Source organism: Nocardia uniformis NBRC 13702 (genome assembly GCF_001613345.1).
GTDB lineage: Bacteria > Actinomycetota > Actinomycetes > Mycobacteriales > Mycobacteriaceae > Nocardia > Nocardia uniformis.
In genome coordinates, this window is sequence record NZ_BDCE01000024.1 from 1 (window position 1) to 51,253 (window position 51,253).

A 51,253-nucleotide genomic window follows, 5' to 3' on the forward strand; every position below is an offset into this window, starting at 1 on the left:
ACGGGTGGCCACGCCTGACCAACAGGGAACGACGGGTGGGCCGCGCCGGAACGACACGGAACGACGGGTGGGCCGCGCCCGAACCACAGGCGTAGGCATTGAGAAATTGATCACTTCGACAGAGCGGTGGGTATGAAAACTGTTGCGGGGCAGACCGATCGGGTCGTCGTGGTGGGTGCGGGACTGGCCGGGTTGGCCGCCGCACTGCATCTGACCGGTGCCGGGCGACAGGTGACGCTGGTGGAGCGGGCCGATCATCCGGGCGGGCGGGTCGGACGCTATCGCGGACCGGATTATGAGATCGACTCCGGGGCAACGATTCTCACACTGCCGGAGCTGGTGGATGAGGCGCTCGCGGCGGTCGGGCAAACTCGGGAATCGGTGGGGCTGCGGATTCTCGAGATGGCTCCGGCCTATCGGGCACGGTTCGCCGACGGCTCCACTGTCGGGGTGTACTCCGATCCCGAGGAGATGACCGCCGAGGTGACGCGGCTGCGCGGGGCGGCGGCCGGGCAGCGGTACCGGCGCCTGCGCGGGTGGTTGCGGCGGGTGTACGACGCCGAATTCGGCACCTTCATGGACACCAATTTCGATTCGCCGCTGGATATGGTGCGGATACCGCGGAAGCGGAGCGCGCTCACCGAACTGGTGTGCATCGGCGCCTTCGGGCGGCTCGGGCCGCGGGTGCGACGCATCATTCGCGATGAGCAGCTGTCTCGGCTGTTCAGTTTCCAGGCGCTGTTCGCGGGGATGGGCCCGGCACAGGCGCTCGCGGTGTACGGGGCGATCCCCTATATGGATACCTGCCTCGGCGTGTACTACCCGGAGGGCGGTATGCGCGCCGTCGCTGCTGCCCTGGCACGGGCATTCACCGCGGCGGGCGGCACCCTCGAGCTGAATACCGAGGTCGGCGGCATCGAATACGGCGGTCGCCGGGCTCGCGCGGTCCACACCGTCGACGGCCGCCGAATCGACTGCGACGCCGTGGTGCTCACCGCCGATCTGGGCTCCCTGGACCGATTCGGCCTGCGCCGCCGCCGATTCCTGCGGGCCTCCCCCTCCGCGGTGGTCGCACACGGCACCGTTCCCGCCGATATCGCCCGCCGATGGCCGGTACAGGCGCATCACACCATCGAATTCGGCCACGAATGGGACCGCACCTTCACCGAGATCGCCGCGAGGCCGGGACACGGCAAACTCATGAGCGATCCCTCGCTGCTACTCACCCGGCCCGCGCTCACGGATGCGAACCTGCACATCGACCGGGTGCGCGGTACCGAGCAGTCCGCTAGCGACAACTCCGACAGCGGCGACACTGTCCGCTACGAACCCCTCTCCCTGCTCGCGCCCTGCCCCAATCTGGATGCGGCCCCACTCGATTGGGACCGCCTCGGCCCAGCGTATCTGCGTGAACTGCTCGAAACCCTGGAAGCCCGTGGCTACCAAGGTATTTCCGAGCACTTCCGAATCGACCACCTCGACACCCCGCGCACCTGGCGGGATCAGGGCATGCTCGCGGGCACCCCGTTCTCCGCCGCCCATCTCTTCCGGCAGACCGGACCGTTCCGTACCCGCAATCTCATTCGCACCCGCGACAATGTCGTCCTCGCAGGCTGCGGCACCACTCCGGGGGTCGGAGTACCCACCGTGCTGCTCTCCGGAAAGCTGGCGGCGGCCCGGATCACAGGTGATCTACGACATGCCGGAGGCCGAACAGCCCGTACCCAGGCGGTAGCACCGTCTCACACGCATTAGACTGGCCCGCGTCCAGAATCCGTAGCGGTACCCGATCCGCCGACCTTTCCGGGGGGAACGACCAATCTCATGCCGACCCCCGATATGGACGCCGCCATTCCACCGAATACCGGCACCGGCACCGGCACCGCCGTGACCGGCGGCGCTGTCTCGACATCCGAACCCCACGGGGCCGCCGGATCGAACGGATCCGGAGGACGCGGGGCGGCCCACCAGACCAGCCGATGGGCACGCGCGGCGGATTTCGCGCGCAACCCGGAGGGTAAGGCGGCGCTGCTCGGATTCTTCGGCGCGGTAATGATCACCTTCGGCGGATTCGGCGCGGGCAGTGTGCGCCGCAACGACCCGCTGCTCGAGGCAGCGCACCTGTCGTGGCTGCGATTCGGGCACGGGTACGCATTGTCGACGCTGTGTGTGTGGATCGGCGTACTGGCCATGATCACCGCGTGGGTGCGGCTCGGTCGCGTCACCATCGGCACCGTGCCCGGACCGACGGTCACGCTGAACGAATTGCGCGCCATTGTCGGCATCTGGATCTTCCCACTGATTTTCGCGGTACCCATGTTCAGCCGCGACGCCTACTCGTATCTGGCCCAGGGCGCGCTACTGCGCGACGGGTTCAATCCCTACGATGTCGGGCCGGTCGTGAATCCCGGTGTGCTGCTGGACAATGTCTCCCCGGTCTGGACCAACACCACCGCCCCGTACGGGCCGGCTTTCCTCCTGATAGCTGATGGCATCACGTCGATAACCGGCAGCAATGTGGTGGCCGGCACCATCGCTTTGCGACTGGTCATGCTGCCCGGACTGGCGCTCATGCTGTGGGCGGTACCGCACCTGACCAAACATCTGGGCGGCAAGCCCACGACGGCACTGTGGTTGGCGGTACTCAATCCGCTGGTGCTCATTCACCTCATCGGTGGCGTGCACAACGAAATGCTGATGGTCGGCCTCATGGCGGCGGCCATCGCCCTGGTGTTGGAGAAGCACCATGTGGCCGGATTCGTGGTGTTGTCCATCGCCGTGGCGATCAAGGCCACGGCGGGCGTGGCACTGCCCTTCCTGGTGTGGATCTGGATGATTCACGAACGCGAACGGCGGGCCGCGAAGGGCGAGGGCGAGGAACTGCCGCACCCGGTGCTCATGTTCGCCAAGATCGCCGGACTCGGCCTGTCGGTATTCGTGGTTGTGTTCGCGGCGGCCTCCGCACTGGCCGGAGTCGGAATCGGCTGGCTCACAGCGCTCTCCGGCTCCAATAAGATCATCAACTGGCTGTCGCTGCCGACCATCTTCTCCTACATGGTCTCCTGGGTGACGCCGCTGCGGGCCGAATCGGCAGTGCTGCCGGTAATGCGCGACCTGTGCAAGGTCGCGCTGGTGGTGCTGCTCGTGTGGACCTGGTGGCGGTTCCGCCGCAGCGAGCGTGAGGCCATTCTCGGCATCACCATCGCCTTCGTGGCAATCATCCTGCTGTCTCCGGCGGCGCTGCCCTGGTACTACTCGTGGCCGCTCGCGCTGGCCGCCGGATTCGCGCTGTCCACCCGGACCCTGCAGGTGCTGGTCGGACTGTGTACCTGGTTGATGCTGGTCTTCCAGCCGGATGGGTCGATCGGATTGTACAACCCGTGGCATGTGGCGGCGGCTACCTTCGCGGCCGTGGTGGCGGCGGTGTCGCTGCGGATGGTCGATCCGCTGCGGCTGAGCTCCGACCAGGTGCGGTCGCGCGCAGTGGACGCCGTCTCACCGGATATCACGACACCAACAGTTACACCGTCGACCCCTGCCACATGAGTTCGGCAGTCGACCTCGACCGCGCCTACCGGGACTGCCGCCGCATCGCCGCCGCGCACGGGCGCACCTACTTTCTGGCGACGCGGCTGCTCGAACCCGAGCGCAGGCCGGCCGTGCACGCGCTGTACGCCTTCGCCCGCACCGTCGACGATATCGTGGACGACACCGGCCCATCCTCGGCGGACAGCGCGAATTCCAGTGCCGCGCAACTGAACCGCATCGAGAACGAGCTGCGTCGGCGACTGGCGCACACCTCCGCCACCGCGCTCGACAGCACCACGATCGAAAGAGCCGCACCCGATAGCGCGGCGCTCAACGGAACCACGCTCCACAGCGCCACGCTCCACGGAGCCGCACCCGACAGCGCCACGTTCGAGGGAACCACGCTCCACAGCGCCACGGTAGACGAAGCCACCCCCAGCAGCGCCACGCTCGACGGACCCATGCCCCAAAGAGCCGTGTACGAAGGGGGCACAATCGCGAGCGCCCCGGTCACGGAAGGCCACGCTTTCGAGGAAGCCGTGCCCGACGGGGCTACACTCGGCATCCGATCGGAGACCGCCGAAGACCGTGTCCTATCGGCCGTCGCCGACACTATCAACCGATACTCCATTGCCCCCGAACACTTCTGGGTCTTCCTCGACTCCATGCGCATGGATATCCCCGGCACCCCGCGGTTCCGCGCCACCTACCCGAATATGCCCGCCCTGCGCGACTACATGCGCGGCTCCGCGGCAGCCATCGGCCTACAACTGCTCCCCGTCCTCGGCACGGTGGTCCCGCGCGCCGATGCCGAACCGGCCGCCGCCGCCCTCGGCGAAGCCTTCCAGCTCACCAACTTCCTCCGCGACGTAGCCGAAGACCTCGACCGCGGCCGCATCTACCTCCCCGCCGACGAACTAGCGGCCTTCGGCGTAACCACCGACCTCCTGCACCACTGTCGCCGCACCACCCGCACCGACCCCCGAATCCGCCGCGCCCTGGCCCACCTCATAGCCGCCAACCGCGCCCTCTACCGCACCGCCACCCCCGGCATAGACCTACTGACCCCCCGCGTCCGCCCCGCCATCCGCACCGCGGCAATCCTCTACGCGAGCATCCTCGACGAAATAGAACGCGACGACTACGAGATCTTCACCCGCCGCGCGGTAGTCCCCCGCCACCGCCGCCTACGAGTAGCCGCCCGCGAATTCGCCACCACCCACCCCTTCCACCGCACCCGCACGCCGCAGAACTGAAGTCGATGGGCCCGCGTCAGCGCCTGTGAGCCAGGCACATTCGGTTCGCAGCCGCCCACGCCCGATACAGTCCCCGGGCACATCGATTTTTTTGGGGGACATGACATTTCCACAACCCGCGCCGCCCGGCGGCTACCCGACCTACAGGTACCCGCAGCCACCCCGAGCGGTGCCATCGCCAGCTTCGCGGCGTTCCTCTTCCCACATCTCAGCTCCGTCCCCGATGCGTCAGCATCGGGGACGAGAGATCCGAGAGTCGGTCAATTCAGAACGGGTCGGCGGCCGCGCGGCGGATGACCTCGCGGGCGAGGTCGCCGTGCAGGGCGTCGATGGGGCGGCCGGGGAGGGAGTCGTCCTCGAGGTAGAGCCACTCGAGGATTTCCTCGTCGGTGTATTTGCTGTCGCTCATGACAGTGATGAGACCGGTCAGGTGCTTGGCGATATTGCCGTTGGCGTCGAAGAACTCCTTGGGGACGCCGATGACACCGTCGCGGCGGACCGCGAGGATCTGGCGGTCGCGCAGCATCTGGTGCACCCGGGTCACGGCCAGGCCGAGCTGGTCCGCGACGTCGGGCAAAGCCAACAGGGTGACCGACTCGGGAAGGACATCGTTGCTGTACGGGATGGCACTCACCCGCAATACGGTAGTCCGTCGATGCGGCTGCGCTGCATCACACCCCGACCCGACTACCATCGGGTGAGCCGCACTCGGGCGGACAGGACGAACTGGAAGGGCAGCTGTTGATCGGCCAGATCCTCGAAGGGCGCTACCGCATCGATGCGCCGATCGCGCGCGGCGGTATGTCGATGGTGTTCCGGGGGGTGGATACCCGCCTGGACAGACCGGTCGCCATCAAGGTGATGGACCCCAAGTTCGCCGCCGATCCACAATTCCTCACCCGATTCGAACTCGAGGCGCGCGCGGTCGCCAAGCTCAAACACCCGGCGCTGGTCGCCGTATACGACCAGGGCGTCGACGGCGAACACCCATTCCTGATTATGGAATTGGTGGAGGGCGGCACCCTGCGCGAACTCCTCCGTGAACGCGGCCCCATGCCGCCGCATGCGGTCCGCGCCGTCATCGAACCGGTCATGCAGGCCATCGGCGTCGCGCATTCGGCCGGTCTGGTGCACCGCGATATCAAGCCGGAGAACGTTCTCATCTCCGATTCCGGCGAGGTGAAGATCGCCGACTTCGGCCTGGTGCGCGCGGTCGCCGCCGCGAATATCACCTCGGCCAGCGTCATTCTCGGCACCGCCGCGTACCTCTCCCCCGAGCAGGTCACCAGCGGCACCGCCGACGCCCGCTCCGACGTCTACGCCGCGGGCGTGCTCATCTTCGAAATGCTCACCGGGCGTACCCCGTTCACCGGCGACAATTCGCTCTCCATCGCCTTGCAGCGGGTGGAGAACGATGTGCCCAGCCCCGGCGATCTGATTCACGGCGTCCCGCCGGAATTCGATGATCTGGTCGCGCACGCCACCGCCCGCGAGCCCGCGCACCGCTTCGCCGACGGCGCGGAGATGGCCGCGGAGATCCACCGCATTTCGAAGGCGCTGCAGTTGCCCGATTACCGGGTGCCCGCGCCGAAGGAGTCGGCGGAACATCTCAGCTCCCGCTACCGTGTCGGCCCGACGCCCGCGCCCCATGCCGAACCCCGGCAGCGCTCGGCACCGGCCAATGCCGCCGATGTGACGACGCGCATTCCCACCGAGCCACCGACCGCCGTACACACCCAGCAGCCCGCGCACCACAACACGCGGGTGATGACGGCGGCCCGGGAAATCCCCCCGGACTACGCGGCACCGCCCAGCCACACGAATCCGCCGCCCACTCGTGGAAATCCGCCACACCATTCGGGATTCATCGAAGAGCGCGGCCGGTCCAGTCGGACGGTGCTGGTCTGGCTGGGCATTGTGGTCACCCTCGCCCTGCTACTCGGTATCGGTGGCTGGTGGGTGGGAGTCGGACGCTACGAACCGGTTCCGGCCACCGCGGGCCTGGACAAGGACCGCGCCATCGCCGCCATCGAGGACGCCGGATTCACCGCCGAGGTGCGCGATAAGGCCTCCGACACCATTCCGGTCGGCAATGTGGTGGGCACCGATCCCTCCGCCGGATCGAAGGTCACCAAGGGTTCCACGGTGGCGGTGCTCATCTCCAACGGTAAGCCGAGGGTGCCGACCGTCCAGGGTGGCGAAGACGTCAACACGGTGAAGCAGGCGATCCGGGATGCCGGATTGACACCGGTGGACGCGGGAGAAGTCTCCAGCACCGCGGCGAAAGGCACTGTCGCCAAGGTAGATCCGGCTCCCGGCACGGTCCTCCCGATGGGCGCCAACGTCAAGGTGTTCAAGAGCAAGGGTTCCGAACCGGTCAAGCTGCCCGATGTCCGCGGCAAGACCGAGGAAGAGGCCAGAGCCGCGCTCGAGACCGCCGGAATCGCGGTGAGCGGCACCAGATCCGAATTCGATTCGAAGATCAAGGGTGGCCAGGTCGCCGGTACCGATCCGGCCGCGGGCACCACGCTCGATTCCGGTTCCGGGGTGGTACTGATTATCTCCAATTCGGTGGAGGTGCCCGGCCTGCTCGGCGATACCGTCAGCGATGCCCGCAGGGAACTCGAGGCGCTCGGCCTGACGGTATCGGTGCGCCAGCTCACCCAGAACGATTCGTCGATCATTATCTCGCAGAGCAGTGTCCCCGGCGCGAAAGTCGAACCGGGAAGCAGTATTACGCTCGTCGCCTTGCCCTGATTGCGGTCATAGAAGCGAGTACATATGAGTGTGGCCCGTGCCGATCGGCACGGGCCACACTCATGAGATTCGTTCTCAGCGCAGCATTTCCGCCACCAGGAACGCCAGTTCGAGGGACTGCTGGGTGTTCAGACGCGGGTCGCACGCCGTCTCGTAGCGTTCCTCGAGGTTCAGGTCGGAGATGTCCTGCGCGCCACCGAGGCATTCGGTGACGTTCTCGCCGGTGAGTTCGATGTGCAGGCCGCCCGGGTGGGTGCCCAGCGCGTGGTGCACCTCGAAGAAGCCCTGCACCTCGTCGACAATGCGGTCGAAGTGGCGGGTCTTGTAGCCGGTGGACGCCTCATGGGTATTGCCGTGCATGGGGTCGCACTGCCAGATCACCTGGTGGCCGGTGGCCTGCACCTTCTCGATAATCGAGGGCAGCACATCACGGACCTTGCCATTGCCCATCCGGGCGACCAGGGTGAGGCGGCCGGGCTCGTTATTGGGGTCGAGGCGCTCCACGTACTCCACCGCCTGCTCGGGCGTGGTGGTGGGGCCGATCTTGAGGCCGATCGGGTTCGCCAGGAGTTCCGCGAAGGCGATATGCGCGCCGTCGAGCGCACGGGTGCGCTCACCGATCCAGAGGAAGTGCGCCGACAGGTCGTAGAGCACCGGTTCACCGGTGGTGGGGTGCTCACTCAGACGCAGCATGGCCCGCTCGTAGTCCAGGACGAGGGCCTCGTGGCTGGCGTAGAGGCGCGCGGTGGACAGGTTCGGATCGTTGACGCGGCAGGCGTTCATGAAGGCGAGCGCGCGGTCGATTTCGCTGGCCAGGGCCTCGTAGCGGGCTCCGGCGGGAGAGGCGGCGACGAATTCGCGGTTCCAGTCGTGCACCTTGTGCAGATCGGCCATACCGGCGCTGGTGAGGGCGCGCACCAGGTTCATGGCGGCCGACGCGTTGGCGTAGGCGCGCACCAGACGCGACGGATCGTGCACGCGCAGCGCGGGATCGGCGACGAGCGAGTTCACCATGTCACCGCGATAGGACGTCAGCCCGAGTGCGTCGATATCGGCCGAACGCGGCTTGGCGTACTGCCCCGCGATCCGGGCCACCTTCACCACCGGCAGGCTCGCGCCGTAGGTGAGTACCACGGCCATCTGCAGCAGGGTGCGGATATTGCCGCGAATATGCGGTTCGGTGTTATCGGCGAAGGTTTCGGCGCAGTCGCCGCCCTGCATGAGGAACGCCTCACCGCGCGCCACCTCAGCCAGGCGTAGCTTCAGCTCCTCCACCTCGGCAGGCACGCAGATGGGCGGCACGCTCTCCAGCACGGTCCGCATCTTGGCGGCCTGTTCCGGATCCCAGGAGGGCTGCTGCAAAGCCGGTCGCGCCAGCGCGTCGTCGAGGCGCCGACGCAGCTCGGCGGGCAACGGAGGCAATTCCGGCAAGCGATCGATCGGTACGTCGACGGTCCAGTTCACCCGTTCAGAATACGGACCCGAGATCGGTGGGTGGATTACACCCAGGGCTGAAATAGCTCACACCGAGCGGGAACATAGGGTGGATGGTTGACCGTCCCGACCGGGACGCGACCGACCCCGCGTCGGCGGCACCGCTGCCCCCGGCCGCCGAGCGAGGAGCAGACCGACCCTGCGGTACTTTTACGACTGCGAATTCATCGAGGACGGTATTACCATCGACCTCGTCTCCATTGCTGTGGTCTGCGAGGACGGCCGCGAATTCTATGCGGTCTCAACGGAATTCGACAAAAGCAAGGCTGGACCCTTCGTCCGCCGCAATGTGCTGCCGAAACTCCCGCAACCGACGTCGCCACTGTGGCGCAGCCGCGAACGCATTCGCGATGACCTGTACAAATTCCTCGTCCCACGCACCGGTGTGGAGCCGGAAATGTGGGCCTGGGTGAGCGCCTACGACCATGTCGCGCTCTGCCAGCTGTGGGGGTCCATGGTAGACCTGCCGAATACACTCCCCCGCTACACCAATGAACTGCGCCAGCACTGGGAGCAGCACGGCCGCCCGCCGCTGCCCCCGATCCCGGCGGACGCGCACGACGCACTGGCCGACGCCCGGCACAACTTCGCCAAGTTCGAGGCCATCGAGGCGTACCGCCGCCGCCAGGCCGCCTCCTAGCACGGCAACGGCACCCCCGTCATTCCGGCGCGCTTTCGGCCGGAATCCACCCGATCGGCATGCGGTGCGTCAGGGGTGTGGATCCCGGCCAAAAGCATGCCGGGATGACGAAGCACGAGCCGACGCCGTGGCAATTCCCGGCCGGAATACGACTCGGGCCCGAGAGACAGTGTCTCTCGGGCCCATTCGATATCCGGTCGGCGACTCAGCCTGCCATGGTCTGCGGGATGCGATCGGCATCCGGGCGGGTGCCGGTGGGGACACCCTTCTTGAGGCTGGCGGCGTAGACGTCGACGTATTCCTGGCCGGACATCCGCATGAGTTCGTACATGATCTCGTCGGTGACGGCGCGTTCGACGAAGCGGTTACCGCCCATGCCCTCGTAGCGGGAGAAGTCGATTGGCGCACCGAATTTGACGATGACCTTCTTCTTGCGCCAGCGGAACGGTCCGGGCGGGCAGACCTCGTCGGTACCGATCAGCGCCACCGGGATCACCGGGATACCGGTCTCCAGGGCGAGGCGGGCGACCCCGGTCTTGCCCTTGTAGAGACGGCCGTCCGGGGAGCGGGTGCCTTCGGGGTACAGGCCGACCAGACGGCCCTCATCGAGGAGCTTGCGCGCCGTATTGAGGGCGGATTCGGCGGCGTCGGCACCGCTGCGATCGATCGGGTACTGACCGGCGCTGGTGAAGAAGAACTTCTGCAGCGCGCCCTTGAACCCGGGGGTGGTGAAGTATTCGGCCTTGGCCAGGTAGGTAATGCGGCGCGTACTTGCCAGGGGAGTGAACAACCAGTCGGTGAACGACAGATGATTGCCCGCCAGGATGGCGGCACCCTTGCGCGGAATGTTCTCGACACCCTGCACCTCAGGCCGGTTTACGAGGTGCATGAACGGGCCGGGAAACACATATTTCAGCAGCCAGTAGAGCATTGCTTCCTTTCCCCAGATTTGTTTCCCGGAACCGGCCTCATTGCGGGCGCCACCGTTAGGAGCCGACTCTACCGCCGAGACCGTGACGTAACCAACCTCGGAGGGTCTTTTCACACGTACACCACATACCCGAACCAGCTGGCAGCGGGCCGAGATTCGCGAAGGCGACGAATCGCCGCCCACGGCGCGGGTTCCGGGTCGACGCGCCACGCCGCGCACTCGGTACCGCCATCGCCGCCTCGGGCGAGCCGCATCGTCGCGGGACCGAGTCAGCGCTGGCGCGTTCGGCCTCCCGGTCGTACCGATCCCGTCGATCCAACCGATGCCGCGAATCGGGCGCTGACGCGACGAAGCACTGCGCACATGAGCGCGACGCCGCCCACGACATCCAGCGCACCGACGTGACCGACGCACCTATGGGCGGTATACCCGGTCTCGCGCGTTCAACCCGGTCACCACGGCAATTCGGCAATTCGGCAATTCGGCGGCGGGCGATGCCCCGTGCCAGCAGACGGGCCGACAATATCCTCACCCTGCCGCGCCGCCGATTGCCGCGTGCGCCATCGATTACCGCGTCTCAGCAGCGGCGGCGACCAGCGGGAACCGCCTCGGGATTGGCGACCAGAGCGGCTCGGGCGAGTTCGGCCGCGCCGATCATTCCGGCCGCTTCACCCAGCTGGGCGGTGCGGATGCGGGCCAGGCGGCGGTGTTTGGCACCGGTGATGGATTGGGCGTAGTGGTCGCGGGCATCGTCGAGGAACAGGGCGGCAGACGTGCTCACGCCACCCGCGATGACAATGAGGTCGGGGTCGAAGAGGTCGCTGACGAAGGCCAGGCCGAGGCCGAGCCAGCGGGAGAAGTCACCCATGACGTCGAGGGCGATCGGATCGCCGTCCTGGGCCGCGCCCGCCACCTGGCGGCCGGTCAGCGAACCCGGATCGCGGTACGCCTCGCGGGCCAGCAGGGTGGAGCGCTGCGGGTCGGTGGCCAGGATCTCGAGTGCGGTATCGACCAAGGCCGTTCCGCTGCAATACCTTTCCCAGCAGCCGCGCTTTCCGCACGCGCAGGCGCGACCATTGGGTACCACCTGGAGGTGACCGAGCTCCGGTGCGACACCGTAACTTCCGCGATAGAGCTGCCCGCCGACCAGCAGCGCCGCGCCGATCCCGGTACCGATGGCCACCAGCACCACATTGTGCCCACCGGCCGCCGCGCCGAATTTGTATTCGGCCCACATGGCGGAATTGGCATCGTGCTCCAGAATTACCGGCAGCCCGAGCCGGTCGGTGAGCCGCTTGGCGACGGGCGCGTCCTCCCAGGGCAGATGCGGCGCGAACCGCACCGTCGCCCGGTCCTCGTCCACGAATCCGGCGACCGCCAGCCCGACCGCACCGATCGGATGGCGACCACACAGTTCCCGTACCGTCCGCGCGAGCCCGTCCTCGAGGGCACGCGCCGACTGCGGCGTCGGCGCTGTCACGGTGTCGAGCACTTCACCCGCCCCGTCCACCACGGAGGCACGAATATTGGTACCGCCGACATCGACGCCGACGGTCAACGGCTGCCCGTTGCCCGTGGTCATGTCGCAGGAGGCTTGATCGTCACGGGGATAGGAACATAGCCGGGCCGCGCGGGCGCTTGACGACCGGTACCCTGCGCACGCCCCGCCGCACCCCATCCGGCACCCGCCGCCCGGTCCGAACCCGCAGGTCCGCCCGCACGTCCGGGGTCACCGACCCGCTGACCCTCGCGTCCGGGGTTACCGACCGGCTCGCCCGCACGTCCGGACCCGACCGACTCGCCCACGCGTCCGGGGCTGCCGACCGACTCGCCCGCACGTCCGGGGTTACCGACCGACTCGCCCGCACGTCCGGGGTTACCGACCGACTCGCCCGCACGTCCGGACCCGACCGACTCGCCCGCACGTCCGGGGTTCCCAACCGACTCGCCCGCGCGTCCGGACACCGGGCCGCTGCCCTGCCGCGCGTCGGGGTTGCCGGAAGGACGGGCCGCACCGTTCTGCGCGGGCGAACCAGTCTGTGCGATCGGGCCATTGTGTGCGATCGGGCCATTGTGTGCGGTCGGACCAGTCTGCGCGGTCGACCCGGCGCTGGGGTCACTCCCCCGCTCCGGGCCGGGGGCCGCTCGATCCGAGTTCCCGAAAGCAGCGAACCAGTTCGCACCGCCGGTGGATCGGCCGGACTCCTGACCTCGACCAACTCCCCCGGCATAGCCGCCGTGAGCCGTCGGCGCACCGCCGTCAGATGATTCCGCATCGCCGTGTGCGCTCGGCCCACCGCTATGCGGTCCAATATCCCCCTGTCCGCCACGGGCGTGCGGGTCACCGGTGCCTGATGTGCCCGCACCGGTCTCCCCACCGCGAACCTGCGGCTCCTGGCCGTGCGGGGCGGCCCCGCCCCGCGTCGAATCCCGGCCCGGGGTACGAAGATTCGAGGCGACGCTGCTCCAGAACGTACCGCCGGTGGCCGGGCCACCGCTGGCCGACGAATTCGGTTCCGGCGCGCCAGGATTCGCGGACGGGGTGCCCTCGGGTGCGGCGCCAGCCGCACCGGGACCGCCTGCCGAAGCACCGCCGGGCGCCGCGGAATCGTATTCGCTCGCCATGCCACCGAAGCGTGAATGCGGGTGCGCCGCAGCATATTCCGGCGACTCCGGATCGAGGTCCGGCGGGATGACCGGTTCGACCGGCACCCCGGCGAGGGCCTCGCGCAGCACCGTCACCAGGGCGGTGCCGTGTTCGGCGATAGCGGCGACGACGTCGTGGTGTTCGCCGCGCACCAGGGCGGCGGCCGCGCAGACAGGGCACCAGCTGCAGCTGGCCCAGTCGGTGCGGCCGTCGGCGGCGGTCTTGCGAAGTACCGGTTCGACACGCTCCAGCACGGCTTCGGCGAGGAGTCGCAGTTCATCGGCGAAATCGGCGAAGTTCTCCTCCCGGATTCGGTCGCCGACGTGGTCGCGGGTGTCGTGGTCGCTCATTGAGGCCATACCTGGGGGTCGGGTCGGAATCGGACGATCAAATGGTCGCCGTCGAGTTCGGCGCCATCAACCGTGCACCGGCGCAAAACCGGGGCCAGGCGTAGGCGACGTCGGGTACCGTCGGCTCCCACGATCAAATCGTCCTCCACTCGTCCCAGTCGCAGGGTCGACGAATCGACCACGGGCAGATGCATACGCAGTGTGTACACCGAATGCACGCCCGTACCGGATTCCAAACCGACCATCGGCTCACCGGTGACAGCGGGCACACCTTCGGCTGCTGAGCCCAGCATAGGGACCGGTTCGGTTCCGACCCACTCGCCACTCGCATCGACGTCATAGGACAAAGCCGACAGCGACGACAGGCCGACCGGTTCGGGGCCGGTATGCCCGACCACCACCACTGGCGTCGGGGCCATCCGCCGCCGCAATTCGGCGATCACATCCAATTGTTCGCTTCGACGGTTGAAGTACCACCGCACCGCGGGGTGCGACGCCGCACTGGTACCGGGAGGTGGGAGGTCTCCGGTACCGGGGGCCGGAGGGCCTCCGCGCACGGACGTGGCACCCACATCATCCGACACCGAGCCACGCACCGCTTCGGGACCATCCGCAACGGCAGGGCCACCCGGACCGCGATGGCCACGTGGAACAGCAAAGCCATCCAGAACCGCAGGGCCACCCGACACTGCTGAGCCTTCCACAACCGCAGGGCCACCCGACAACGCTGAGCCTTCCGGGACCGCAGGGCCACCGGACACAGCAGGGTCGTCCGGCACAGCAGCGTCGTCCGGAACCGGATCCGGCAGCGGCGGCAGCACCTTGTTCACGAGGACGGCGTCGAGCCGCAGGCCGAGCAGCGCCGCCGCCGAACGCACCCGCGTCGACTCCGCCACCGCCACCCGCTCGGGCCCGGTCACCAGGCGCGCGCCCGTCCGTTTCCGATCGGCGAGGAGATCGCGCACCCCCGCGACCGCACCGACAATCCGCTCCACCGTCGTGGCCAGCACGGCCCGCCGTAGATCGGTGCCGATGGCGCTGAGCGTGCGCGCATGCGCCGGCCACACCCGTTCCAGATATCCGAGCAGGGTGTCGGGTGCGGTAATGATGCGCAGCATGTCCGCCGAGGGCGGGCAGTCCACCACGATCACATCCCATTCCTCGTCCTCGACGAACTGCGAGATCTCCAGCAGCGCCAGGATTTCCTGGACGCCGGGCAGTCCGGTGAGTTCGGCGGGATCGAGAGAGGCGAGGTCGACGCCGTGATTGTGGCCGGCCCCGGAGAGCATGCGCACCACCTCGCGGAACCGGTCTTCCAGCAGGGCGAGCGAATCGATTTCGATGACATCGAGTCCGGGTGCCACCGTCGCGACGCCGGGCACGGCGCCCGGATCGTGCGGGAACCGGAATCCCAGTGCGTCACCGAGAGAATGGGCCTGATCGAGGGAGGCGAGGAGTACGTGCTGTCCGGAGCGGACATGGGCCACGGCGGTCGCGCAGGCCAGCGTCGTCTTTCCCACCCCGCCCTTGCCCACGAACAGTTCCACCCGGGTGGAGGATGGGATCCTCCTCGCGGTCAGCCTTCGACCCGTTTCTTGAGTTCCTTCAATGCCGTATCGGTAATGACCTTCTCGGCTTTGCGTTTGAACATGCCGATCATGGGAATGTTCAGATCCACCGTGAGCTCGTACACCACCTGGGTGCCGCCATCGGGCAGATCGATGAGTTCGTAGGTGCCGTCCTGCGCCTTCTGCAGGTCGCCGGCGACCAGGGTCCAGCTGACCGCTTTACCGTCGGGCCGCCAGCGGTAGGCGAGGGTGTAGGCGTCCTTGACGACGCCCGCGTCGAGATGGAAGCGCGCGGTGTGGGCGCGGCCGTCGGGCCCCTTGTCGAGTACCTCCACCGAACGGGCCGCGGCGACCCATTCCGGATAGGACTCCAGGTCGGCGATGACTGCCATCACTCGATCCGACGGGGCGTCGATGACGATCGACCTCTGCGTCCGGTCGGCCATGTCGGGGAGCGGTTCCTTTCCAGCGAGGGAGCGAATGCGCGAATGCTCAGACGGCGGCGGGAGCGACACCGGCCGGGCGTCCGGCCTCCAGGCGCGCCTTGATCTCGAAGGCCATCTTCCTTCCGGCGACGCGACGGGCGCGGTTGGCGGCCGCCAGGTCGCGCATGGAGAAGTTCGTCGAGCTCGGCGGCTCGGCGTGCATGAAGTAGTGCAGGATGACGCCGTCGAGCATCTCCTCCAACCACACCTCCATGGTGCCGGTCACCGGCCCACTGACGGTCCACCGAATTCCCTTGTCGGCGCGGTCTTCTCGCACCGCGAGGGTGAGATCGGGCCACCAGCGACGCCAGCGGGCGCGGTCAGCCAGTACATCGGCGACCGCCGCTCCGGGAGCGGCGACGAACGTCTGGTCGGCAACCTGGATACTGCTCACGCGCTTGAGCCTAGCTCAGAGCCGGTATTCACTCCGCCTCCAGACCCGAGCTGGACCGGGACCGGAGCGGGTTCGGGTGCAGCAGGTGGCGCAGCCGCGCACCCATCGCATCCCACCGCCACTGCCGTTGCACCCAGGCACGACCGGCCGCGCCCATCGCGGCGGCGGCATCGCGGTCGGCGAGGATATCGATAATGGCGTCGGCGACGGCTTCCGGGTCGCGGCCCTCCACCACCTTGCCGGTCTCACCCTCGCGCACGGTTTCCGGGGCACCCCCCGAATTACCCGCCACCACGGGCACACCCGATGCGGAGGCCTCCAGGAAGACGATGCCGAGACCCTCCACATCGAGCCCCCAGCCCCGGGTGCGGCAGGGCATGGCGAAGACATCGGCGATGGTGTGGTGCGCGGCCAGTTCGTTCGCGGGCACCCGGCCGGTGAACACCACATCGTCGGCGACGCCCATGGCCTGCGCGAAACCCTTCAGCTTCTCCTCGTACGGCCCGCCGCCGGCGATGACCAGCACCGCGCCGGGGATGCGCTGGCGAATCTTGTCGAGGGCCAGGATCAGCACGTCCTGCCCCTTGCGCGGTACCAGCCGCGACAGGCACAGAATTGTCGGCCGATCGCCGAGTCCGTAGCGGGCGCGCAGTTCGGCGCGTGCCACCGGATCCGGTGCGAAAGTCTCGGAATTTACGGCGGGCGGCAGGTATTCGAGTGCGGACTGCGCCCCGAACGCCGCCGCGAACCGCCGCCGCGTGTACTTGCTGACATAGGTGACGACATCGGTGTGATCGCCGATCACCCGCAGCGCCTGCCGCGCACCGGGCAGCATGGACCAGCCGACCTCGTGCCCGTGCGTCGAGGCCAGAATCCGTTCGACCCCCGCCTGCCGCAGCGCGGGCGACATGAGCGCCAGCGGCGCGGCCGCCCCGAACCACACGCTGTCGCACTGTTCGTCGCGAATCAGCTTCTCGGCGCGGCGCACGACCATCGGTGTCGGCAGCATCAGGGTGGTGGGATGGCGCACGACCTCGAACGGCTGCTGAGCATCGAATCTGCGATGACTGTCACCGCGCCAGCGCGGTGCGTACACGATCAGCTCATCCGGCGGCAGCTGTAGGGCGAGCGCGTGCAGGTATGACTGAATACCGCCCGGACGCGGCGGGAAATCATTGGTAACCAGGAGAGTTCGCCCCATGGCTGCCAACCTACTGCACCTTGCTCCGAGTGCGGGCCGAGCCCGACGCCCCGCACCCTTACTCGATTGCCGCCGTGCGGGACCGGACCAGCGCACCGGCGCTGGACGCCATCGGCCGGCGTCAACCCTGGCGAGCAGCCGCCTCCCCGCCTAGGGTTCGCAAGCATGAACTCTGTTGTCGGACGGCTCATGTCGACTCTGGCCAGCCAACTCGGTCACCCGAGGGGCACCCTCGGGAAGCTCGTCGCCGGGATGCTCAACCGCGGCAACCGGCCCGCGATCGCCGCCGCGGTCACGGCCGCCGAGGTCATACCGGGCGACTGTGTGGCCGATATCGGCTTCGGCGGCGGTGTCGGTCTGCCATTGCTGCTGGACCGAACCGGGACCGATGGCGTCGTCTACGGCGTCGAGATCTCCCAGGACATGCTGAACCGCGCCCGCTCCCGATTCACCGGCCCGATCGGATCGGGACGGCTGCGCCTGCTCGCGGGGTCGATGGACCAATTGCCCTTCGACACCGACAGTCTCGACGCGATTATCACCGTCAATACCATCTACTTCGTCGCCGATCTGGACCGCGCCTGCACCGAACTGGCCCGGGTCCTGCGGCCGAAAGGCCGTCTAGTCATAGGCATCGGCGACCCCGAAGCCATGGCGAAGATGCCGTTCACCTCCCACGGCTTCACCCTGCGCCCGGTATCGGACGTCCTGGCGGCCTTGCGGAACTCCGGCTTCACCGTCGAAGACAAGCCGCTGCGTAACGGTGCCGTCCCATTCCACCTACTGCTGGCCCGACCTACCGGCTGAGGTGGCGGCACACACTCCGTGTCGACCGCGCGAGTGCGGATGCGGGTCGCCCCGGAGTGCCGCCGCGACTCCGCGCCGCCCAGATCCGCCTGCGACGCACCCTGCGGCGCGGATGCTCAGGCCCCGGGCGATGTGCGGGCGACGATCCAGGAACGCCAGCGAGCCAGGAACGCCTCGCGCGGGATGCCCAGGGTGTCACGGACAACGGTGTTCACGGCCGCGGTGTCCCTGGGGCCGGTGGCCAGGGCGCGGTAGAGGTTCACCAGTGCGGGTTCACCGAATTCGTCGGCAATGAAAGCGCAGGCGGACCACGACTGTTCGTAGGCGAGGGCGGCTTCGCCGCTGGTGGGTGCGAAGAGGTCGTCGGCGGGGAGGTCGCGCGGGAGATCGGTGGCGCGGGCACGGGCGGTGAGGGTCGGCGCGATCTCGGTGGCGGGGCGGTGACCCGCACGGTGCGCCGCGTATTCGGCGAAGCCCTCGAGCATCCACTGCGGTGAGCCGTCGACGGTGGCGGCGCGGGTGGCGATATGGGTGAGTTCGTGGCGCAGGACCGCACGCAGTCCGTCCGGGCCGAGGCGGCGGCCGGCTTCCGGACCGAAGACGACGCGCTGGCCGGTCGGGCGGGCGCCGGGATGGAACGGGTCGGCCACGGTGGCGGCGGCGACCTCGGTGGGCACGTCACCGACGGCATGGGTGAGGCTGGCGAATTCCGAGGGGCTGGAAGCGATTACGACCACCGGGCGCTGCGACCAATCCGATCCCCACAGCGCGGTGACCGCGGCGGTGGCGGCGGCGAGCTCGCCCGCCAGCACCTCGATATCGGCGCGATACGCGTTATGCCCCAGGACGATTCCGGCGCGACCGGTGCCGGTACCGATCGTTTCGGTGATCACTTCCCCATAGGACTCCATGGATCGCAGCAGCCCGGGCAGCTGCGGATCGTCGATCACACCGGCCTGCGGTGCGGATGCGGCGGGCGCCACGGCCCGCAGCTTCGGCACCGCCGAGGTGGGCAGCATGATCAGTGCGCAGCAGGCCGCGGTCAGGGCGGTCACCACGGTGGCGACGGTAATGACGAACTGGAAGCGCCGACGTGTACCGAGCCAGCCTCGAACCTGCCGCAGTGCGCTCATTCCCGCCTCGTCGTCAGTCGCGTCGTGGTCGTCAGTAGCGTCGTGCCGAATGGAACGGTGTCGATCCCATCGGCGATACCGCGACCGGTACCCCGAAGGTGGAGGCGTGCAGCATCAGGCCGTTGCCCGCGTAGATGCCCACATGTGAGACCTCAGGGTAGAAGAACACCACATCACCGGGCTGCAGATCACTCTCGGCGACGGGCGTGCCGAAGTTGGATTGCTGCTGACTGGTGCGCGGCACGGTCATGCCGACCTGTTTGAACGCCCACTGCACCAGACCGGAGCAGTCGAATTTGTCGGGTCCGATGGCACCCCAGACGTACGGGTCGCCGACCCGGGTCATACCGGCGGCCAGGGCACTGGTGCCACTGCCGGGTACCAGGCCGCGCAGGAGGGTGTCGCGGTCGAAGCCGGGTGGGAACATCGATCCGGCGAGCGCGGATTTATCGCTGGCCGACAGCTGCCCCCATGCCGCGATCACCTGTGCCATGGAGCCTTGCAGTTCGGATCGCTTCTGCTCCAGGTCGTTTCGCACGGCGTCGGCCTGGGTGCGGGCGTCGCGGGCCGCGTCGGCGGCGGCGCGGGCGGAGGATTCGGCGGCGGTGGCCGCGTCGCTCACCTTCTTGTATTCACTGAGTTGGTCATTGGTGCGGCTGCCGACCAGGGCGAGCGTGGACATCTGGTCGAGGAGCTGCTGCGGCGAATTACTGGCCAGCAGCGCGGTGAGCCGGTTGGCGCGGCCGCCGGTGTAGGCGGCGGTGGCGGCGCGGTCGATGACCGGCTGATACTTCTTGATCTCGGCGCGCGCGGCGTCGAGGGTCTCGGCCGCGGCGGCGGCCACGGTATCGGCGGCCTGCGCGGCGGTGACCTTGGCGTCGAGGTCCTCCTGCGCGGTGAGCGCCGCCTGGTTGAGCTGCTCGGATTCCCGGGAGAGGTCGACGAGCCGCTGGACGGCTTCACCGGCCGTGGCGGGTATCGCGACCGGATCGGCCGTGGCCGGTCCGACACCGTAACTTCCGATGACTATGACGCCCATCGCCAGGGCACCACCTACGAGTCGTTTCGTTCGATGTGTGCGCTGATGCTGCGTTGCCACCGTCGGCGTTTCCCTGTCTCTTACCCCGGGCCGAAAAGAAAGGTCTCGATAAGGTTACGAAACGGTGGCCGTGTATGTCCAGCAGGACACGAATGCATCACGGCCACCGTAGGTTTCGCAGGTCAGATTCGAGTGGCTCCGGCGAAGGGCATCGAGGAGATGGGCGCGACCTTGACCGGCTGACCCGAAGTCGAGGCGTGCACGACCTCGCCGTTGCCGACGTAGATGCCCGAGTGGCCGCCGCCGTAGAACGACACCACATCGCCGGGCCGCAGGGCATCGGCCGAGACCGGGGTACCGGCATTGATCTGCTGGTAGCTGGTGCGCGGCAGGCTGACACCGGCCTGCGCGTAGGACCACTGGACCAGGCCGGAGCAGTCGAAGGCGTTCGGGCCGGCCGCGCCGTACACGTATGGGGTACCGACCTTGCTCAGGGCCGCGTCCACCGCGAGGTCGCCGGCGGTCTTCTGCGGGGCGACGAACGGGGCGGGGGCGCCCGGCGCCTCGACGCCCGGGATCGGCGGGATCTGAATCGGGAGGGATTCGGGAACGCCGGGGATGCCCGCGGGGAGCTGAACCTGATCCGGGACCTCGAAGGTGCCGACACCCGGGATGGTGACCGGCTGAGCCTGAGCAGGCGTGGCGGGCAGCAGCAGCGCGCTCAGCGTGGCAGCGCCCACGGCGCTGGCCACGACGGCCCGCTGCGCGCCGCGCTGCATGCCCCGGACCTGTCGCTTGACGTTGTTCGCCATGATGAGGACTTCCAATCTGCCCCGCGACGCCGCACCAGGTTGGTGGGTCGGACTCCGCGAGGTCTCAGGAAGATTACGAGCAGATAACGGTGGTTTGTAAACCCGGAGTAGTACCCGGAGTAGTCCAAATTGTTGACAGCCGGTATTTCGCTGCGACAAACGTCACAGCAATCACGAAACAATAACGACGGCCATTTCGCCGGGAGCGTCACGGCGGCTACCAGTCGGTAACAAGCAGGCATCCGGAGCCTGAACCACCTCGGTCGATACGGCATTTCCCCAGGTCGAGCACGTAGCGCCCGACCTGGACACGCCCGACCGCGCGGTCAACGACCGCAAGGGGGGTGACAGCTCGACAGCACGCGCCGGGCAGCGCGACGAACCATCCGGTCACCCCGCTCGAATTGATACCGTTCAACAATTACTGTGACCCTGGTAACAAAGAGGCATATTCTCGCAATTCGGGGCCCTCATCTCGAGAATCTCGAGTAGATAAACGGACATTTCACGCTGCGAATCTCAGGGTTTACCCGCAGTGGCACCCTGGCGCACGGGAAAACCGCAGGTGGCCGTATCCGGGCGCGGACCGGGCGCGCTGCGAAACCCTGAGAGACCATTCCCTGTCGTACCCTCGGCCTACGCTTGCTGGCCGTGCCCGACCAGCTGGCCTTCGATGAGCTCGATACCCCGCTCTATGACACAACTTTCGTGGTCGTGGACCTGGAGACCACCGGAACCAGCCCGGACGGCGACGCCATTACCGAGATCGGCGCGGTGAAGGTGCGCGGCGGTGAGGTGCTGGGGGAATTCGCCACCCTGGTGAACCCGGGCTGCGCGATACCGCCGCAGATCGTGCAGATCACCGGCATCACCACCGCCATGGTGTACGACGCGCCCCGGATCGACTCGGTACTGCCCGGTTTCCTGGAATTCGCCTCGGGCGCGGTACTGGTCGCACACAACGCGCGATTCGATATGGGATTCCTGCGGGCCGCCGCGACGCGCCTGGAGATCACCTGGCCCGCGGCACAGGTGCTGTGCACCGTGCAGTTGGCGCGGCGCATTCTGGGCCGCGACGAGGCGCCCTCGGTGAAGCTGTCGGTGCTGGCGCAATTGCTGGGCGCGCAGACACAGCCGACGCACCGCGCGCTCGATGACGCCCGCGCCACCGTGGATGTCCTGCACGCGCTCATCGGCCGGGTCGGCAACCTCGGCGTGCACAGCCTCACCGAGCTGGCCGACTATCTGCCGGAGATGACGCGCAGGCACCGCGCCAAACGCGTGCTGGCGGTGGATTTTCCGGCGCTGCCGGGCGTCTATCTGTTCCGCGGTCCGTCGGACGAAGTCCTCTATATAGGGACGGCGGTGAATCTGCGCCGCCGCGTGCGTGGCTACTTCACCAGCTCGGAGACCCGGCCGCGCATGCGCGAAATGGTGCAACTGGCAACGCGAGTCGATCACGTGGTGTGCGCGCACGGTCTCGAGGCGGGTGTGCGGGAACTGCGGCTGCTGATGGCGCACGCACCGCCGTACAACCGGCGCTCGAAGTTCCCTCAGCGCGCCTGGTGGCTCACGCTCACCGAGGAGCCGTTCCCCCGTTTCGCGGTCACACGAACCCCCACTCGATACACCCTGGGCCCCTTCACATCCCGCGCCGATGCGACGGAAGTGGGGATGACCATCGCCGAGTACACCGGCCTGCGCACCTGCACCACGCGCATCCCGCGTGACGGCCGACACGATTGCCCACCGGCGGTGGTCGGTGGTTGCCCCGCGAGCACCCAAAACGCACCCCTTTATATAAAGGAATACGAACGAGCCCCCGAGGCGGTCCGCGCACTCTTGTCCGGACACTGCGACGAGCCCCTGCACGTCATTCGGGAGAGAATCGAAACCTATTCCACCGCAGAGACTTTCGAGTCAGCCGCGCGCCTCCGTGATCGCACGATCGCGGTCCTGCGCGCCCTCCGCCGCACCCAGCGCCTCGCCGCGCTCGCCCGCATCCCCGAATTGATTGCCGCCCGCCCCGACGGCGCCGGTGGCTGGGAGTTCGTAATCATCCGCCACGCCCGCCTCGCCGCTGCGGGCACCACCGCCCGCGGCGTAGCCCCGATGCCCGTGGTCGAGCACCTCGTCGCATCCGCCGAAACAGTTATCCCCGCCCGCCTCACCGTCCCTGCCCAGCCGACCGAGCCAGGAGCGGCCGACGACGAGAGCACGTATCCCCCACTGCGAGGCGCACTCCCAGAAGAGGCGGCCCTCCTCGTCCGCTGGCTCGAACAACCCGGCACCCGCATCGTCCGCACCTCCGACGGCTACCACGAACCCCGCCACGGCGCTGGCGCCTGGCTGCCCTGGCTGGAACGCGCCGAAGCCGCCGCGTACAGCGATCGAGAGAACGCCGCGAGCTGATCAGTCTCGACTGGGGCGGCGACGATTCGTCACCCCAGCCGCTGCACGGTCAGTTCGGCGAACCGCTGGATCATGGCGCAGGATGCGCGCTGCGTGCCGATTCCGCGATAGGCCCACTCGAAGAAGTCGTCGCCCAGCCCCACTGCAAGGACGCATACCTCATGGGCGTCACCATCGGGACTGTAGGACAGGAAGCCGGAATGTCCCGCTATCTCAACGGATTCGAGTTCCCGCCCCCAGAGCACCTCCCAGGCTCGCTCGCGGTCGATCGGACTGCCCCGGTACGACGCGAACGTCACATCCGTCTCGATCCCGGTATAGAACCATCGGCAGGTCACCGAGTTACGGAAGACCATGGTCGGATCGGAAAGGCCGGTCACCGAATGTATTTCGTCGTCGGACACATATCCGCACTCGCCGACGAACGTGCCGAGCTCGGCGACTCGCACCGGCCCCGACGGCACATCGGCGGAGGGCCGCGAATCCGCAGTGGTCCCACACGCCGATACCGCGAGCGCGCATGCCGAGACAACGAATAGACCGAACCCCCGCATAACCTGATCGTACCGACGCGAACTGGGCTCCGACGTGGTTGCGAGAGTGCTCTGCACATCCCGGATTCGGCAATTGCCCTCGGCAGACACGAATCTGCCTTCCGACAGCCGGCCTCGGCACACACGAGTGACTCGGCCCCGCCGATTCGCGCGGAGCCGATGAGGCCACCGCTGCGTAGATCGTCATGGGCCTTGGCGACGGGGCGTCCGTGGCTGGAGGGCCGACGACGGGGCGACTGGAGCCGGACGGCCGGAGAGCCGGAGAGATCCTCTCCGGCAAGTACCGCGACGGTGTGGCGCAGGCCTCGCCGCGACCGGAGCGCCGCGCGAGCCCATCCGCGGCAAGCCCCCACCCCGGGCGCAGCGGGTCGGGCGGGATCGGGGTCGCACCCGTCGTTCGCGCACAGGCGCAGCGTCGGGACCGGCTGATCAAATAGAGTGGCGTCATGATTACCGCGATCGTGCTGATCCATGCCGAGGCCGCCCGCATTCCCGAGACCGCGCAGGCGCTGGCCGATATCGATGGTGTGGCCGAGGTGTATTCGTGCGCGGGTGATGTGGATCTGATCGCGATCGTGCGGGTGCGCGATCATGAGCAGATCGCGGATGTGGTGACCGGGCGGGTCAATAAGACGCCGGGGGTCATTCGCACCGATACCCATATCGCCTTCAAGTCGTATGCGCGCGCCGACGTGGAGGCCGGGTTCTCGATCGGGGAGGAATAACCGCCTCCCGGACCGCACCCCGCGCGGGCTCCGGGTACGCCGCTAACCTGCCGCTTGCCCTCGGTCACGCACGCGGCAACCCAGGGTGGTGAGGGCGGCGAGCGCCATCGGGGCCGCGACGATGACCACCGCGGCGAACAGTCCGGGCCTGGCCAGCGCTTGTCGTCGCATGCCGATCTCCTCGCTCGAGCGCACCGCGAATCGCCCCGCACCGCTCCATCAGGGAGAACCGCCTGACCAACCACCGAAAACTGTAGCGTGGCGACCGGTCGGGCCCCTGGTAGCAACACACCCGCCACATGGCCCCGTCATTTGCCACAGCTCCCCGTCATGCCGGCGTACTTGTGGCCGGAATCCACCGCAGGCAGCTCGGGTGCCACGGGTGTGGATCCCGGCCAAATAACGCGCCGGGATGACGAGGTGCCCTCGCCGGGCTCACGAAGAACCCGTCGGGCGGAAGTCGTTCAGTCCGAACCGAGTTCGTTGGTGAGCGCGGCCCAGCGGTCCAGCAGTGCGGCCGCCGCGCCGGAGTCGACGGCGGTGGCGACGCGCTTCAGCGCGAGACCCAACCGCTCGTGCAGGTCGATATCGATACCGTCGAGTTCGAAGGCGACAATGGCGGCGGCGGAGTTCAGCAGTACCGCGTCGCGGACCGGACCGGGTTCGCCCGCGAACATATTGCGGGCGATAGCGGCGTTGGTGGCGGCGTCGCCGCCCTTCAGAGCGTCGGCGCTGACCCGGGGAATGCCGAGTTCGAGCGGGTCGATGGTGCTCTCGCGGCGGTTACCGCCCGCGACCACCCAGACATCGGTGGTGTCGGTCGTAGTGATCTCGTCGAGCCCGTCATTGCCGCGAACCACCAGCGCCGACGCACCGCGCTCGGTGAAAACGCCCGAGTAGGTCGGCAGCAGGTCGGCGAAGGCGCAGCCGATGAGTCCGGCGCGCGGCTGGGCCGGATTGGTGAGCGGCCCGAGCACATTGAAGACGGTCGGGATACCGATCTCACTGCGCGCGGGCCCGGCGAAGCGCAGCGCGGGATGGAACATGGGCGCGAAGCAGAAGCCGATGCCGACCTCGCGGACACAGCGGCCCACCGCGTCGGGTCCGAGCGCGATCTTCACCCCCAGGGCCTCGAGTACATCCGCGCCGCCGGATTTGGAGGAGGCGGCCCGGTTACCGTGCTTGACCACCGGAACTCCGCTGGCCGCCACCACGATCGAGGACATGGTGGAAATATTGACGCTGCCGGAGCGATCCCCGCCGGTGCCGACGATATCGACGGCCCCGAAATCGAGGTCGACGCGGCGCGCGTGGCCCAGCATGCCCGAGGCGAGGCCGGTGAGCTCGGACAGCGACGGCCCCTTCATCTTCATCGCCACGCCGAATGCCGCGATCTGCGCGGAGGTGGCGTTATCGGTGAAGATCTCGTTCATCGCCCACGCGGCCTCATCGGTGGAAAGGTCACGTCCCTCGGTGAGGGTGGCGAGGATGTCCCTCCAACTGCGCGCGCTCATGCTCTTCTCTCCCACGATGGTTCGGGCACACCAGTGCTTGACAGCAGCCTAGTGGGCTGCGCGAACGTTTTTCGCCCCACGGGGCCGTCCCCGTCATTCCGGCGCGTTGTTGGCCGGGATGACGAACGGGTCAGCGACCCGGGACGACAAACGGGTCAGTTCAGTCCCCGGCACGACGAGGGGGTCAGTGCGGCGGTTGCAGGGCGCGCCAGCCCAGCGCATCCCCTTCGTGCCGCTGCGCGAGCCCGGCCATCCGGGATCTTTCCTGTGCGCAGTGCAGCGCGTCCAGGATTTGTACCCGCTGCACAATCAGGTCGAGCGGTTCGCCGTCCCCGACTGCCTGCACCGTGTACCCCTCCTGCGCGACAATCGCCCGCACCGCCTCCACCTGCGCGGCGGGCAGGCGCAGTACATGCCGGAGCACCACCGGCTGCTCCGCCACCCATTCGGTCGCCCGCCCCAGCGCCCTCGAACACGCTTCGGTGTCATCGAAACTCGACGCCACCTCCACCAGGTCCGCGCGCATGGGATCCAGCGCCGGTGCGCCGTCGCGCCGGAACAGTCGCCGCCACCACGAGTTCGACGCCATCTTGTCCTCTTTCTTTCCCACCGGACCTTCGATTTCCCACCGTATTCGCTCTTGCCGATTTCTCAGGCGCGTGCTCTACCTTGGCTCCTGTACCCGTCCCCGGCCGCCTCCAGGGCGCAAAAGCCCTGCTCGGGAGACACGCCGAGCGACCGACGAGAGGCCCTCTCGCGCTGGGGTTTCCGACACGAATCTCCAACTTTCGTACCCGGCTACACCTGTCGTACTACGAAGAGTCATACTTACCGGCGTGACGACCGCAGTAGGGACCCCAGGATCGGCCATTACCCAGCGTGTGCATTCGCTGAACCGGCCCAACATGGTGAGCGTCGGTACCATCATCTGGCTGTCGAGCGAGCTGATGTTCTTCGCTGGCTTGTTCGCCATGTACTTCGTTGCTCGCGCGCAGGCGAACCCCGATCTGGGGTGGCCGATGGCGCCGACCCACCTGAACATGAGCCTCGCTGTGCCCGTGACCGCGGTGCTGGTCGCATCCTCCTTTACCTGCCAGATGGGTGTTTTCGCGGCGGAGAAGGGTGATGTTTTCGGGCTGCGGCGCTGGTACACCATCACCCTGATCATGGGCACGTTCTTCGTGCTCGGCCAGGGCTACGAGTACTACAGCCTCGTGCAGGAGGGCACCTCGATCTCCAGCAGCGTGTACGGCTCGGTGTTCTACATCACCACCGGCTTCCACGGTCTGCACGTCATCGGCGGTTTGATCGCCTTCGTATTCCTGCTGGTGCGTACGACGCTCAGCAAGTTCACTCCGGCGCAGGCGACCGCCGCGATCGTCGTGTCCTATTACTGGCACTTCGTCGACATCGTCTGGATCGGCTTGTTCGCCGTTATCTACTTCGTCCGCTAATCGGACAGCCGCAATCAGCTTTCGCACAGTCGGTTCCGTCTACTCCAAAGGGACACAGATGAGTTCATCTCCCCCGTCAGCGCCAGATCCCAGCGGCCCCGGGATCGGCGAGGCCACCAAGATCCGTAAGCAGCGACGTAACAAGCGGCGCTTCGCGGGTGCTCTGGTACTTCTGATGGGCCTCGTCGGGGCCGGATTCGCGGCGTCGGCGCTGACCCCGGACGCGCAGGTCGCGACCGCGCAAGAGGACCAGTCCGCGCTCCTGCGCGAGGGTAAGCAGCTCTACGACACCTCCTGTGTCACCTGCCACGGCGTCAACCTGCAGGGTGTACAGGATCGCGGCCCGAGCCTCATCGGCGTCGGCGAGGCCGCGGTGTACTTCCAGGTGTCCTCCGGTCGTATGCCCGCTGCCCGCAATGAGGCGCAGATCGAGCGCAAGCCCGCGAAGTTCGATGCCCGGCAGACCGATGCCATGGGCGCGTACATCGCTTCGAAGGGTGGCGGCCCCACCGTGGTGCGCGACGCCAATGGCGAGATCGCGCAGGAATCCCTCATCGAGGGTGGGGATCTGGGCCGTGGCGGCGAGCTGTTCCGCATGAACTGCGCGTCCTGCCACAACTTCACCGGTAAGGGTGGTGCGCTGTCGTCCGGTAAGTACGCGCCGCCGCTGGAACCTGCCAGTGAGCAGCAGATCTACACGGCCATGCTGACCGGCCCGCAGAATATGCCGAAGTTCTCCGACCGGCAGCTGACGCCGGAGGAGAAGCGCGACATCGTCGCCTACGTCAAGGATGCCACCGAGACCACCTCCTTCGGTGGTTACGGTCTGGGCGGTTTCGGTCCCGCCACCGAGATGGTCGCCGCGTGGATCATCGGCATCGTCGCACTGGTCGGTTCGGCCATGTGGATCGGATCGCGATCATGAGCGCGTCAGGCCCGGAGACGGCAGCGCAGCGTAACCACGGAGGGCCCGCGCACATGATCAATTGGACACAGTCATGAGTGAACAGGAGCACAAAGGCATGGCGGGCACCCCCGCTGAGGAGAACCTCACCGAGGAACAGCTCGACGCGATGTCGCGTGATGAGCTGGTCGAGCTCGGCACCAAGCTCGACGGTGTCGATGTCGCCTACCGCGCGCCGCGTTGGCCGGTGCCGGGCACCCGCGCCGAGAAGCGAGCCGAGCGTCAGGTGGCGCTGTGGTTCGGGATCTCCGCGCTGTCCGCGCTCGCGCTGATCGGTGTGTTCCTCTTCTGGCCGTGGACCTACAAGTCCCGCAATGAAGAGGGCAATGCGGTTTTCAACCTGTATACCCCGCTGGTCGGTCTGACCCTGGGTATCTCGGTGCTGGCCATCGGCGTCGCGGTGGTGCTGATCCGCAAGAAGTTCATTCCGGCCGAGATCTCCATCCAGGACCGCCACGACGGCATGTCCTCGGAGACCAACCGCCGCACCCTGGTCGCCGAGCTGCAGGACGCGCTGGACACCTCCACGCTGGCCCGCCGCAAGATGATCACCCGGACCGCTGGTCTGGGCGCGGGTCTGCTGGGCGTCGGCGCGCTGTTCGTCTTCGTCGGCGGCATGGTGAAGAACCCGTGGGCCAAGGGCGACAAGTCGCCGCTGTGGGTGTCGGGTTGGACCCCGGATTACGAGGGCCAGACCATCTACCTGCGCCGTGACACCGGTCGCCCGGACGACATCGTGCTGGTACGTCCGGAGGATATGGACGCGGGCTCCATGGAGACCGTCTTCCCGTGGAAGGAAGAGTGGCGTGGTGATCACCACGCGACCTTCCAGTCGCTGCGCGGTATCCGTAACTCCGTCATGCTGATTCGCCTGCGCACCGAGGACGCCGAGAAGGCGATCAAGCGCAAGGGCCAGGAGAGCTTCAACTACGGCGACTACTTCGCCTACTCGAAGATCTGCACCCACCTGGGCTGCCCGACGTCGCTGTTCGAGCAGCAGACCAACCGGATCCTCTGCCCCTGCCACCAGTCGCAGTTCCTGGCGACCGAATGGGGTAAGCCGATCTTCGGTCCCGCCGCCCGCGCGCTGCCGCAGCTGCCGATCACCGTCAACTCCGAGGGCTACCTGGTCGCCGCACACGACTTCATCGAGCCCCTCGGACCGGCCTTCTGGGAGCGTCGTTCATGAGTCCTAGCAAAGCGGCCGCACAGGCCAACGAGATCGACGAGCGGTATCACGCCGCCGCGTTCCTGAAGCGGTCCATCAATAAGGTCTTCCCGACGCACTGGTCGTTCCTGCTCGGTGAGATCGCGCTGTACTGCTTCATTATTCTGCTGCTGTCGGGTGTGTACCTGACGCTGTACTTCGATCCGTCCATGGCGGAGACCGTCTACAACGGCTCCTACCAGCCGCTGCGCGGTGTGACGATGTCGAAGGCGTACGAGACGGCGCTGAACATCTCCTTCGAGGTGCGCGGTGGTCTGTTCGTCCGCCAGGTGCACCACTGGGCGGCGCTGCTGTTCGCGGCGTCGATCATCATTCACCTGTTCCGCATCTTCTTCACCGGCGCGTTCCGCAAGCCGCGTGAGGCGAACTGGGTGATCGGCTCGCTGCTGCTCATCCTGGCCATGTTCGAGGGCTTCTTCGGTTACTCGCTGCCCGACGACCTGCTGTCGGGTACCGGTCTGCGGGCGGCGTTCGGTGGTATCACCATGGGTATTCCGGTGGCCGGTACCTGGATGCACTGGCTGATATTCGGCGGTGACTTCCCGGGCACGATTATCATTCCGCGCCTCTATATCGCGCACGTCCTGCTGTTGCCGGGCATCATGCTGGCGCTCATCGCGGCGCACGTGGCGATTGTCTGGTACCAGAAGCACACCCAGTTCCCCGGCCCCGGCCGTAAGGAAACCAACGTCGTCGGTGCGCGCATCGTGCCGGTGTTCGCCGCCGATCAGGGCGCGTTCTTCGCCTTCACCCTCGGCATCATCGCCATCATGGGTGGCGTCCTGCAGATCAACCCGATCTGGAACCTGGGTCCCTACAACCCGTCTCAGGTCTCCGCGGGTTCGCAGCCGGACTTCTACATGATGTGGACCGACGGTATGGCGCGCCTGATGCCGGCGTGGGAGCTCTACCTGGGCCCCTACACGGTTCCGGCGGTGTTCTGGGTCGCGCTGGTCATGGGCTTGGTGTTCACCGTGCTGATCGCCTACCCGTGGATCGAGAAGCGTCTCACCGGCGATACCGCTCGCCACAACCTGCTGCAGCGTCCGCGCGATGTGCCGGTTCGTACCGCGATCGGCGCCATGGCCATCACGTTCTACGTGGTGTTGACCCTGTCCTGCGTGAACGACATCATCGCGCTGCAGTTCGACATCTCGCTGAACGCGACGACCTGGATGGGTCGTATCGGCCTGCTGCTGGGCCCGCCGCTGGCGTACTTCGTGACCTACCGCTTCTGTATCGGTCTGCAGCGCAGCGATCGCGCGGTGCTGGAGCACGGTGTGGAGACCGGTGTCATCAAGCGCCTGCCGCATGGTGAGTACATCGAGATCCACCAGCCGCTGGGCCCGGTGGACTCGCACGGTCACCCGATTCCGCTGGAGTACCAGGGCGCACCGGTGCCGAAGAAGATGGTGAAGCTGGGTTCGGCGGGTAAGCCGGGCTCGGGTTCCTTCCTCTTCCCCGATACCCCCGCCGAGGTGGAGCAGAACGCCGCCATCGCGCACGAGGAAGAGCACACCATGCTGGCCGCCCTGGAAAGCCACCAGGACACCTCCAGCAATGGCAAGCACAGCGAGCACTGAGTTCGCTTCAGTCGCTGAGAAGTACGGGAAGGCCCCGAGTCGATATCGACTCGGGGCCTTCCCCTTTGTCGATGCGGCACAGCCCCGTCGCCCGTCAATGCCGGTACCACCCCGTCACCCCGGCATGCCCCGGCACAACCTCGATGGCTGGGGTCATCGCGGCGCTCGTGGGGTGACGACATGGCGTGGGTCCACCGGGGCGGATTCCGCCTTCATGGCGTTCAGTGGCCCTTCCAGCATGCGGCGTTGACGCAATGCGATGTGCTGGTCACTGCCGAGTGATCCCCGGCGGCGCAGCCGTTCTCGGACCACCGCGATCCGTCGGAGCGTGAAGACGGCCGGATGATTGCGTGGTGGGATGCCGTCGGGATCGAAGAAGTCGCCCACGATTCCCGCCGACCCGCCCCATACGATCCGGGACAGCACGGGGCGCAGTACGGGTGCGCTGATACCCCACAGCGCTTGCGGCAGTACGCGTTCCGGGCGCAGTCCGCCGGTCAGCAGGGCCTTGGTGAGCACCTCGGTGTCCTCGTCCGGCGGCGCGAAGATCATATCGGTCGCGTAGGCGATATCGGTGGCGTCGGAGATGGAGTGCGGGAGCAGTTCCTCGGGAACGCCCATGAGGTAGCCGATCCAGTACCAGAGCTGCCGTACCGCCTCGGTTTCCTTCTCCCCCAGTCGCATATCGAGCAGATCGTGCATCGTTAGCGGCAGCAGCAGGAAGCCGTGAATGGTCGCCGCCATACCTGTGGTGTGGATGGGTTCGCCCCAGGTCGGATTCCACCGACCGCACGTGCGCAGGTGACGGCGGACCATGGCATGGACGAATCGGATTCGGATGGTGGCGTCGAAGCCCGCCCCTCCGGGTACCAGCGCTCCGGGTTCGGTGGCGGCCAGCACCCAGCGTGAGGTCTCCTCGTAACGCTTCGCGGCCATCTTCTCCGACCGCGAGTTCATGGCCTGCGGCTTGTTGAGATCGCCGTAGGCGTAGGCGCTGAGTAGGGTGCCGCCCACGCCGATGATGACGGCGGGCGCGAATCGCCACCATAGCTGCGCACCCCAGCGCACCTGCTCCGCGTCGAACCAGTCCGGCGGATTCAGCGAGGGCGTCAATAGTTTCCGCAATGAGTCCGGAGCACCTGGCAGGTCCGGATTCCGGGTGCGTAGCGCCTCGCCGAGCAGCCGCCACCCCGCTCCGCGGCCCAGTGTGGTGAAATCCGCTACGGCGGCATCGATATCCGTATCGGTACGGAACAGTCCGGCGACGACACGGTCGACCACATGGTCGGGGAACCTCCGCCGCGCATTGCCGATACGTTCGGCCCGCTCCGCATCTATGGGAATCAGCTGCTGATTCATCTCGTCCACTCTCATCGAAGTCCTGTCTTCGACGTTATCGAGCGGTTTTTCGCCGAGTAAGCCGCCAATCGGCCCGGTACTTGCTACTTTCCGCCATATGGCGAATTCGGCTCGCCCACCGCGGTGGGAGGTACCGCGGCCAGCGGCGTCGACGCGGTATCTCCTCGATACCGCACGCGACCACGACATTCCCGATGAGGTCTGCCTGGATGGCACCGGCCTGCGCGCCGGCGAGCTCGATGATCCGCTGGCGGTGGTGCTACCCGAGCAGGAGTTGCGGGTTATTCGCAATCTCCTGGCCCAGGGCGGCGATCCGCGTGACCTCGGCGTCGAGACCGGACTGCGGTACTCGCTCACCAGCACCGGACTGCTGGGTTACGCCCTGCTGTCGAGTGCCACCCTGCGCGATGCCATCGAAGTGCTGTCCAGGTTCGCAGTGCTGCTATCCGTGTACTTCGAGGTCACCTATACCGAGACGAGTGCGGGCATCGTGGTGGAGGTGCACGACGGCGATGTGCCGGCCGATGTGCGCCCCTTCCTGCTGGCCCGCGATATGGTCGCTGGATACCGCGTTGCGTCGCTCCTGCTGTCCTCCACTGTGATGGAGCTGATCGCGGGAATGGATCGGCCGATTCCCTTGCAGTTCCGGGGTTTTCGCCCCGGCGATTCCGAGATGGCGGATGTGGCGAAGTGGGCGGCGGCCGCGCGCGCCTTGGTCGCCCCGTTCGGTCTGACCCTGGACATCGAATTCCACGCTCCCCGCGACGCTTTCACCATTCCGCACGAAATTCTCGATCAGGCCATGCCCGCCCCGACCCGTTCACGACGGCCCTGGTTCTGCAACAGTGCGAGGAACTTCTCGACCAACGCTCCCGCTTCACCGGTATGGCGGCGCGGGTCCGACATCTCCTGGTGCGCGCCCCGGCGCATATGCCTTCCATGGCAGCCGCCGCGCGGGCCCTCGATATCTCCGAACGCACCCTGCACCGGCGACTGGCCGACGAGCACACCACCTTTCGCGCCATTGTCAACGAGGTCCGGGAAACCCTGGCCGTCGAACTGCTCGCCGAGGGCCTCACGGTCGAAACGGTGGCCCGCCACCTGGGCTACGCCGATGCCGCCGCCTTCACCCACGCCTACCGCCGCTGGCGCGGAAAACCCCCTGGGCGGTCGATAGATCGAGCTGCCTACTGACAGTGTGGTTACGATATCGCCGACCACTTCGGCTACGCCGACAGCACCTTCAACCTCGGTAGTTGTCCGATTCCGCCATCGAGTCCTGATTTCCGCCAATCGCGTACCCGATGGCAGTTCTCGGGTGATCATTGAATCGAAAATGTGAACCGCCGTGTCGTCACATTCCGTGACTAAGGGGTTGCCGCAATGCTCGAGCATCTGATTCCCACCGTTCCCGCTCTTCGCCGCGCCGCCCGCGTCGCGGCACGTCTCATGGTCACCGGGGCGGCCGTCACCGCCATAGCCGTGGCCGCGACCCCCGCATTCGCCGACCCGGCTCCCGCCGTCTCCCCCCATCCGGCTCCCGAGCTCACGAGAGATGTACTCGCGGCCATCGATTCGGTCACCACGCTGCAATTGCCGGGACTGGAGCTGCCGGCGCTGTTCAGCCCGAATACCGCCATCGTGGTGCTCGGTTACGGCCTGCTGCCCGATGGTGAGATGCGCCCGGAACTGATCAACCGGCTCCATGCCGGGTATGTGTCGGCCCTGCTCTCCCCCGCCGCCCCGGTCATCGTCACCGGCGGCAATCCACAGAACGGGGTCTCCGAGGCGGCGGCCATGGCGGACTGGCTGATCGCGCGCGGGATCGCGGCGCATCGCATTTACGCTGAGACACAGGCGAATTCGACGGTGCAGAACGCCGCGTTCTCGGCCAGACTAATGGCGGCCATCAACGCGCACGCCGCCATCCTGATTACCTCCGCCGACCACATCGGACGCGCGCTGAGCAATTTCCAGGCGGCCGGTATCTCGGTGGTCGCCACCATGACCCCGGATGACACCCCGCTGTCGGCGGAGCCGTTCGGTCCGGGTGCGTAGGCGTCAAACCAAATAGCGGGCAATGGATTCGGCCACGCAGGCCGGCCGCCCCGCACCCTCCAGTTCGAGAGTGACGGTGCGTTCGGCCTGCACGCCGCCCGGGATATCGCGCACCGCCTCGAGGGTGATCCGGGCGCGCAACCGTCCACCGGCCGGTACCGGGGTAATGAACCGAACCTTGTTGAGCCCGTAGTTGATCGCGGCGCTCGCACAGCTCACGGTCATCACCTGCTGGCTGAGCGGCACCAGGAGCGAGAGTGTGAGGAACCCGTGCGCGATGGTGGTGCCGTAGGGCCCCTCGGCCGCGCGCTCCGCGTCGACGTGAATCCACTGGTGATCACCCGTGGCATCGGCGAACGTGTCGATTCGCCGCTGGTCCACGGTGAGCCAGTCGCTCACGCCGATCTCGGTGCCCACCGCGGCGCGCAGGGCCTCGAAGTCCGCGAAGTCGGTCATGGGTTGCGCTCCTTACAGTTCCGTATCCTCGGGCGGTGATCATTGTGCCCCGAGTCCACGCCTGTCCGGCACCTAGAGACGACGGCCACCGTCGACGTAGATCGTTTGGCCGGTCACGAAGGCGGCATTGTCGGAGGCGAGAAAGGAGACCACATTGGCGATATCCTCGGGGCGGCCGACGCGGCGCAGCGGGGTGATCTCGGCGGTTTTGGCCTGCAGGTCCTCGGCACTGACCCCCATGCGGGCGGCGGTGGCGGCGGTCATCTCGGTGGCGATGAAACCGGGGGCGACGGCATTGACATTGATGCCGAAGGGTCCGAGTTCCATTGCGAGAGTGCGGGTCAGGCCCTGGATGCCCGCCTTCGCGGCGGCGTAGTTGGCCTGGCCGCGATTGCCGAGCGCGGACACGCTGGAGGTATTGACGATTTTGCCGGAGCGCTGCGGCACCATATGGCGTTGCGCGGCACGGCTGCACAGGAACGCACCGCGCAGATGCACTCCCATCACGGTATCCCAGTCGTCCACGGACATCTTGAACAGCAGGTTGTCACGCAGGACCCCGGCATTGTTGACCAGGATGTCGAGCGAACCGAGTTCGGCGGCAGCACGATCGACGGCGGCATCGACCTGGGCTTCGTCGGTCACATCGCAGCCGATGGCGACGGCCTTGCTCCCTAGGCCGACAATGGCGTCCACCGTTGCCGCGCAGGCATTCTCATCGATATCGGCTACGGCAATGGCAGCACCGTCAGCGGCGAGCCTGAGGGCGGTGGCAGCGCCGATACCGCGCGCCGCGCCGGTCACGAAGGCGACGGTCATAGCATTCTCCTTGTCTGGCAGTGGAATTCGGATAGTCGAGACTCAGATGGTCGAGACTCAGGCAATGGCGTTCACGCCGGTGAGGGCACGGCCGATGAGCAGCTTCTGAATCTGGCTGGTGCCCTCGTAGAACGTCAGTACCCGCGCGTCGCGCAGGTACTTCGACACCGGATACTCGTCGATATAGCCGTAGCCGCCGAAGACCTGGATGGCGTTATTGGCGGCCTTGACCGCCGCCTCGCTGGCGAAGAGTTTTGCCACCGACGCCTCGGTGCCGAACGGTTGGCCGCGATCGACGAGATCGGCTACTCGCCAGGTCAATAGCCGCGCGGCCTCGACCTCGACGGCAATATCGGCGAGCAATTCCTGCACCAGCTGGAACGAGGCGATGGGCTTGCCGAACTGCTCGCGCTCCCGCGCGTATTTCACCGAGGCTTCGAGGCAGGCCCGCGCGACGCCCACACATCCGGCGGCGACACCCATACGGCCTTTGTCCAACGCGCCCATGGCGATTCGGAAGCCTTCACCCTCGTCGCCGAGGCGGGCGGAATCGGGTATCCGCACCTGGTCCAGGACCAGTTCCGCCGTGGCCTGACCGCGCAGTCCCAATTTGCCGGTGATCTCGGCGCGGGAGAATCCGGGCGCATCGGTGGGCACCAGGAAGGCGGTGACACCCTTTGGCCCGGACCCACCGGTGCGCGCGAAGATAATCGCGATATCGGCCGTCGTCCCATTGGTAATGAAGATCTTGGTACCCGACAGCAGCCAGTCGGCACCGTCGCGCACCGCCCTGGCACTCAGATTTCCGGCATCGGAGCCGGTTCCCGGTTCGGTAAGACCGAAGCAGCCGATCGACTGCCCGGCACACAGTCGCGGCAGCCAGGCACGCTGTTGTTCCTCGCCGCCGTAGGTCTTGATCGATTTGGCGACCAGTCCCAGCGATACCGACACAATGCCGCGCACGGCACTGTCCCCGCGGCCGAGCTCTTCTAGCAGCAGGCAGTAGGCCAGCGCGTCGCCACCCGATCCGCCGTACTCCTCGGGAATCTCGATGCCAAGGAATCCCATATCGCCGAGTTTTCCGGCAATGGCCGGATCGACCGCTTCGGCGCGATCCCAGGCGGTGGCATGGGGTACGACCTCTTTATCCACCCATGCCCTGGCGACCGCCCGCAGCTCACGGTGCGACTCGCCGAGTTCGAAGTCCATCTCCACTCCTAACCGAACAGTGTTAGGTTTGCGTCGCCGACGGTATCCTAACGACGTTCGGTTCTTCAAGAGCCGGGTGATACCTTCGGCTTCCAGACGAGGGAGGTGAGCTGATGGTCCGGCCGAAGGTGCCATTGCTCAGCCGGGAACGCATTCGCGTAGCCGCGCTGACCCTGATCGACCGCGACGGCCTGGGCGAGCTGTCCATGCGAAAACTCGCCGCCGAATTGGGCGTTCAGGCGGCGTCCCTGTACGGGCACTTCCCCACCAAGGACGACCTCCTCGACGACATCGCACGCGGGATTATGGGACGCGTCGACACCGCCGTCATCGAATGCGGCGACTGGCGTCAGGGACTCATCGAGTGGGCGCGCTCATACCGCGACGCCCTGGTGGCGCATCCGAACTTCGTGCCCTACCTGGCGTCCGGCCCCGGCAAGCGCGAAGAGAACCTGCGCGCCGCGGACGCGGTACACGGCGGGCTGGTAGGTGCGGGCTGGCCACCCCGCGAGGCGACCATGATCGGCGCTGCCACCAGGTATTTGGTGATGGGCTCCACCGTCGGATCGTTTTCCCGGGGGTTCGTCGACGACGTGCAGGTATACCGCGACCGCTACCCGCACCTGGACCAGGCGCACCTACTCCGCGCCAAGGCCGACGAAATCGATGCCGAGAGTTTCGAATTGGCGCTCACCGCCTTCATCGACGGCCTCGGCCTGCGGTACGACGCTCTACCCCGCCGCTGAGCAGGTGGCCGGAACTATCGCACGTTTCGCGACCGAACCGCCCCGTCATCCCGGCGCGCTTGTGGCCGGGATCCACACTGTGCGGCGCCATTCGGGTGTGGATTCCGGCCACAAGCATGCCGGAATGACGGGGCGGGAATGTCACTACATGGAGAAGTGGGCCTTGACCTGGTCTTCAGTCAATCCGTAATCGGCCAGCGAGTACCGATGGGCCGGTTTGCGGTCGCCGGATTTGCTCTCCTCGTCCAGGGCGAGCATGGCGGTCCGGGCGGCGTCGGTGAGTTCGATTCCGAAGGATTTGTAGATGGTCTCGATGGTGCCCATCGGATTCGCCCGCAGATCCTCGAACTGGATGTCGACGAACTGATCGGCGCTGTACTTCGCCCGCGACTCGTTGAAATTCCGCAGCCCCCGCGACCACAGCTCCAACTGGGTTTCGCCGATCCTGGCTCCGGAGAAGGAATTGGACCAGCCGCGGGCGGCCTGTTCGGACAGACTGCACGACGAGCCGATAATCGTCACCGGATCGCGGTGGGTCTGAATGATGAGCGCGTCCGGGTACACCCGCATGAGCGCGTCCAGGGCGAACAGGTGGCTGGGGTTCTTCATTACCCAGTGGCGACTGTCGCCGAGGCCGATGAGTCGCAGGTTGTCGCGGTGCCGCACATAGGCATTGGTCCAATCCTGGGTGCGCAACCACTGCGAGTAAGTGGGCAGGTAGGCGAGGCTCTCATAGGAAATGGATTTCACCGTCTGCCGTAGCAACTGCCAGCATTCCTCCACATCGGCGGCACTCATGTAGTGCACGCCCATGAATTCCGGATTCTCGACGCGGTGCTGGGCGAATCCGGCGTCGATCTGCTGGTAGACGGGGTTGGCGGCCCAGGTGTCGCGCGGCGGGCGGGGCTGCGGGAATTCCGCCAGCCACATTTCCAGGGCCTGATGCCGCGGGTCGGCGGCCAGCAGTCGGTGCAGTGCGGTGGTGCCGGTGCGCGGCAGGCCGGTGACGAAAATCGGTCGGGTGACGGGGGTTTCGACATAGGCCGGGTTGGCCTGCCAGGAGGCTTCGCTCAGGGCGCGCGCCACGAGTGCCCCGCGCAGGAAGTACCGGCTCATCTTGCTGCCGAGTTCGGTGAGGTCGGCGTCGCGCTGATAGGACTCCAGCAGAACGCCGAGGGCCTCGGTGTAGTCGTCGGTACCGAAATCGGTGAGGCCGCAGACCTTGGTGGCGGAAGCGTGGAGGTCTTCGACCGTGCCCACGCCGGTGCGTCCGCTCATCGTGTTGACTCCTTGATTCTTGTCAGACGTGGTATTCGCCGCAGTTGACGTCGAGGGTCTGGCCGGTAATGGCATTGGCCCAGGGCGAGGCCAGAAACACCACGGCGCGGGCGATCTCATCGGGTTCGGGCAGCCGCTTCAGGTCGGATTTGGCAGCGGTCTGCTCGTAGACCTGTTCGGTGGTGATGCCGTACTTCTTGGCGATCTCACCGAAGTACCACTTCAGCTGATCGTTCCAGATGTAGCCGGGGGCAACGGTATTGACGCGAATACCCTTGGGACCGAGTTCGGTGGCCAGGGTCTGGGACATGGCGAGCAGCGCCGATTTGGCAACCTTATAGCTGCCGTACCGGGGTTCGGAATGGCGCAGGACGGCGGAGTTGATCATGACGACCGCGCCCTTGGTCTCGGCGAGGGCCTCGGTGAATGCCTGGGTCATGCGTAGGTTGCCGAGCACCGTGAGATCGAGACTGTCGCTGATCTGCTGGAAATCGGTGCGCGCCAGCGACTTCATGGACGGCACCGAGAAGGCATTGTTCACCAGGACATCGACGCGGCCGAAGGTGTCCAGGGTGTGCGCCACCAGCGCCTGTACGGCGTCGTCATCGGTGATATCGGTGGGCACGCACAGCGTTTCGCCACCCGCCGCCTCGATTTCGGCGGCCACCTCTTTGAGCCGGGATTCGGTACGCGCGGCCAGCACGACCTTCGCGCCGGCGGCGGCGGATTCGGTACAGATGGAACGGCCGAGGCCGGGGCCTACGCCACTGACGACGACTACCTTGTCGGCCAGCATGGGGTTGTTCATGAGTTGATTCCTCGTCCTAGGAGTGTCGATCAGCCAACGGGAGTGGGATCAGCCGAGCATGCGGTCGGCGAAGGCGCGCTGCCGCATGGCGATTCGCTCGCGCCAGCCCGCCTCATCGATGCGATTGTGTTCGAAGTGCGGCAGGCGTTCGCCGACCTTGTCGAACGGCACCAGTTCCGCGGTCGGCCCCTGGTCGGGGGTAATGGGTTGATCCACGCGCTGCCAGCGGAACTGGAGAATGCCGTGACCGCGGCCGGTGGTTTCGATCCAATTGGCGATACCGGGATTCTTCGCCGATACCACCAGGCGGATGAAGCCGTCCGGATCCGCCTGAGCCTGAGCGTGATTGAGGCTGGTCTGGTGGTTCACGTAGTCGAGCGAGATGTACCACATGCTGCCGAGCTGGAAGCCCAGGTACGGGGCCTGCGACACCGGGACGGTGATAATGAGCGCCTGATCGTCGGCGAGGTCATAGTGGCCGACCGAGGAGTACTGGGTGCTCAGGCCGCCCGGGGTGAGCCGGGGCTCGGTGAGGGTATTGACCGGCAGGTCCAGGTAGAACCACTTGGGAAAGTTGAACCAGGTGTGGATGCGGGTGAGCAGCATCTTTCCGGCGGCGCGGTAGCGCTTACGCAATTGCGCCGCATCGGGTTCGACGGGCGCGGTGCCGATGGTGTCGACGCGCTCGATACGAATGCGGCCCTTGGTCTCCTCGGTCCAGTCGCCGTACACCTCACGCACCGCCAGCATGGACGCGCCCTCGCCGAGAACGAAGTAGTCCGGTCCCGGATTCTCCTTCGCCGGACCGAACCTCAGCTGATAGCTGCCGTCCGCGGCGATCGTGATACGGCGGTCGTCGAAGGCGTCGTCGCCACCGGGGACATTGGAGGCGGTGTAGTCGCCACGCAGTACCTGGAAGCTCAAATCGACGGTACTGCCGCGCACCCCGGTCACCAGGTATTCGGCGGTCGGCTCGATATTCGCGTGGTAGTAGAGCGTATCGGGATTGTCCAGGCCCATTTTCGCGTACGGGCCGGTGGAGGTGACGAAGTACGGGTGCGAGGTGCCGTGTGCGCCCGACAGGCGCAGGCAGGCGGAAATACTGGCCGCCAGGTAGTCGTAGCCCTCGGCCAAGTCGGCGTCGGTGCGCACGAATGGTGCGGAGGCAATGAGCTTTTCGGCCTCGGCGACGGCCGCCAGGAAGGGTTCGGTCAGCGGGAGCGCGGCTTGTTCGTAGCCGTTGTCACGAGTGCCTTTGAATGTTTCAGTCATCGGGCGTCAGCGATTCCTAGTGCTCGGCGGATGTGTTCGGCGATATCAGTGGGGGTGCCGTCCGTGGGGGTGACCACGAGGTCTGCGTGCTCGGGGCGCTCGTACGGCGAGTCGATGCCGGTGAACTGGCGTATCTCGCCCGCTCGGGCGCGGGCGTAGAGGCCCTTGGGGTCGCGGGTTTCGCAGGTGTGCAGCGGGGTGTCGACGAAGACCTCGTTGAATGGCAGGCTCTTGGCGGCGTGGATATTCCGGGCGTTCTCGCGTTCGGCGGCGAAGGGGCTGATGAGCGAGACAATGGCGATGGTGCCGGAATCGGCCATGAGGGCGGCGATTTCGGCGACGCGGCGGATGTTCTCGCGGCGTTCGTCATCGCCGAAGCCCAGATCGCCATTGATGCCGTGGCGCAGGTTATCGCCGTCCAGTAGGTAGGCGGGGCGTCCGGCGGCAATGAGCTGGCGCTCCAATTCGACCGCGATGGTGGATTTTCCGGAACCGGAGAGGCCGGTCAGCCAGATGGTCGCGCCCTGTGAGAGGCGCTGCCCGCGTTCGACGGCCGAACTGTGCCAGACCACGTCGGCGCGCTGCGCGGCGGGTTTCACCGGAGTGCGGCCGGTAATCATGCCGGCGGCCACGGTCTGGTTGGTGTGCTCGTCGATGAGGATGAAACTGCCCGTGGAGCGGTTGTCGCGATACGGGTCGAACGTGATCGCCTGTCGGCTGCGCAGGGTGAGGCGGCCGATATCGTTGAGCGTCAGCTCCTCCGCGTCGGCCACGCGGTGCAGGGTGTTCACATCCAGCCGGTAGTCGAGGACGCTCACCTGCACCGGGGAGGACTGGGTGGCGGTGTGCAGCGAGTAGCGGTCGCCGGGGCGCAGCGCGGTGGTGTCGGAGAACCAGCACACCATGGCGTCGAGTTCACGGTCCTGGTGTGGCTGGTTGCCGGGGCGGGCGAGCATATCGCCACGGCCGATATCGATTTCATCGTCGAGGGTGACCGAGACGGCCATACCGGCGACGGCCTCCTCGATCTTGCTGCCACCCGGTCCCCAGATATGGGTGACCTTGGTGCTGCGCCCCGAAGGCAACACCACGATCTCGTCGCCGGGTTTGAAGACACCGCCCGCGATGGTGCCCGCATAGCTGCGCTGCGCTGTTTCCATGCCGCCCGCTCGGGGACCCTCCGTGGTTGCGCGGGTTGCCGCCTCCGGACCCTGATCGATCGGGCGGGCTCGGTGCGGGCGGATGACGTACTGCACCGGCAGTCGAGCGTCGATGAGATTGCGGTCCGACGCGATATGGACGTCCTCGAGGTGGGCCAGTAGCGGCGGGCCCGGAAACCACGGCGTGTGCTGCGACGGTTCCACCACATTGTCGCCGTGCAGCGCCGATACCGGCAGGAAGCTGAGGTCGCGCACATCGAGTTTGGTGGCGAAATCGGCGAATTCGTCGCGGATCTCGTCGAAGCGATCTCGCGACCAGTCGACCAGGTCCATCTTGTTCACGCACAGAACCAGGTGGCCGACGCCGAGCAGCGAGGAGAGGAAAGCGTGCCTGCGGGTCTGCTCGGAGACGCCCTTGCGGGCATCGACCAGCAGTAGCGCCAGGTCGGCGGTGGACGCGCCGGTGACCATATTGCGGGTGTACTGCACATGCCCCGGCGTATCCGCGATAATGAATTTCCTGCGCGGCGTGGTGAAGTAGCGGTAGGCGACATCGATGGTGATGCCCTGTTCCCGCTCGGCGCGCAGCCCGTCGGTGATCAGCGACAGGTCGGGGGCGATATCGCCGCGGGCGGTGCTGAACTTCTCGATGGCCGACAGTTGGTCGGTGAACAAGGATTTGGAGTCGTAGAGCAGTCGCCCGATGAGGGTGGACTTGCCGTCGTCGACGCTGCCCGCGGTGGCCAGTCGCAGCAGATTGCGGCGTGCGGGCCGGGCTCCGGTGTTGCCGCTCATCAGAAGTAGCCCTCTCGCTTGCGATCCTCCATGCCGGAGTCGGAGATTCGGTCGTCGGCGCGGGTCGCACCGCGTTCGGTGAGCCGGGTGACGGCGGTTTCGGCAATGACCTGCGCCGGGGTGGCGGCGCTGGATTCGATACAGCCCGTGCAGGTGGCGTCGCCGACGGTGCGGAAGCGCACGGTGGTCTCATAGGGCTGTTCGCCGGGACCGTAGGTGAGGAATCGGTTGTCGGCCAACAGCATTCCGTCGCGCGGCACCACCTTGCGGCGGTGTGCGTAGTACAGCGACGGCAGCTCCACGGCGGCCTGGTCGATGTACTCCCAGATATCGAGTTCGGTCCAATTCGACAGTGGGAACACTCGAATGTGCTCACCCCTGCGGTGCCGCCCGTTGTACAGATTCCACACTTCGGGCCGCTGCGCGCGTGGCTCCCAGGCCCCGAACTCGTCGCGGAAGCTGAATACCCGCTCCTTGGCCCGTGCCTTCTCCTCATCGCGGCGTGCCCCGCCGAAGACCGCGTCGAAGCGGTTGTCGGCAATGGCGCGCAGCAACGTGGTGGTCTGCAACCGGTTTCGTGTCTCCCCCGGCCGTTCGACCAGCCGCCCCGCATCGATATCGTCCTGCACCTTCGCCACCAACAGGCGCGCGCCGAGCCGCTCGGCGGTCCGATCGCGGAAGTCGATCACCTCATCGAAGTTGTGCCCGGTATCGATATGCAGCAGTGCGAACGGCAGCGGCGCGGGCCAGAACGCCCGCCGCGCCAGTTCCAACATGACGGCCGAATCCTTACCACCCGAGAACAGCAGTACCGGCCGCTCGAAGGTGGCCGCGACCTCTCGGATGATGTGCACCGATTCGGCCTCGAGCGCTGTCAGATGCGACAGCTCATATCCCGTGGGCATCACTCAACTCACTCGCCGCGCCGAAACTCGAACCCGAGTTGCGATGTCGAATATTCGACGCTATTGTTCGATAATGTGACACCGACGATAGGCGGGTCATCGCATACCGGTCAATACCCATCGGCGGATTCGTACGCCGTGCGCACGATCGCGCGTACGGTCAACGCCACCTCATCGACCAGCAGGGGACGCATTGCCTGAGATCGCACCCGCCGAACCGCGCGCAGCCGAGACCGCGGCCTCCCCGCCGACCCACCGTGTCGTCCAGGTCATCGAGCTGCTCTCCCGCCGCCCTGGCGACCACCTGTCCCTGGCGGCGATAGTTCGCGCCACCGGCATGTCCCGGGCGACCGCCCACGCGGTACTGACCCAGCTCACCGCCGACGACTGGACCCTGCGCGACGAAAACGGCAACTACAGCCTGGGTTTGGCACTGATCACGGTCGCCCGCCGCGCCGAATCCGCCTTCCCGCTGCGCCGTATGGCCCTGGAACCGATGCGCAAACTCGCCGTGCAGCACGGCATCCCGGTCTTCCTGGCCGAACGCGAAGCGGACACCATCCTCATCACCGAGGTAGTCGGCACCCCCTCGGTCCCTTGGATCCGCCAGGGCCGCCGCCTGTCCCTCGCCCCACCGGTCTGCCGCGAATTCATCGCCTGGGCCCCCGAGCCCGACCGCGATGCCTGGATAGCCGCCGCCGATCCCACCCACCGCCCCCGCCTGACCGCGGTCCTGGACGCCATCCGCACCCGCGGCTACGCCGTGGAGCGCCTGGCCGACGACTCCGCCCCCATGCTCGAAGCCCTGACCGCCCTACGCCACTCCCCCGTCACGGACCCCCTCCGCAACCGCCTCAATGCCATGATCACCGACCTCATCACCATCGACTACCTCCCCGACGAACTCACCGACCACAACGCGGTGGTCTCCGTCTCCGCCCCCCTCTTCACCGCCACCCGGGTCACCGCCTCCCTGGTCGCCTGCCCCGACACCAACCTCACCGCCGCCCAACTCGAATCCCTCGCCGCCGACACCATCGCCGCCGCAGCAGCCGTCACCCGAACCATTTGATCCGGCGAATCCACTTGCGGTGCGACAGGTTCGCAATCACTTGGACGACAGTGGTGTAGAGATTGTCAACGGCCGGTGGTCGAGGTGGGCGCGCTGAGCGAGGTGATCTCGCACTACTGCCGGGATGCGGACGGGAATCCGTCGAGATCGCGGGGCATCCGGGCTGAGTGTGCGCTTTCCCCAACCGTCGGCGCTTTACCGCATGTCAGCGCCGAAAAGTGCACACTCAGACCGGTTCCGAACTGCCGGGCAGGGCAGTCGAGTATCAGCCAACCGCATTGCGGCGATTCGTGGCAGCCCCTGGATACCGGGGCATGGGCGGTGGGTCGGGCAGACTGGTCGACATGGTGGATGTGGCTATTCGTAAGGCTTCGGCCGAGGATGATCGGGCCCTTGCCGGACTCAACTATCGGGCCTGGTCGCCACTAACCGAGATCACTCCGCGGCCGGTGGAGAGCGCGCCGTTCTTCGGGGACGGAAACCAGCCCGAGCACTACCTGGTCCCGGTGCCGAATGGTCAGCCGGTCGGCTATCTCCGCCTGGTGCAACCGATTCCGATTCCCAGTGCGGCGCACGTCCGCCAGATCCAAGGCCTTGTCGTGGATGAATCCGTACGCCATCAGGGGATCGGGAGCGCCCTGCTGCGCGCGGCCGGCACCGAAGCCCGCCGCCAGGGCGCCACCCGGCTGACCCTGCGGGTCCTGTCCACCAATACCGATGCCCGCCGCCTCTACGAGAGCCTGGGCTTCACCGTCGAAGGCACCCTGCGGGGAGAGTTCATTATCGAGGGTCGCGCCGTGGACGACATCCTCATGGCACGCACCGTCTGAACGGTGCAGGATCGGCTCATGGAGACGATCGATTCCCGCGAGGTCTATTCGAACGCCTGGCTGACGGTCCGGGAGGACTCCGTGCGCCGGGCAGATGGCAGCACCGGAATCTATGGCGTTGTCGACAAGGCGGACTATGTGGCGGTCATCCCGTGGGATGGCGAGCGGTTCCATTTGGTCGAGCAGTTCAGATATCCACTCGGGCAACGGAGTTGGGAGTTTCCGGGGGGATCGCTACCGCCCGGCGAGGTGGGCGAGCCGCTGGCGATCGCGCATCGAGAACTGCGGGAGGAGACCGGGTTTCGGGCGGCGACCATGACATGCATCGGTGAACTCGCCCCGGCTCCGGCCACATGCAGTCAACGGGGGCGATTCTTTCTGGCGACCGGATTGACCGCGGGTGCGCATGAGCGGGAAATCGAGGAGCAGGACATGCGTGCGGATGGGTTCACACGTGCCGAGTTCGAAGCCATGATCCGGTCCGGCACGATCATCGACGGGGACACCGTGGCCGCCTACACGCTACTGCTCTTCCACGAACGCACGCACCGCTGAACAGCGCCGCGCACCAACTGGGGTACACGGCGGGCACAGCATGCGGGTGGAAGCGGATTACCCCTTGGGCTCGACCAGTTGGATGTCGAGTTCGATGGCGATCTTGTCGCTGATCATGGCGGCGGGAATCGCGGTGGCGACACCGAAGTCGGTGCGCTTGATGGTGCCGGTGGCGGTGAAGCCGATGTGGTTGTCACCGGTCTGCGCGAAGACCTGGATGCCTCCCCATTCGACGTCGAGGGTGACGGGCCGGGTGACACCGCCGAGGGTGACCTCACCGGTGACCTCGAAGTCCTCGTCGATCCGGATGGGCTCGAGCGCATTGAAGGTCAGGGTCGGCCGGTTCGCCACATCGAGGAGGTCGGCTGCCAGGACGTGCGCGTCACGATCGGCATTACCGGTATCGAAGGAATCGAGGTGGACGGTCGCGCCGATGGTGGCCGCACCGGTCTCATCGACGACGAACTCGGTCTCGAACCGGTTGAAGCGGCCACGAACCTTGGAAATGCCCAGGTGGCGCAGGTTGAAGTTGACCGAAGAGTGAGCGGTATCCAGCGCCCACGAACCGGCGGTGAGATTGGCCTGTGTCGAAGTCGTCATACCGAGAAGACTAAGCGGACCACGGTCCGTTAACCACACCGCCCCGATCCTGGTACTGTCAGGGCGGGGATACCAGGGCCGGGACAGGGCATCATGGTCGAGTGGCCCAGTCCGAATTCGCCGAATTCCTGATCGCGCGCCGAGCGCAGTTGCAGCCCGAGGAGGTGGGGCTGCCACCCGGCCGCCGTCGCCGCACCCCGGGCCTGCGCCGGGAGGAAGTCGCAGCGCTGGCAGGGGTGAGCGTCGACTATCTGGCCCGCCTGGAACAGGGCCGCGACAGCAACCCCTCCACCGGCGTCCTCAACGCACTCGCCGATGCCCTGCGACTCAACGATTCCGAACGCCACCACTTCGCCAAGATCGCCCTCGGCATGGAACCGGCCGCGTGCCCCGGCACGGGCCAGGCGCACGAGCAGTTGACCGAAACCGTCCAGGCCGTGATCGACGCCCTGCAACCCACTCCCGCCTTCGTACTCGGCCGCCGATCCAATATCCTCGGCTCGAACGCCTCCTGGCGCGATTTCGCAACGCCCCTGGGCCTTTTCGACGAAGTCGCCGATTCCAATCTGGTGAATTACCTGTTCGCACACCCGGAGGCACCGCAGCACATCCGCAATTGGCCGGACGTAGCGGATATGTTCATCTCCTCCCTGCGCGCCGCCCAATCCCACTGGTCCGACGACGAGCAGCTACAAGAACTCATCCATGCGCTACAACAGTTTCCGGAATTCGCCCGCCGCTGGCACGCACACCGGGTCGGCCCCTACCGATCCGGCATCCTGCAGGTACACCACCCGATTCGCGGCAATGTCGAAGTGGAATTCGAAACCATGAACCCCACCCCCGACCAAACCGTCACAGTCTGGTTCATCGACCGCCGCCGAGCCCACACCCCGAGCCTGCGCCTGGTCAACGAATAGTCGCGCAGGAACGGATTCAGGACGCCAGTGCCCGCAGCCGCGCCATGATCTCCGCCGGGGGATGCGACTCGACCCGGTAGCGGGGTGGGTCGTATCCCGGTGCGGGAGTGAGGTTTACGAGGGTGGCCACCACATCCCATTCGACGCGGAAGGCGTCGTGGTCATCGCTCACGAAGCAGATGTAGTGTGCTCGTGGCAGCAGGGTGGGGGCGTAGTCGGTCCATGAGGTCATGGTGTGTTCGATGCCGTCCGGAGCTCGCAGGTGGACCAGTTCGGCGACGGCTTCCGCTCGGTGCTCGTCGGATCGCAGGTGCGCGGTCTGCGTGGCATAGGAACTGGCGGCGAGCCGGGCCTCGGCGTGCCGAATCCACCGCCAGGCGAGATGGTCCCGCGGTACCTGAAGTGGTGCGAGTTCACCGCGTGCGTCGACCGTGTACGGCACCGGGGACAGCGGGCGCAGCGCCTTGTCGTAGTGCTCCTCGGCGAAAGTCAGCAGCGGCACCAGCATGTCCTCGGACGCGCCGAGCACCACGAACATTCCGGTATGTCCCGGGAGGAAAACCAGTGGGCGCGAACCGGTTCGAGTGGCGACGCCGCCGAGCCATCCGGGTAGCAGGGGTAGCGAGCCGATATAGGAATCCCCGCTGTCGTCCTCGAACTCCATGACCCGAATTCCACTGGACGGTTCGAACATCTCCAGGGTATTCATCGCCGGCACGGTCAGATTCCCGCGCGCGATGGTGTAGACGTGATCGGCGTCCACGCCCCAGAAGTCGAGGTCCTGCGTGGTGACGAACCGCAGGGTGGTCGCCATATCCACCACCACCATCTCGGCCAGATACGGCAGCGTGGGACGGGACAGCGTTGTCTGGCTCACATCGATAGCCGCGAACCGCATATCCTCGCGACCCGCCTGCCGCAGGACCGGTCGCAGTCGCGCGGCCACCTGGCCCCAACTGCCCGGAGAGTAATCCACGAGTGTCGGCTCGACCAGATCCGCGACGGCACTGGCCAATTCGGGCCCGGTCTGCCCGTCGAATCGCCGGAAGAGAATGCCGAGCCCGATTCTGCCCGTCCCCCCGCTGCTGACCCGATAGTCGATCACATAACCGCCCGAGTCGAATGCGGCCGACTCGATCCCGTCATAGCCCCGTACCAGCTCGAGCACATGTCGACCGAACCGTTCCCGCGATGATCCGAAGGCCCTCCCCACAAAGCTCATTTCGCGGACGATACGCGGGGCGAATGACATTTGCCTGCCTCGATTCCGACAACTCGGGCTCGCAGGATTTATCACAAAACGGTAACGTGCAGCCCATGACGCAGCAGACCGGAGTGATGTTGAGTTCCCGGCTGCTCCGACTACTCGGGACGGCACGCACCGACCCGAATCTGCCGCGCACCGCCATGGTGATGCCGGTGGCGGATACCGCAGGGCTGGCGAAGATCTCGTTCGGATCGACGGTGCCCGAACTGCGCGCGATCGGGGTGGCGCTCACCTCCGAGATCGTGATGCAGTGGCGGACGGAGCAGCCGGAACTGCTGGCCGAACTGGCCCTGTGCGTAGCCGATCCCGACTATCACAGCGACGATGCGGCGGGCGTGCTGGCGGCCATCACGGGAACCGCACCCGCACCTGACTTCACGCCGGTGATCCCCACGCTGGTCGAGGCACTCGATCACGAGAGCCCGTTCGGATCGCTCACCCTCGCCCTGGCCCGCCTGCGCCATCCCACCGCGGTGGATTCGGTGCGACAGTGGTTGACGAGCGGGCGGATCAAACCGCTGCCGGATCCGTTCGATATCGAACACGTGCTGTCACCGCTCGTCGACTACGCCGAGGAGCTGTTGCCCGCCATCCGGGCTTCGCTGGCCACCGAGTCCTACAACAGTGCGCTGCACCCGCTGCTGCGGACGCTCGCCGCGTGGGGTCCGACCGCCGCGCCGGCACTTCCGGAACTGCTGCCCTACTTGCGCAATGGTGATGCGCGCTGGGCCTGCGAGGCGCTCGGCAGTATCGGCCCGGACGCGGCCCCTGCCGCCGAGCTCATCGAACGCTATGCCCGGGGTACCGAGCGCCCGCCGCGGCACGACACCGGCTTGCCGCCCGACAGCCCACACGAGTGGCACGGCACCCAGACAGCCGCGTGGGCGCTGTGGCGCATCACGGGCGAATCCGGGGTCGCGCTCTCGGTTTTCGGCGACGCGATCGAGGCGGGTATCGCGGTCGATTTCGATCGACTAGCCGAATTCGGTTCCCTCGCTTGCCTATTGGCCGACGATGTCCGCGCCCGCCTCGATTCGCCCGGACGGTGGGAGCAGGTACATGCGGCTCGCGCCTGGTGGCGGATAACCGGCGACGCCGAACCTGCCGTCCCGGTGCTGCTGAATGCGTTGGAACCGTTGACGTCCGGATACGCGGATGCCGAATGCCGCGCCGCTGTGCGCCTGATCAGCGAGATCGGCTCGCCGATGCGCGCGGCGATGCCCTTGCTCGAAGCTGTCCTTTCGACCGATCGCCGATTCGGGCCGTTGCCGCCGCATCGAGCCCCGCAATCACAGACGGAATTGATTGCGGCGGAACGCGATACCGAACTCTGCGTCGCGGCGCAGGCGGCACTTATCGCTATTGACGCAGGCTGAGCGGCTGGTTGGAGGTCTACGCGTCATACGGCTTGCCTCGGTGGCGGAGAGTCGGTTGCGAAAGCGTGCGGTACTTTCGGTCGCTCGGTCGGGTGTCTGAAGAGGCTGGGAGTCAGGTTTTCTCGGGAGGAGGGGGTAGGCGTGCTGTTTTGGGGGCGGGGTGGTGACGTGATCGATTGTTGCGTTGGGTGCCGTGCCCGGCTGGGGCACTGAGTGCTGTTCTCGGGGCCTACGTAGCCAGGTTGGGAGCGACGCTTGCGGTTCCAGCTGGGTTCGGCCGAGTCGAGCAAAA

General features: G+C 66.8%; 47 protein-coding genes and 1 pseudogene. 21 read left to right on the forward strand and 27 right to left on the reverse strand.

Annotation, left to right across the window (positions count from 1 at the left end):
- The first annotated feature begins 132 nt into the window (after window positions 1-132).
- From crtI to NU1_RS43050, 3 genes are all read left to right on the forward strand, one after another.
- On the forward strand, window positions 133-1,755 hold the full coding sequence (gene crtI / locus NU1_RS07425) for a phytoene desaturase family protein (protein ID WP_067518740.1): 1,623 nt from the start codon (window positions 133-135) through the stop codon (window positions 1,753-1,755).
- Between the two features lie 69 nt (window positions 1,756-1,824).
- Window positions 1,825-3,546, forward strand: coding sequence for an alpha-(1->6)-mannopyranosyltransferase A (locus tag NU1_RS07430; RefSeq protein ID WP_245719985.1), 1,722 nt, complete (start codon window positions 1,825-1,827; stop codon window positions 3,544-3,546).
- Complete coding sequence (locus NU1_RS43050) at window positions 3,543-4,784, forward strand: phytoene/squalene synthase family protein (protein ID WP_245719986.1); 1,242 nt, start codon at window positions 3,543-3,545, stop codon at window positions 4,782-4,784. The genes NU1_RS07430 and NU1_RS43050 overlap by 4 nt, the downstream gene beginning before the upstream one ends.
- Window positions 4,785-5,049: 265 nt before the next feature.
- Here NU1_RS43050 and NU1_RS07440 read toward each other — a convergent pair whose 3' ends face one another.
- The gene (locus NU1_RS07440; RefSeq protein ID WP_067518742.1) at window positions 5,050-5,418 is read right to left on the reverse strand and encodes an Rv2175c family DNA-binding protein; all 369 of its coding nucleotides are present in this window, start codon (window positions 5,416-5,418) and stop codon (window positions 5,050-5,052) included.
- A gap of 107 nt (window positions 5,419-5,525) precedes the next feature.
- On the opposite strand from NU1_RS07440, the gene pknB reads away from it, so the two are divergent.
- Complete coding sequence (gene pknB, locus NU1_RS07445; protein WP_067518744.1) at window positions 5,526-7,541, forward strand: Stk1 family PASTA domain-containing Ser/Thr kinase; 2,016 nt, start codon at window positions 5,526-5,528, stop codon at window positions 7,539-7,541.
- 75 nt (window positions 7,542-7,616) lie between these two features.
- Here the strand turns inward: pknB and NU1_RS07450 are convergent, their stop codons facing one another.
- Window positions 7,617-9,005: a class II 3-deoxy-7-phosphoheptulonate synthase gene (locus tag NU1_RS07450; protein WP_067518746.1), complete on the reverse strand. Its 1,389-nt coding sequence runs from the start codon at window positions 9,003-9,005 to the stop codon at window positions 7,617-7,619.
- 169 nt (window positions 9,006-9,174) lie between these two features.
- Here NU1_RS07450 and NU1_RS07455 point away from each other — a divergent pair, with 169 nt between their 5' ends.
- Window positions 9,175-9,675 (forward strand): polyadenylate-specific 3'-exoribonuclease AS, encoded by a 501-nt coding sequence (locus NU1_RS07455; RefSeq protein WP_067518748.1) that lies wholly within the window; start codon window positions 9,175-9,177, stop codon window positions 9,673-9,675.
- A 205-nt stretch (window positions 9,676-9,880) separates the two neighbouring features.
- On the opposite strand, the gene NU1_RS07460 is transcribed toward NU1_RS07455, so the two are convergent.
- The 7 genes from NU1_RS07460 to NU1_RS07490 form a co-directional block, all read right to left on the reverse strand.
- Entirely contained in the window at window positions 9,881-10,606 is a 726-nt protein-coding gene (locus NU1_RS07460; protein WP_067518750.1) for a lysophospholipid acyltransferase family protein, read from the reverse strand.
- A gap of 577 nt (window positions 10,607-11,183) precedes the next feature.
- On the reverse strand, window positions 11,184-12,188 hold the full coding sequence (locus NU1_RS07465) for an ROK family glucokinase (protein ID WP_067518752.1): 1,005 nt from the start codon (window positions 12,186-12,188) through the stop codon (window positions 11,184-11,186).
- Window positions 12,185-13,603, reverse strand: a complete 1,419-nt coding sequence (locus NU1_RS43055; RefSeq protein WP_245719987.1) for a collagen-like domain-containing protein — start codon at window positions 13,601-13,603, stop codon at window positions 12,185-12,187. Before NU1_RS43055 ends, NU1_RS07465 begins: the two co-directional genes overlap by 4 nt.
- Complete coding sequence (locus NU1_RS43060) at window positions 13,600-15,150, reverse strand: TRC40/GET3/ArsA family transport-energizing ATPase (RefSeq protein WP_245719988.1); 1,551 nt, start codon at window positions 15,148-15,150, stop codon at window positions 13,600-13,602. The genes NU1_RS43055 and NU1_RS43060 overlap by 4 nt, the downstream gene beginning before the upstream one ends.
- Before the next feature lie 29 nt (window positions 15,151-15,179).
- A complete protein-coding gene (locus NU1_RS07480) occupies window positions 15,180-15,617 on the reverse strand; it encodes an SRPBCC family protein (protein WP_067518811.1) in 438 nt (145 codons plus the stop codon).
- A gap of 46 nt (window positions 15,618-15,663) precedes the next feature.
- The gene (locus tag NU1_RS07485; protein WP_067518755.1) at window positions 15,664-16,050 is read right to left on the reverse strand and encodes a polyketide cyclase / dehydrase and lipid transport; all 387 of its coding nucleotides are present in this window, start codon (window positions 16,048-16,050) and stop codon (window positions 15,664-15,666) included.
- A gap of 28 nt (window positions 16,051-16,078) precedes the next feature.
- Window positions 16,079-17,251 carry a glycosyltransferase family 4 protein gene (locus tag NU1_RS07490; protein ID WP_067518756.1) on the reverse strand — a complete coding sequence of 391 codons (1,173 nt, stop codon included), beginning with the start codon at window positions 17,249-17,251 and terminating at the stop codon, window positions 16,079-16,081.
- Window positions 17,252-17,416: 165 nt separating this feature from the next.
- Here NU1_RS07490 and NU1_RS07495 point away from each other — a divergent pair, with 165 nt between their 5' ends.
- On the forward strand, window positions 17,417-18,058 hold the full coding sequence (locus tag NU1_RS07495) for a class I SAM-dependent methyltransferase (RefSeq protein WP_067518758.1): 642 nt from the start codon (window positions 17,417-17,419) through the stop codon (window positions 18,056-18,058).
- A 116-nt stretch (window positions 18,059-18,174) separates the two neighbouring features.
- Here the strand turns inward: NU1_RS07495 and NU1_RS07500 are convergent, their stop codons facing one another.
- The 3 genes from NU1_RS07500 to NU1_RS07510 all read right to left on the reverse strand — a co-directional run bounded on the left by NU1_RS07500 (window position 18,175) and on the right by NU1_RS07510 (window position 21,042).
- The gene (locus NU1_RS07500) at window positions 18,175-19,191 is read right to left on the reverse strand and encodes a peptidase MA family metallohydrolase (protein WP_067518760.1); all 1,017 of its coding nucleotides are present in this window, start codon (window positions 19,189-19,191) and stop codon (window positions 18,175-18,177) included.
- A gap of 31 nt (window positions 19,192-19,222) precedes the next feature.
- On the reverse strand, window positions 19,223-20,230 hold the full coding sequence (locus NU1_RS07505) for an NlpC/P60 family protein (protein ID WP_084521066.1): 1,008 nt from the start codon (window positions 20,228-20,230) through the stop codon (window positions 19,223-19,225).
- A gap of 182 nt (window positions 20,231-20,412) precedes the next feature.
- On the reverse strand, window positions 20,413-21,042 hold the full coding sequence (locus NU1_RS07510; RefSeq protein ID WP_067518813.1) for a C40 family peptidase: 630 nt from the start codon (window positions 21,040-21,042) through the stop codon (window positions 20,413-20,415).
- Window positions 21,043-21,693: 651 nt separating this feature from the next.
- Here NU1_RS07510 and NU1_RS07515 point away from each other — a divergent pair.
- Window positions 21,694-23,454, forward strand: a complete 1,761-nt coding sequence (locus NU1_RS07515; RefSeq protein WP_067518815.1) for a DEDD exonuclease domain-containing protein — start codon at window positions 21,694-21,696, stop codon at window positions 23,452-23,454.
- Between the two features lie 29 nt (window positions 23,455-23,483).
- Here NU1_RS07515 and NU1_RS07520 read toward each other — a convergent pair whose 3' ends face one another.
- On the reverse strand, window positions 23,484-24,008 hold the full coding sequence (locus NU1_RS07520) for a DUF3558 domain-containing protein (RefSeq protein WP_067518764.1): 525 nt from the start codon (window positions 24,006-24,008) through the stop codon (window positions 23,484-23,486).
- A gap of 446 nt (window positions 24,009-24,454) precedes the next feature.
- On the opposite strand from NU1_RS07520, the gene NU1_RS07525 reads away from it, so the two are divergent.
- Window positions 24,455-24,733, forward strand: coding sequence for an Lrp/AsnC family transcriptional regulator (locus NU1_RS07525; RefSeq protein ID WP_067518766.1), 279 nt, complete (start codon window positions 24,455-24,457; stop codon window positions 24,731-24,733).
- Between the two features lie 42 nt (window positions 24,734-24,775).
- Here NU1_RS07525 and NU1_RS43745 read toward each other — a convergent pair whose 3' ends face one another.
- From NU1_RS43745 to NU1_RS07535, 3 genes are all read right to left on the reverse strand, one after another.
- Window positions 24,776-24,904 (reverse strand): hypothetical protein, encoded by a 129-nt coding sequence (locus tag NU1_RS43745; protein WP_281221089.1) that lies wholly within the window; start codon window positions 24,902-24,904, stop codon window positions 24,776-24,778.
- A gap of 293 nt (window positions 24,905-25,197) precedes the next feature.
- Window positions 25,198-26,247 (reverse strand): anthranilate phosphoribosyltransferase, encoded by a 1,050-nt coding sequence (trpD, locus tag NU1_RS07530; protein ID WP_067518769.1) that lies wholly within the window; start codon window positions 26,245-26,247, stop codon window positions 25,198-25,200.
- A gap of 184 nt (window positions 26,248-26,431) precedes the next feature.
- Window positions 26,432-26,836 (reverse strand): hypothetical protein, encoded by a 405-nt coding sequence (locus NU1_RS07535; RefSeq protein WP_067518771.1) that lies wholly within the window; start codon window positions 26,834-26,836, stop codon window positions 26,432-26,434.
- Between the two features lie 247 nt (window positions 26,837-27,083).
- Here NU1_RS07535 and ctaE point away from each other — a divergent pair, with 247 nt between their 5' ends.
- The 4 genes from ctaE (at window position 27,084) to qcrB (ending at window position 31,476) form a co-directional block, all read left to right on the forward strand.
- Window positions 27,084-27,701 carry an aa3-type cytochrome oxidase subunit III gene (ctaE, locus tag NU1_RS07540; RefSeq protein ID WP_084521067.1) on the forward strand — a complete coding sequence of 206 codons (618 nt, stop codon included), beginning with the start codon at window positions 27,084-27,086 and terminating at the stop codon, window positions 27,699-27,701.
- Window positions 27,702-27,759: 58 nt separating this feature from the next.
- Entirely contained in the window at window positions 27,760-28,626 is an 867-nt protein-coding gene (gene qcrC, locus NU1_RS07545; RefSeq protein ID WP_084521068.1) for a cytochrome bc1 complex diheme cytochrome c subunit, read from the forward strand.
- Between the two features lie 73 nt (window positions 28,627-28,699).
- The gene (gene qcrA / locus NU1_RS07550; protein WP_245719989.1) at window positions 28,700-29,854 is read left to right on the forward strand and encodes a cytochrome bc1 complex Rieske iron-sulfur subunit; all 1,155 of its coding nucleotides are present in this window, start codon (window positions 28,700-28,702) and stop codon (window positions 29,852-29,854) included.
- A complete protein-coding gene (qcrB, locus tag NU1_RS07555; RefSeq protein ID WP_067518780.1) occupies window positions 29,851-31,476 on the forward strand; it encodes a cytochrome bc1 complex cytochrome b subunit in 1,626 nt (541 codons plus the stop codon). The genes qcrA and qcrB overlap by 4 nt, the downstream gene beginning before the upstream one ends.
- Window positions 31,477-31,629: 153 nt before the next feature.
- Here the strand turns inward: qcrB and NU1_RS07560 are convergent, their stop codons facing one another.
- The gene (locus NU1_RS07560) at window positions 31,630-32,835 is read right to left on the reverse strand and encodes an oxygenase MpaB family protein (protein ID WP_169815012.1); all 1,206 of its coding nucleotides are present in this window, start codon (window positions 32,833-32,835) and stop codon (window positions 31,630-31,632) included.
- 97 nt (window positions 32,836-32,932) lie between these two features.
- Between NU1_RS07560 and NU1_RS44155 the strand changes: the two are divergent.
- From NU1_RS44155 to NU1_RS07570, 3 genes and pseudogenes are all read left to right on the forward strand, one after another.
- Window positions 32,933-33,418, forward strand: a pseudogene (locus tag NU1_RS44155) (AraC family transcriptional regulator ligand-binding domain-containing protein); the annotation flags it as partial.
- Between the two features lie 356 nt (window positions 33,419-33,774).
- Complete coding sequence (locus tag NU1_RS44160) at window positions 33,775-34,029, forward strand: helix-turn-helix domain-containing protein (protein WP_371859775.1); 255 nt, start codon at window positions 33,775-33,777, stop codon at window positions 34,027-34,029.
- Between the two features lie 189 nt (window positions 34,030-34,218).
- Window positions 34,219-34,893 (forward strand): YdcF family protein, encoded by a 675-nt coding sequence (locus NU1_RS07570; RefSeq protein WP_067518784.1) that lies wholly within the window; start codon window positions 34,219-34,221, stop codon window positions 34,891-34,893.
- 3 nt (window positions 34,894-34,896) lie between these two features.
- Here NU1_RS07570 and NU1_RS07575 read toward each other — a convergent pair whose 3' ends face one another.
- The 3 genes from NU1_RS07575 to NU1_RS07585 all read right to left on the reverse strand — a co-directional run bounded on the left by NU1_RS07575 (window position 34,897) and on the right by NU1_RS07585 (window position 37,377).
- Window positions 34,897-35,349, reverse strand: coding sequence for a MaoC family dehydratase (locus tag NU1_RS07575; RefSeq protein ID WP_067518785.1), 453 nt, complete (start codon window positions 35,347-35,349; stop codon window positions 34,897-34,899).
- 72 nt (window positions 35,350-35,421) lie between these two features.
- Window positions 35,422-36,168: a 3-oxoacyl-ACP reductase FabG gene (fabG, locus tag NU1_RS07580; RefSeq protein ID WP_067518786.1), complete on the reverse strand. Its 747-nt coding sequence runs from the start codon at window positions 36,166-36,168 to the stop codon at window positions 35,422-35,424.
- A gap of 57 nt (window positions 36,169-36,225) precedes the next feature.
- Complete coding sequence (locus NU1_RS07585) at window positions 36,226-37,377, reverse strand: acyl-CoA dehydrogenase family protein (RefSeq protein ID WP_067518787.1); 1,152 nt, start codon at window positions 37,375-37,377, stop codon at window positions 36,226-36,228.
- 113 nt (window positions 37,378-37,490) lie between these two features.
- Here NU1_RS07585 and NU1_RS07590 point away from each other — a divergent pair, with 113 nt between their 5' ends.
- Complete coding sequence (locus tag NU1_RS07590; RefSeq protein ID WP_067518788.1) at window positions 37,491-38,123, forward strand: TetR/AcrR family transcriptional regulator; 633 nt, start codon at window positions 37,491-37,493, stop codon at window positions 38,121-38,123.
- A gap of 144 nt (window positions 38,124-38,267) precedes the next feature.
- On the opposite strand, the gene NU1_RS07595 is transcribed toward NU1_RS07590, so the two are convergent.
- From NU1_RS07595 to cysD, 5 genes are read right to left on the reverse strand one after another with little or no spacing between them, the layout of a single operon-like run.
- Window positions 38,268-39,401, reverse strand: a complete 1,134-nt coding sequence (locus NU1_RS07595; RefSeq protein WP_067518789.1) for a sulfotransferase family protein — start codon at window positions 39,399-39,401, stop codon at window positions 38,268-38,270.
- Between the two features lie 22 nt (window positions 39,402-39,423).
- Complete coding sequence (locus tag NU1_RS07600; RefSeq protein WP_067518790.1) at window positions 39,424-40,209, reverse strand: SDR family oxidoreductase; 786 nt, start codon at window positions 40,207-40,209, stop codon at window positions 39,424-39,426.
- A gap of 48 nt (window positions 40,210-40,257) precedes the next feature.
- Window positions 40,258-41,481: a hypothetical protein gene (locus tag NU1_RS07605; protein WP_067518793.1), complete on the reverse strand. Its 1,224-nt coding sequence runs from the start codon at window positions 41,479-41,481 to the stop codon at window positions 40,258-40,260.
- Window positions 41,478-43,436, reverse strand: a complete 1,959-nt coding sequence (gene cysC / locus NU1_RS07610) for an adenylyl-sulfate kinase (protein WP_067518795.1) — start codon at window positions 43,434-43,436, stop codon at window positions 41,478-41,480. The genes NU1_RS07605 and cysC overlap by 4 nt, the downstream gene beginning before the upstream one ends.
- Window positions 43,436-44,341 carry a sulfate adenylyltransferase subunit CysD gene (cysD, locus tag NU1_RS07615; RefSeq protein ID WP_067518797.1) on the reverse strand — a complete coding sequence of 302 codons (906 nt, stop codon included), beginning with the start codon at window positions 44,339-44,341 and terminating at the stop codon, window positions 43,436-43,438. The genes cysC and cysD overlap by 1 nt, the downstream gene beginning before the upstream one ends.
- A 193-nt stretch (window positions 44,342-44,534) precedes the next feature.
- Between cysD and NU1_RS43750 the strand changes: the two genes are divergently transcribed.
- From NU1_RS43750 to NU1_RS07630, 3 genes are all read left to right on the forward strand, one after another.
- A complete protein-coding gene (locus NU1_RS43750) occupies window positions 44,535-45,413 on the forward strand; it encodes a helix-turn-helix domain-containing protein (protein WP_212761726.1) in 879 nt (292 codons plus the stop codon).
- A gap of 344 nt (window positions 45,414-45,757) precedes the next feature.
- Window positions 45,758-46,243, forward strand: coding sequence for a GNAT family N-acetyltransferase (locus NU1_RS07625; RefSeq protein WP_067518821.1), 486 nt, complete (start codon window positions 45,758-45,760; stop codon window positions 46,241-46,243).
- A gap of 18 nt (window positions 46,244-46,261) precedes the next feature.
- Window positions 46,262-46,798, forward strand: coding sequence for an NUDIX domain-containing protein (locus NU1_RS07630; RefSeq protein ID WP_067518799.1), 537 nt, complete (start codon window positions 46,262-46,264; stop codon window positions 46,796-46,798).
- Between the two features lie 57 nt (window positions 46,799-46,855).
- Here the strand turns inward: NU1_RS07630 and NU1_RS07635 are convergent, their stop codons facing one another.
- On the reverse strand, window positions 46,856-47,398 hold the full coding sequence (locus tag NU1_RS07635) for a YceI family protein (protein ID WP_067518801.1): 543 nt from the start codon (window positions 47,396-47,398) through the stop codon (window positions 46,856-46,858).
- A 101-nt stretch (window positions 47,399-47,499) separates the two neighbouring features.
- On the opposite strand from NU1_RS07635, the gene NU1_RS07640 reads away from it, so the two are divergent.
- On the forward strand, window positions 47,500-48,318 hold the full coding sequence (locus tag NU1_RS07640; RefSeq protein WP_067518803.1) for a helix-turn-helix transcriptional regulator: 819 nt from the start codon (window positions 47,500-47,502) through the stop codon (window positions 48,316-48,318).
- Window positions 48,319-48,334: 16 nt separating this feature from the next.
- On the opposite strand, the gene NU1_RS07645 is transcribed toward NU1_RS07640, so the two are convergent.
- Entirely contained in the window at window positions 48,335-49,540 is a 1,206-nt protein-coding gene (locus NU1_RS07645) for a hypothetical protein (RefSeq protein WP_157552033.1), read from the reverse strand.
- A gap of 95 nt (window positions 49,541-49,635) precedes the next feature.
- On the opposite strand from NU1_RS07645, the gene NU1_RS07650 reads away from it, so the two are divergent.
- Window positions 49,636-50,961, forward strand: coding sequence for a hypothetical protein (locus NU1_RS07650; protein WP_067518807.1), 1,326 nt, complete (start codon window positions 49,636-49,638; stop codon window positions 50,959-50,961).
- Window positions 50,962-51,253 lie beyond the last annotated feature (292 nt).

Coding starts and splice junctions, on each gene's coding strand:
- crtI (WP_067518740.1), top strand. CDS start 133: ATGAAAACTGTTGCGGGGCAGACCGATCGGGTCGTCGTGGTGGGTGCG.
- NU1_RS07430 (WP_245719985.1), top strand. CDS start 1,825: ATGCCGACCCCCGATATGGACGCCGCCATTCCACCGAATACCGGCACC.
- NU1_RS43050 (WP_245719986.1), top strand. CDS start 3,543: ATGAGTTCGGCAGTCGACCTCGACCGCGCCTACCGGGACTGCCGCCGC.
- NU1_RS07460 (WP_067518750.1), bottom strand. CDS start 10,606: ATGCTCTACTGGCTGCTGAAATATGTGTTTCCCGGCCCGTTCATGCAC.
- NU1_RS07465 (WP_067518752.1), bottom strand. CDS start 12,188: ATGACCACGGGCAACGGGCAGCCGTTGACCGTCGGCGTCGATGTCGGC.
- NU1_RS43055 (WP_245719987.1), bottom strand. CDS start 13,603: ATGAGCGACCACGACACCCGCGACCACGTCGGCGACCGAATCCGGGAG.
- NU1_RS07480 (WP_067518811.1), bottom strand. CDS start 15,617: ATGGCCGACCGGACGCAGAGGTCGATCGTCATCGACGCCCCGTCGGAT.
- NU1_RS07490 (WP_067518756.1), bottom strand. CDS start 17,251: ATGGGGCGAACTCTCCTGGTTACCAATGATTTCCCGCCGCGTCCGGGC.
- NU1_RS07495 (WP_067518758.1), top strand. CDS start 17,417: ATGAACTCTGTTGTCGGACGGCTCATGTCGACTCTGGCCAGCCAACTC.
- NU1_RS07500 (WP_067518760.1), bottom strand. CDS start 19,191: ATGAGCGCACTGCGGCAGGTTCGAGGCTGGCTCGGTACACGTCGGCGC.
- NU1_RS07505 (WP_084521066.1), bottom strand. CDS start 20,230: ATGGGCGTCATAGTCATCGGAAGTTACGGTGTCGGACCGGCCACGGCC.
- NU1_RS07510 (WP_067518813.1), bottom strand. CDS start 21,042: ATGGCGAACAACGTCAAGCGACAGGTCCGGGGCATGCAGCGCGGCGCG.
- NU1_RS07520 (WP_067518764.1), bottom strand. CDS start 24,008: ATGCGGGGGTTCGGTCTATTCGTTGTCTCGGCATGCGCGCTCGCGGTA.
- NU1_RS07525 (WP_067518766.1), top strand. CDS start 24,455: ATGATTACCGCGATCGTGCTGATCCATGCCGAGGCCGCCCGCATTCCC.
- NU1_RS43745 (WP_281221089.1), bottom strand. CDS start 24,904: ATGCGACGACAAGCGCTGGCCAGGCCCGGACTGTTCGCCGCGGTGGTC.
- trpD (WP_067518769.1), bottom strand. CDS start 26,247: ATGAGCGCGCGCAGTTGGAGGGACATCCTCGCCACCCTCACCGAGGGA.
- NU1_RS07535 (WP_067518771.1), bottom strand. CDS start 26,836: ATGGCGTCGAACTCGTGGTGGCGGCGACTGTTCCGGCGCGACGGCGCA.
- qcrC (WP_084521068.1), top strand. CDS start 27,760: ATGAGTTCATCTCCCCCGTCAGCGCCAGATCCCAGCGGCCCCGGGATC.
- qcrA (WP_245719989.1), top strand. CDS start 28,700: ATGAGTGAACAGGAGCACAAAGGCATGGCGGGCACCCCCGCTGAGGAG.
- qcrB (WP_067518780.1), top strand. CDS start 29,851: ATGAGTCCTAGCAAAGCGGCCGCACAGGCCAACGAGATCGACGAGCGG.
- NU1_RS07560 (WP_169815012.1), bottom strand. CDS start 32,835: ATGAATCAGCAGCTGATTCCCATAGATGCGGAGCGGGCCGAACGTATC.
- NU1_RS44160 (WP_371859775.1), top strand. CDS start 33,775: ATGGCAGCCGCCGCGCGGGCCCTCGATATCTCCGAACGCACCCTGCAC.
- NU1_RS07570 (WP_067518784.1), top strand. CDS start 34,219: ATGCTCGAGCATCTGATTCCCACCGTTCCCGCTCTTCGCCGCGCCGCC.
- NU1_RS07575 (WP_067518785.1), bottom strand. CDS start 35,349: ATGACCGACTTCGCGGACTTCGAGGCCCTGCGCGCCGCGGTGGGCACC.
- fabG (WP_067518786.1), bottom strand. CDS start 36,168: ATGACCGTCGCCTTCGTGACCGGCGCGGCGCGCGGTATCGGCGCTGCC.
- NU1_RS07585 (WP_067518787.1), bottom strand. CDS start 37,377: ATGGACTTCGAACTCGGCGAGTCGCACCGTGAGCTGCGGGCGGTCGCC.
- NU1_RS07590 (WP_067518788.1), top strand. CDS start 37,491: ATGGTCCGGCCGAAGGTGCCATTGCTCAGCCGGGAACGCATTCGCGTA.
- NU1_RS07595 (WP_067518789.1), bottom strand. CDS start 39,401: ATGAGCGGACGCACCGGCGTGGGCACGGTCGAAGACCTCCACGCTTCC.
- NU1_RS07600 (WP_067518790.1), bottom strand. CDS start 40,209: ATGAACAACCCCATGCTGGCCGACAAGGTAGTCGTCGTCAGTGGCGTA.
- NU1_RS07605 (WP_067518793.1), bottom strand. CDS start 41,481: ATGACTGAAACATTCAAAGGCACTCGTGACAACGGCTACGAACAAGCC.
- cysC (WP_067518795.1), bottom strand. CDS start 43,436: ATGAGCGGCAACACCGGAGCCCGGCCCGCACGCCGCAATCTGCTGCGA.
- cysD (WP_067518797.1), bottom strand. CDS start 44,341: ATGCCCACGGGATATGAGCTGTCGCATCTGACAGCGCTCGAGGCCGAA.
- NU1_RS07625 (WP_067518821.1), top strand. CDS start 45,758: ATGGTGGATGTGGCTATTCGTAAGGCTTCGGCCGAGGATGATCGGGCC.
- NU1_RS07630 (WP_067518799.1), top strand. CDS start 46,262: ATGGAGACGATCGATTCCCGCGAGGTCTATTCGAACGCCTGGCTGACG.
- NU1_RS07635 (WP_067518801.1), bottom strand. CDS start 47,398: ATGACGACTTCGACACAGGCCAATCTCACCGCCGGTTCGTGGGCGCTG.
- NU1_RS07645 (WP_157552033.1), bottom strand. CDS start 49,540: ATGAGCTTTGTGGGGAGGGCCTTCGGATCATCGCGGGAACGGTTCGGT.
- NU1_RS07650 (WP_067518807.1), top strand. CDS start 49,636: ATGACGCAGCAGACCGGAGTGATGTTGAGTTCCCGGCTGCTCCGACTA.